This is a genomic window from Photorhabdus namnaonensis, assembly GCF_001684335.1.
Taxonomy (GTDB): Bacteria; Pseudomonadota; Gammaproteobacteria; order Enterobacterales; family Enterobacteriaceae; genus Photorhabdus; species Photorhabdus namnaonensis.
On record NZ_LOIC01000094.1, the window covers coordinates 1 to 57,671 of the forward strand.

The window sequence follows — 57,671 nt, forward strand, 5'->3', positions numbered from 1 at the left end:
AGGTTTGGGATTTTTGGCAATTGATCAGATCGCAAAAATCGGACTGAGTTCCCTTCCAGTGATCTATTATTTTGAAAATTTATTTAGGAAGTAGTGTTTTATTTGTCTTTTTTGCAATGTGTTCTTTGAGTTCAGTTTTTGTTGCAAAGAAAATAAGCGCTGACGTTGAGAGTAAACTAACATTAAAGTAATTCATTTTGAATGAAATTATTGGCAATAGTTTCAATTTATTGAATTCAGTGAATTATCTCCCTCGGTATTTTTTCTAATATTCACGACACAGAAAAATCGTTGGTTGAGTGGTAAGTATATAAAGCATAATTTTGATTCCTATTTAGCAAATGATAGATTTTTAGATTATCTCAATAACTCGGATTCAGAGGTAATTATATTTGATGAGTTTGATTGTAGGAAATTAATAGATAGAATTGATAAAAATAAGAAAATAATCGTTGTTTCACACATGGAAACTATTGGTTCAATATTGAACATTAGAGAAATGGTATGAAAAGATTGGCTACAGAGTGAGTAACTGCGAGTGATCGTTTTTACCGCCTTGCAGCAAGGTCTTACCGTGTTATTATCAGTGGATGGCTCAATAACAATGCCACAATTTCACGCATAACGATGAGATATGACAAAATGACCGATAAACTAACCTCCCTGCGTAAACTGACAACAGTAGTAGCAGATACCGGGGATATTGCGGCGATGAAACTTTATCAGCCACAAGATGCGACAACTAACCCATCTCTGATCCTTAACGCTGCACAGATTCCCGAATACCGTAAATTAATTGATGAAGCAATTGCGTGGGCGCGTGAACAGAGCGATTCCCGCGAACAACAGATTGTGGATGCGAGTGATAAATTGGCAGTAAATATTGGTTTGGAAATTCTTAAACTGATCCCTGGCCGTATTTCGACAGAAGTTGATGCCCGTTTGTCTTATGACACCGAACGCAGTGTTGCCAAAGCTAAACGCCTGATTAAGTTGTATAACGAAGCTGGTATCAGCAATGATCGGATTCTGATCAAATTGGCTTCAACTTGGCAGGGTATCCGCGCGGCTGAACAGCTAGAAAAAGAAGGAATTAACTGTAACCTGACACTACTGTTCTCCTTCGCTCAGGCGCGTGCTTGTGCGGAAGCCGGGGTTTATCTGATTTCACCATTCGTTGGCCGTATTCTTGATTGGCATAAAGCGAACAGCGATCAGAAAGAGTTCGCTCCACACGAAGATCCCGGCGTCATTTCTGTGACTGAAATCTACCAATACTATAAACAACATGGTTATAACACTGTGGTTATGGGAGCAAGTTTCCGTAATTCCGGTGAAATCTTGGAATTGGCGGGTTGTGACCGTTTGACTATTGCGCCTGCGCTGTTGAAAGAGCTGTCCGAAGCTCAGGGTGAAGTTGAACGTAAACTGGGTTATACCGGTGAAATTAAAGCGCGTCCAGAGCCATTGAATGAGGCTCAGTTCTACTGGGAACATCATCAGGACGCAATGGCGACAGAAAAACTGGCGGATGGTATCCGTAAATTTGCAATTGATCAGGGCAAACTTGAGAAGATGATCGCTGATCTGCTGTAATGATAGGCTATAAACTATTCTTTTAGCTTTAAAGGCGGCATAATTGGCCGCCTTTTTGTTATTTAGTTAATCGTGTTAATTGAGGTTTATATGAATGAATTGCGCATTGGCCTGGTATCCGTCTCTGATCGTGCATCAAGCGGTATTTATCAGGACAAAGGGATTCCGGCATTGGAAGAGTGGCTAAAAAGGGCGATTACCACCCCTTTTCAGATAGAGACTCGCCTGATCCCAGATGAGCAGATCATCATTGAACAAACCTTGTGTGAGTTGGTGGATGAAATCGGCTGTCATCTGGTTTTAACCACCGGTGGAACCGGCCCCGCCCGCCGAGATGTGACGCCTGATGCCACATTAGCGGTTGCAGACCGTGAAATGCCGGGTTATGGCGAACAGATGCGTCAGATTAGTTTGCAATTTGTTCCAACGGCAATTTTATCCCGTCAGGTTGGTGTTATCCGCAAACAGGCGCTGATTTTGAACTTGCCGGGGCAACCAAAAGCAATCGCGGAAACGTTGGAAGGCTTGAAAGACGAAAACGGCAAAGTTCTGGTATCCGGCATTTTTGCCAGTGTGCCATATTGTATCCAATTGCTGGATGGCCCGTATGTGGAAACCGATGATAAGGTAGTCGCGGCTTTTAGGCCGAAAAGTGCTCGGCGCTGCATGAGCTTATCGAATTAATTGCTCCCTGAATGTGCCCACTAATAATGGGCGGTATTACACATCACAGTGACAAGCTGGAATAGAAAGAAAATTGTTCCAACTATTAATACTTAAAAAATTAGTGGGAAAGTTCAATGGATACTGAAATTGATTTCGGGAAAACAGTACTGGATTATGCAATACATCGTGAGGGATTTCCTCCTGCTCTGTTGGTTCGCCTTAAACCCTATGGGGTTGGAATAGTTGGTCAAAGAATTTTGGACCTTGGAACAGGAACAGGGACTTTAGCCAGGCAATTAGCGCAAGTAGGCGCTGAAGTAACAGGAATGGACATCTCTGAACCATTACTGAAACAGGCTAGGGCTTTAGATATTAAGGCAAAGGTTTTTGTAGATTATAAGCTAGGAAAGGCAGAAGACATTCCGCTACAAAATGAGACTCAAGATGTTATCATCGCTGGTCAATGTTGGCATTGGTTTAATCCAGAGCAAGCAGGTAGTGAATGTTTTCGAGTCCTTCGTAATGGCGGCACTATGGTAATTTGTCACTTCGATTGGCTCCCTTTGCCGGGTAATGTTGTAGAAGCTACAGAGAACTTAATATTAAAGCATAATTCGAAATGGAATATGTCTGGTGGGTCAGGAATTTATCCACGCTGGTTGGAAGATTTAGCCAAAAGTGGTTTTGTTGGTATAGAGACTTTTAGTTTTGATTTAGAGATTCCGTATACCCATGAACGTTGGTATGGGCGTATTAGAGCTAGCGCAGGTGTTTCTGCTAGTTTAAATAAAGAAAGTGTTCATAAATTTGATGAAGAACATCAGGAATTACTCGTAAAGAACTTTCCTCAAGAGCCTTTGCTTATACCTCATCGTGTCTGGGCAGTCATCGCGCGTAAATCAAGGAGTTATAAATAGATGAAGAGTTTTTACTATATACTGAAAATAGAGATAATATGGAGGAAAAATATTACAAACAATGAGGGAAGTAATTAGTTTGATATCCGATTATATAAAAGTGTTTTAAGATCAACGTGACAAACATTCAACATATGGATATCTATTCATTTGAATTACTAAGTATTATAGTAATTAGGTGAGAATTTTTTTGATTGGAGATTGTCTCTATAAAAATAAAGTGAGAATTAAAATACTAACTTATGAATAGATTAATTAGGTGGAATAATGATAAATGTGTCTTTATCTAGAAGTGAATTATTAGCTTTCGCTAATAGTTTGCCAGGATTTTGTTATGTTGATTTATCACGCATAAGTTCTGTATTTATTGCCCAAATTATGCAATTATATTACGGAAGAATCATAAATGTTTTTAATATTACAAATAAAATTGAATCCCTGGAGGGGATAAGAAAAAACTCGTCCATTAAAAATGAGAGTGAATTTAGATATAATCCATTAAAACGGCTGATGAAAGTTCATTTTACTGATGCGAGGTTTATTTTAAAAAATATTATAAATAAATTGAATGGTGATGATTATATATATAAAGTAGTAGATGAAGGATTTAATAAGAATAATTCAGGATATGCCGATGACGATTTCTTTAAATATATATGCCATCAGTTAACTGTCGGTGCGTATAATGAAAAGATTGAAATGAAAAATATGACTGGAGAATGGATTGTTTTTCAAAAATATAATGGTGAAAACTATTATTTAACACTTTGGTCTCATAGTGAAGGAGATGAAAATATATATAAAAGAGTTTGTATAGCGTATGAGCAAGACTTTCCTTTTCTAAAAAATATTTTGTAAATGATGGTCTTTTTTCGAAGGATAATTAACTTTAGTAAAAAATTTACTTGGCATGCGAATTTTTTATCTGGAATAAACCCTGAGGTGAAAAAATGGAATGGTCAAAAAAAGTAAGGATTGGCTTTATTGCTGGTTTGGCATTGATTATGAGCGCAATGGCGCCAACGGTGACGTTAGCAATGGAGGCAAAGACGACGGTAGCTCAGTTGATTAATCAGCGCCTTTCTTACATGAAAGACGTAGCGGAATACAAGGCTGAAAACCATTTACCTGTTGAAGTCTTGGCTCAAGAAGATAAGGTTCTTGCTAAATCAATAAGTGAGGCTGAATCATTCGGGTTAAGCGGAGAATCAGTTAGGCCGTTCATTATAATTCAGATGGATGCTGCAAAGGCGATTCAATATCGTTATCGAGCTGATTGGTTGTTAGTTCCTGAAAATGGTTGGCAACCGAAGTCGCTAGATGATGTTCGGATTAAAATTAGTGGGCTGAATACGAAAATCTTCCAACAAATTGCGATCTTACTCAAAGCCGGAGAGAAAATAAGCGCTTCTGACAAAGAAATGTTTATGAGGAATATTCAACAACATAACTTAAAAGATTCAGATAAACAGCAAATTTTTGCGGCGCTTGAGAAGGTGAAATTAAAATAAGTTTCTGCACTTTGTTCTTTTGTATTCTGTTTATTTTCGCCATTTCATAAGAAACGTCGGCCTTTTGTGACAGCCTCTAATAATAGAGGCTGTCAAAGACTGACTACCAGAAAACAACGTACAATACAGCTAGAATGATCATAATGGCATAAGATGCAATATTAAAACTGCGGTCCGTCGCAAACATAGATGAAACCAATATAATACCTTTGGGATCATCGTCATTAGCCGATGTACTTAAACTCGTGAATGCAATAACGACCAGTGTAAAGAGTAATGTGTAGAGCATTTGATCCATAAATGGCATTGCAAACGGCATGAATTTCAGAAATAAGGCAAAGGGGATCGATAAAACCACACCAATTATCGCCCCTTTACTGGTCGTCTTTTTCCAGAATAACCCAAGTAAGAACACGGCTAAAATACCTGGGCTGACAAGACCGGTATATTCTTGAATATATTGGAATGCTTGGTTAATACCGCCAAGCATTGGCGCAACAAAACAGGCGATAATCAGGGCAATAGTGGCAGAAATACGGCCAACATTAACCAGTTTGTGGTCGCTTGAATCAGGTGAAATATATTCCCTATAAATGTCCATAGTGAAAATGGTGGCGGTCGAATTGAGCATCGACGCTAATGATGAAACGATAGCGGCTGCTAATGCGGCAAATACGATGCCTTTAAAACCGACAGGTAGAAATTGGGTTAACCACGGATAAGCTTTATCTGCATGCGTTGCATCAGGCACGTTATTTAGCGCAAGGTCGCCTAAACCTGCCATTAATTCAGGGGAGGTTGTGATCACGTAAGCGGCAATGCCCGGTACAACGACCAGGAAAGGCAGAATAAGTTTCAGAAAAGCGGCAAAAACAATTCCTTTCTGCGCTTCCTGCACTGACTTGGCAGCAAGGGTACGTTGAATAATGTATTGGTTGAAGCCCCAATAATAGAGGTTAGCGACCCATAAACCGCCAATCAATACAGCAACACCAGGCAAGTTTATGAATTGAGGATTACTTTTATCCAAAATCATTTCAAAGTGTCCTGGCGCTGCATCAACCATTTTGGCAAATCCGGCTATTATACCTTCACTGCCGCCGATATAGCTGACGGCAATAAGTGTTGTGAGCAATCCCCCTAATATCAGGAAAAAGACTTGAATAACATCGGTCCAGACGATAGCCGAGAGGCCGCCGTAAATAGAATAAACCAAGGCAAATATTGCAAGCCCAATAATGGAATAGATCAATGGAATTTTCAGAATGGTTTCCAGTGCTAAGCCACCTAAATAAAGTACAGAGGTCAGATTGACGAAAATATAGAGTGAGATCCAGAACACCGCCAGAATGGCTTTTAAATTTTTATTAAACCGTTGTTCCACAAATTCTGGGATAGTATAAATGCCTTTCTCAATGAAGATAGGTAAGAAATATTTACCTACGATGATTAATGTAATTGCCGCCATCCATTCATAAGAAGCGATTGCTAAACCAATGGAATAACCGGAGCCGGACATGCCAATAAATTGCTCGGCGGAAATATTTGCCGCGATCAGTGAGGCGCCTATTGTCCACCAGGGCAAGGATTTACCTGCCAGGAAGTAATCTTCAGTGCTTTTGTCCGAGCCTTTTTTATCCCTGGATACCCAGAGTCCCACACTGATGATAATGGCGACATAGAACATAAATACCAATATATCTACCAAGCTTAAACCGTGTTCTATAGTGGACATGTTTCTTTTCCTGGTTAGTCTATTTGATACTAAATTGTAAACGTTACTATTTGATGGGGATGTAATCAGAATCACAAAATTGTTATTAAATATCGTATTTGTAATTTATCTTAATTCTTAATGATTTGTTTTAATTAATAGATTAAGTAAATTTACTGTGACTTTAACTCATGTTTGCAGAATATGCCGAAGTTGAACACCTTAATCTGTCTTTTAGGTTTATATCTAAGTTTCTTGTGTAATTGTTTACATTTACGTGATTGGTATCTCAGATTAGTATTAATGCCCGTTGTTAAACTGTGTCCAGCCTGAGTGTGAATAAAGATTTTCACAATCGGTATTGGAAAATATAAATGAGGTAGAGACTGTTATGTCCAAGATTGTATTCAATCCTGTTGAACATCCCCATCGTCGTTATAATCCGCTAACCGGGCAATGGGTTTTGGTCTCTCCTCATCGGGTAAAGCGGCCGTGGCATGGAAAAGATGAGAAATCATTGATAGATGATATTCCAAGCTATGATGAGCAATGTTTCCTTTGCCCATCAAATACACGTATTTCCGGTGATAAAAATCCTGCTTATCAAGGAACTTTTGTTTTTAATAATGATTTTTCGGCTTTAATACCAGATTCACTTGATGTGCCTCAATCGTCTCACCCATTGTTTAAAATACAAGGAGTACGAGGATTAAGTCGTGTAATCTGTTTTTCTCCGGATCACAGTAAGACATTGCCTGAATTGTCGGTTAAGCACATTCGTCAGGTAATTGATACCTGGAATGAACACATTGAAACGTTGGGTAAAGAATATCTTTGGGTTCAGGTTTTTGAAAATAAGGGTGAAGTAATGGGCTGTTCTCAGCCTCATCCTCATGGGCAAATCTGGGCGAATAGTTTTCTGCCAAACGAAATTGAGCGTAAAGATCAACAACTGCGTGCTTATTACCAGGAACAGGGTTCCAATTTATTGATGGATTATGTTCAGGCTGAATTAGTTGATGGTGAACGGGTTGTGGTCGATACAATTCATTGGTTGGCGGTTGTGCCTTATTGGGCAGCATGGCCCTATGAAACCATGTTGTTACCTAAAGTTCATGTTCGTCGTATGAATGAATTAACGGATGAACAACGCGATGATTTGGCGGTCGTGCTTAAAAAGCTTACCAGTCGTTATGACAACTTATTTCATAGCTCTTTTCCTTATTCAATGGGTTGGCATTTTGCACCGTTTTTTGACCAAGGCACCGATATTGAACATTGGCAACTGCATGCACTTTTCTATCCGCCATTATTGCGATCGGCTACTGTGCGAAAATTTATGGTGGGCTATGAAATGTTTGCTGAAACACAACGTGATTTAACCGCAGAACAGGCGGCTAAATTTTTACGTGCGGTGAGTGATGTACATTATAAAGCGCAATAATGTTAATTATCTGGCAGGATATTTCATGAGAAGTATCGTTCAGTTAATATATTATTTGAGAATGAAATGATGGAAACTTTAATTAATTGTGTTAAAGATGTTTTTGATTTGGTATTTCATTATATGCCAACACATATTATTCAAGCACCAGGTCGGGTTAATTTGATTGGAGAGCACACTGATTATAATGATGGCTTTGTGTTACCCTGTGCTATTAATTACCAAATTGTGGTTGCGGCGGCGAAGCGGGAAGATAATATTATCCGTGTTGTTTCGGTTGATTATGGTAATCAATTAGACGAGTTTGATATTAGCCAGCCTATTAAATTTGACGAAAATAAAATGTGGGCCAATTATATTCGCGGTGTTGTAAAATGCTTGCTTAGTCGTGGATATATATTTAACGGGGCAGATATTGTGGTAACGGGTAATGTGCCACAAGGGGCGGGGTTAAGTTCATCGGCTGCACTGGAAACAGTGATTGGTGAAACGATAAAAACACTTTACCATTTAGCTATTAGCCAAACGGAAATAGCATTAAATGGGCAGCAAGCTGAAAATGAATTTGTCGGTTGCCATTGTGGCATTATGGATCAATTAATTTCCGCGCAAGGTAAGAAAGATCATGCGTTATTAATTGATTGTCGTCATTTAACCACCCAAGCCGTATCTATGCCGAAAGATATTGCAGTTATGATTATTAATTCAAATAAAAAACGGGAATTGGTTGGCAGTGAATATAATATCCGCCGAGCTCAGTGTGAACACGCGGCGGTATTATTTGGCGTTAAAGCTTTGCGGGATGTGACATTAGATGAATTTGAAAAACGGAGTGTTGAGCTTGATAGCATAGTGGCTAAACGTGCTTGCCATGTAATTACAGAAAATGAACGTACACTTCTGGCAGCAAAAGCGTTGGCCGAGGGTGATATGCCATTAATCGCGGAACTTATGGCGCAATCACATCAATCAATGCGTGATGATTTTGAAATTACCGTGCCTGAAATCGATACCTTGGTTGATATTGTGGTGCAAGCCATTGGTAAACAGGGTGGAGTGAGGATGACCGGTGGTGGGTTTGGTGGCTGTGTGGTGGCTTTAGTCCCCCAAACTTTGGTTGATGTGGTTAGAGGCGCGGTAGAGCAACACTATTTTGTATCGACAGGTTTGAAAGAGACCATTTATGTGTGCCGGGCTTCGGACGGTGCAAGTTTGGTTGAAACATTGTAGGCAATAAAATGGTAGATGCTTATTTTGAATTATTGAACACTTCAATGACACAACATATTGCTTTGGATGGAAAAAAAGCAAATCTTGTCTGTCTTTCCAATACTTCGGGTTTTTCCGTTGTGTTGATGGATATTGGCGCATCTTGGCTGAGTTGCCGTGTACCTTTAAATAGGGAGAAAAGAGAAGTTTTACTAGGTGTTGCCACTTTACAAGACTTTTATAAACAGACCAGCTATTTAGGTGCTACTGTGGGACGATACGCTAACCGTATTGCAAATGGATGTTTTAATCTTGATGGTAAAACTTATCAATTACATGTCAATCAGGCGGGAAATTGTTTGCACGGTGGGATTGAGGGTTTTGATAAGCGACGTTGGATAATCACTGCAAGAGATGCCTATTCAGTGAGTTTTACATTACAGTCACCAGATGGTGATCAGGGTTTTCCTGGTAATGTTGTTGTGACCGTTCGTTACATATTAACCAATGATAATCACATAATCGTGGATTATTTAGCCCATACAGATGCTGCGACGCCCATTAATTTGACTAATCACGCTTATTTTAATTTGTTGGGGGCGGACTCTGGAAAAACATGTTTATCGCATCGCCTAGAGGTGAAAAGCGACGACTATTTACCGATCGATGAATATGGTATTCCGTTGGGCCAACTGGCTTCGGTTAATAATACGGGTTTTGATTTTCGAAAACCTAAAGTAATTAACGGTCACTTTATGCTGGATAAACAGCAACAGATTGTGAATGGATACGATCATTCATTTTGGTTGCAAGCCGCTCGTTTGAATTCGGATTATGCAATTTCAATTACTTCCCCCGATGAAGCAATCACAATGAAAATCTTCACCACAAAACCGGCTGTGCAGTTTTACTCGGGAAATTGGTTAAGTGGAACGCCTAGCCGTAATGGTGGGTGGTATGAGAACTATGCGGGAGTGGCATTTGAGCCACAATTTTTACCGGATTCTCCCAATCATCCTGAATGGGAGCAAGAGAGCTGCATACTTCGTCCTAACCAACGCTATAAGCACCGTACTTGCTATCAATTCGAGATTCACAATATTGGTTCAATATAATTGTGGCTAAATTGATGCACATTCAACGGACATTAGTCTGACGAGCGTTGGGGTAAATATCATCGGTTCTTTCTCTACGTTCATAACGGACTGGAAGAGGGAGAAAAAATTGCCTTCTTCCAACCCGCAGTTTATTACGGTTTTATCTCGCCAATAGGTAGAATAGTGCGTCCATATTGTTCATTCAGCACTTCCGCCATTGCCAGATAAATTGCGCTGGCGCCACAAATTATCCCTTCATAACCGGCAATTGTCAGAAGAGTGGTATTTCCGGTAAAGTTGCCAATCGCTAACAGAGCGAACAACAGAGTCAGGCCGCCAAAGATAAACTGTAGCACGCGGTTAGCCTTGAAGGTGCCAAAGAACATAAACAGGGTAAACATACCCCACAGGCCAAGATATACCGCTAAATATTGGCTGCTGGTGGCTTCCGCCAGTCCCATTTTGGGAAGAAATAATAATCCAACCAGACTGAGCCAAAATAACCCATAAGAGGTGAAAGCAGTTGCGGCAAAGGTATTGCCTTTCTTATATTCAAAAAGTCCTGCCAGTACTTGGGCCAGGCCGCCGTAGAAAATGCCCATACTCAGGATAACGGATGCCAGTGGAAAAAAACCTGCGTTATGCAGATTCAGAAGAATGGTTGTCATGCCGAAGCCCATCAAACCTAAGGGGCCGGGATTAGCCAATTGATTCGCGCTCATAAGTCCTCTGAAAGAAAATCATAAAAGTCATAAATAGCAAAGGTGGCGAATCATAATGATCTGTCAGCAAGGAAACAATGACCTTTGAAATAATAAAAAGGTTTTTTTTCACATCCCCCCTTGATGATAGTTTTAACGACCCCATCTTATAATCAACCGCAGTTGCTAATCGCTGTCCTATACAGCCGGTATATATAAGCAAAAGTGAGGAATCGCGTAGAGGCATAAAAATGGGTGCCATTGAAAAGCAGAAAGTTATCCTCATATTGATTAGCAACTTGATTGATTACGAATTTCTTTGGAGGCGTTTAGATGGGTAAAATTATTGGTATCGACCTGGGAACTACCAACTCTTGTGTAGCTATTATGGATGGCACGACAGCTCGTGTGCTGGAGAACAGCGAAGGCGATCGCACAACCCCTTCCATCATTGCTTATACCCAGGATGGTGAAACTCTGGTTGGTCAACCGGCTAAACGTCAGGCTGTTACTAACCCGCAAAATACGTTGTTTGCTATTAAGCGTCTGATTGGACGTCGTTTCCAAGACGAAGAAGCGCAACGCGACGTAGCTATCATGCCATACAAAATTATTGCGGCGGATAATGGCGACGCATGGCTGGAAGTGAAAGACCAGAAAATGGCTCCTCCTCAGGTTTCCGCTGAAGTTTTGAAGAAAATGAAGAAAACAGCGGAAGATTATCTGGGTGAGCCAGTTACTGAAGCGGTAATCACTGTACCTGCATATTTTAACGATGCTCAGCGTCAAGCAACCAAAGACGCGGGCCGTATCGCAGGTCTGGAAGTAAAACGTATTATCAACGAACCAACCGCTGCTGCACTGGCTTATGGCTTGGACAGAGAAGTGGGTAACCGTACTATCGCGGTTTATGACCTCGGTGGTGGTACTTTCGATATCTCTATTATCGAAATCGATGAAGTTGACGGCGAAAAAACCTATGAAGTGCTGGCGACCAACGGTGATACCCACTTGGGCGGTGAAGATTTCGACAGTCGTATGATCAACTACTTGGTTGACGAATTTAAGAAAGATCAGGGCATTGATCTGCGTAACGACCCACTGGCGATGCAACGTCTGAAAGAAGCGGCGGAAAAAGCCAAAATTGAGCTCTCTTCCGCACAGCAGACCGATGTTAACCTGCCATATATCACCGCGGATGCGACTGGTCCTAAGCACATGAATATCAAAGTGACCCGTGCGAAGCTGGAATCATTGGTGGAAGAGCTGGTTAAACGTTCTATGGAGCCTGTACGAGTTGCATTGCAAGATGCCGGCTTGTCAGTTTCTGATGTGAACGATGTCATTCTGGTGGGTGGTCAGACCCGTATGCCAATGGTACAGAAAGTCGTCGCTGACTTCTTCGGTAAAGAGCCACGTAAAGATGTGAACCCTGACGAAGCGGTAGCAATGGGAGCTGCGGTACAGGGCGGTGTTTTGGCCGGTGATGTGAAAGATGTATTGTTGCTGGATGTTACACCATTGTCTCTGGGTATCGAAACAATGGGTGGCGTAATGACTTCCCTCATTACGAAAAACACCACGATCCCAACCAAACACAGCCAAGTGTTCTCTACGGCGGAAGATAATCAATCTGCGGTAACTATCCATGTATTGCAGGGTGAGCGTAAACGTGCCGGCGATAACAAATCTCTGGGCCAGTTCAATTTGGATGGGATTCAGGCAGCGCCTCGTGGTATGCCTCAGATTGAAGTGACTTTTGATATCGATGCTGATGGTATTCTGCATGTATCTGCTAAAGACAAAAATAGTGGCCGCGAACAGCAGATCACTATCAAGGCTTCTTCCGGTTTGAATGAAGAAGAAATTCAACGGATGGTTCGTGATGCAGAAGCGAACGCGGAGTCTGATCGTAAGTTTGAAGAGTTGGTACAGGTCCGTAATCAGGCAGATCAACTGGTTCACGGCACGCGTAAGCAAGTAGAAGAAGCCGGTGACAAACTGCCGGCAGAAGATAAAACCGCGATTGAAGGCGCTGTGGCTGAGTTGGAAAAAGTTGCTAAAGGCGAAGACAAAGCGGATATCGAAGCGAAAATTCAGGCTTTGGTTCAGGCTTCCGCTAAGTTGTTGGAAATTGCCCAGCAGCAGGCACAAGCTGGTGCGACTGCAGACGCTGGCGACAGTGCGAAGAAAGATGACGACGTTGTAGACGCTGAATTCGAAGAAGTTAAAGATAAAAAATAATTGCCCTTAGCGGGCGTGGCGATAGTTATGACAATTGTTGCTGATTAACCGGCACGGGCGTTGAGGGAACTCTGCGCCCGTGCGCGTATGTTAAGGGTAAAATAAGAGATGGCAAAGAGAGACTGTTACGAAGTTTTGGGTGTTTCCAAAACAGCGGACGAAAAAGAGATTAAAAAAGCCTATAAGCGGCTGGCAATGAAATATCACCCTGATCGTAATCAGGGCGATAAAGATGCGGAAAGCAAATTCAAAGAAGTTAAAGAAGCCTATGAAATTCTGACGGATGATCAGAAACGAGCTGCTTATGACCAATATGGCCATGCTGCTTTTGAACAGGGAGGCATGGGTAGCGGCGGCGGCGCTGATTTTAGTGATATCTTTGGTGATGTTTTCGGTGATATCTTCGGCGGTGGTCGTCGTCAGCAGCGTCCAAGTCGCGGGGCTGATTTGCGTTACAGCATGGAGTTGACGCTGGAAGAAGCGGTTCGTGGTGTGACCAAAGAGATCCGCATCCCGACATTGGAAACCTGTGATACCTGTCATGGCAGCGGTGCTAAAGCAGGAACCAGCCCTGTAACCTGCTCAACCTGTAAAGGTGCTGGTCAGGTTCACATGCGTCAGGGATTTTTCACCGTTCAGCAACCTTGTCCACACTGTCATGGCCGTGGTCAGATCATTAAGGATTCTTGCCATAAATGTCATGGTCATGGGCGAGTTGAAAGATACAAAACCCTGTCTGTTAAGATCCCGGCGGGTGTTGATACCGGCGATCGCATTCGTTTGAGTGGTGAGGGTGAAGCAGGAGCAAAAGGCGCACCGGCAGGTGATCTGTATGTTCAGGTACAGGTAAAATCGCACCATATTTTTGAGCGTCAAGAAAGTAATCTCTATTGTGAAGTGCCGGTTAACTTTGCAATGGCGGCACTGGGCGGAGAAATCGAAGTACCAACCCTTGATGGCCGTGTGAAACTGAAAATACCTGCGGAAACTCAGACAGGTAAAATGTTCCGCATGAAAGGCAAAGGCGTTAAATCTGTCCGTGGTGGCGCTCAGGGTGATTTACTGTGCCGGGTAGTGGTAGAAACGCCGGTTAAATTGAATGAAAGACAGAAAGAATTACTGCGCGAATTGGGTGAATCTTTCGGCGGTACTGGCGAAGAAACGAATAGCCCGCGTTCTAAAAGTTTCTTCGATGGCGTAAAGAAGTTCTTTGATGATTTGACCAAGTAACAGTCGATATCTCCACATATATAGAGCTGGATTGCTGAATAACGCTCGAATTACTAGTAAAAAGTCCTCGTTTGAATGAGGACTTTTTGTCTGAGTTGAGAATTATAAACTGAAAGTCATTTGTGTGAGGAGGCAATTTGAAAGATAACGGGTATAATAATATTAAGGTAGCGGAATAGCCGCAGCTTGGCATCCCTAAAAAGGGAGAACGATGAGCACTACTGACATGACTATTGCTGAACTCGAAAAAATCCACGCTGAAATAGCAAAATTAATGGCGGAAACGACAAAGATAAATCGTGAGGCGGCATGGTATCCGATTATTGTTGCTTCTAGTCTTATTGGTGCGGTAGCTACCATCACAACTCTATTGCTTAAATTTATTTAATTAATTGGCTCTATTGAGGGGATTTGTTCTGGAATACTTATGCGGCTGATCAGCAATTATTCTCCTCCTACTACAGGAAATCTCATTAATCTATATCGCAACACAGTTAACACTATTAGAAGATGATTTAAACCGCATTTTGGCTAAGATGCGGGAAATTGGTGCTAATGTAAGATAAATAGGGTCTCTCCATTTAACGATTTCCTCTGATTGATAATCTATTTTATTGAGATGTAGATCATCAATAGATCGGTTATAGCGAATTATTCTGGTTATAAAATCGATTTTTTTCGAAACCATCGCTAGAGTACCATTTAAGTCCGATCAATTTCAGAGGTTAATCATCGTGACAGCAATTATTCGTCAATTCCTGAAATTAGAAGCGGCTGGAGGGCTCCTTCTTATCATCGCTGCCATTATTGCGCTGATGATGGCAAATTCACCATTACAGGGCACTTATCAGCAATTTCTCAATCTTCCGGTAGTAATGCAATTCGCTGCATTGGAGATCAATAAGCCCTTATTGTTGTGGATTAATGATGGCTTAATGGCGGTCTTCTTTTTGATTGTTGGTCTGGAAGTCAAACGGGAACTTCTGGAAGGTTCTTTGGCAGGGCGTGATAAGGCAGTATTTCCGGTAATAGCGGCGATAGGTGGTATGGTCGCTCCGGCATTGATATATCTGCTATTTAATGGCGATGATGAATTTATCCGTCAGGGGTGGGCTATTCCTGCGGCAACTGATATTGCTTTTGCCTTGGGTGTGATGGCGCTATTGTCTAAACGAGTACCAACAGAACTCAAGGTTTTCTTGTTGGCGCTAGCGATTATTGATGATCTGGGCGTTATCGTGATTATCGCTCTGTTTTATACCAAAACAGTCTCCCTTGTGGCGCTTGGATTATCAGTAGCAATGACGGCTTTGCTGGTTTGGATGAATTGGCGTGGTGTCGAAAAAACATCGGCTTATATGGTTATTGGCGCTATTCTTTGGGTTTGCATCCTAAAATCGGGTGTTCATGCAACACTGGCTGGGGTTATCGTTGGTTTTCTGATCCCTCTGCGTAGCCGGAATGGTCATTCACCATCTGAATCACTTGAGCACGGTTTGCATCCTTGGGTGGCGTATCTTATTTTGCCATTATTTGCCTTTGCCAATGCTGGTATCGTCCTGAATGGCGTGACGTTAAATGGTTTGACCGATAGATTACCGCTAGGTATTGCTGCCGCTCTGTTTCTTGGTAAACCATTGGGAATTTTTCTGTTTAGCTATATTTCTATTAAGATCGGATTTGCTAAATTGCCACAGCAGATTAATCTTAAACAGATATTTGCGGTTTCCGTTCTTTGTGGAATCGGTTTTACTATGTCTATCTTTATTTCAGGATTGGCCTTTGAAGGGGGAGATGAATCTTTCAGTATCTATTCTCGTCTTGGCATTCTGATGGGTTCAACCATCGCTGCGTTTATGGGTTATGGCTTGTTACGAATGGTCTTACCAAAGAAAAAGTGATGGCAGAGCCGTGGTAAATTCATTAATTTAGCCGGTAGTTTTAGAAAGAATTTCCGAACTGACTCTCATTTTTGTACTCGCGGTACAATAATAAAATGGTATCGCGGATATTTTATGTAGTGGAAAACAGGAAATCGCCGTAAAACGGTAAATTAGAGATGTATGGCTAGGTAGTCTGTTAGACGAAAGCGATACACAAGGAAAAATATATGCGGGTGTCACATCTGAATTTTAATCATCTCTATTATTTCTGGCATGTTTGCAAGGAAGGATCTGTGGTTGGGGCGGCAGAGGCGCTTTATCTAACACCTCAGACGATCACCGGACAGATAAAGGCGCTGGAGGAGCGTCTGGGAGGAAAACTGTTCAAACGTCAAGGTCGGGGTTTAGTACCATCAGAGTTAGGGCAGCTTATCTTCCGTTATGCGGATAAGATGTTTATGCTGAGCCAGGAGATGTTGGATATCGTTAATTACAGCCGTGAATCTAACCTTTTATTTGATGTTGGTGTGGCTGACGCATTATCCAAACGTCTGGTAAGCCAAGTATTAAAAACGGCGGTTGTGGAACATGAACAGATCCATCTACGTTGTTTTGAATCCACTCATGAATTGCTGTTGGAACAGCTCAGCCAGCACAAACTCGATATGATATTGTCCGATTGTCCGGTGGACTCTTCCCAGCAGGAAGGGCTATTCTCAGTAAAACTGGGTGAATGTAATGTGAGTTTTTTCTGCCGACAACCTATCCCGGAAAAACCTTTCCCGGAATGTTTGGAAGAACGTCGCTTATTGGTTCCAGGACGCCGCTCTATGTTGGGGCGTAAATTGTTGACTTGGATACGTAATAAAAATCTTCAGGTTGAAGTATTGGGTGAATTTGATGATGCCGCGTTAATGAAAGCGTTTGGTATGTATCATAATGCGATTTTTGTCGCGCCATCTTTGTATACCAATGATATTTTTGCAGATAATGATATTGCTGAAATTGGTCGGTTGGATGCGGTACAAGAAGAGTATTATGTGATTTTTGCTGAACGAATGATTCAACACCCGGCTGTTCAAAGGGTATGTAATAAAGATTTTTCTGCGTTGTTTAATGTGCCACCTAAGAAGCGCGCTTAAAAAATAATTGATAATAACTGCAAACACAAAAAAACCGGCGCAGGCCGGTTTTTCAGTAATTCAAACGCAAATTATTGCATTGCGTTGATTTGAGCCGTCAGATTAGATTTATGACGTGCTGCTTTGTTTTTGTGGATCAGACCTTTACAGGCGTGACGATCGACAATAGGTTGCATGTCATTAAATGCTTTCTGTGCAGCTTCTTTATCGCCAGTAGCGATAGCAGCATATACCTTCTTGATGAAGGTACGCACCATAGAACGACGGCTAGCGTTGTGCTGACGACGTTTTTCAGACTGTATGGCGCGTTTCTTAGCTGATTTGATATTAGCCAAGGTCCAACTCCCAAATATATTCTATCGAGGACAATTCAAAGGCCGAGGAATATGCCTGTTCAACCTTCTTTTGTCAATGGATTTGTGCAAATAAGCGCCGTTGTACCGCGGCAACTTGTTTCGTTGTGATGGCGCAGGATTTTATCAGCTTACTTAGCGGGAATACAGTCTTTCACAATAAAAATCTCATTGAATAGTCCAGATAGAAATAAAATGAATATTTTTCGGGATTCCTGCTCGTTTTTGTTGTATGAATCAGGGCTATTGATTTAAATCATCTTATGATGGTGGGTTAACCTTGAGCTTTGTACAAGGTATAATTTGGCAATTTCCAGGGTATTGAGCCAGCTATGGAGCTAATTCGCGGTATACGTAATATCCGAACATGTCACCGCGGTTGCGTGTTGACGATTGGTAATTTTGATGGCGTCCACAGGGGGCATCAGGCACTACTGAAACACTTAAAACACGAAGGGCAGCGTCTGGGATTACCAGTAATGGTCATGATTTTTGAGCCACAACCCTTGGAGTTTTTTGCTAAGGGCAATGCTCCTGCGCGTCTGACAAGATTGAGGGATAAGGCCAAATATCTCGCCCAATGTGGCGTGGATTATTTATTATGCGTGAAATTTGACAGGAATTTTGCGGCAAATACGCCAGAAGCTTTTGTTTCACGGTTGCTGGTGGAAAAATTGGGTGTTAAGTTTCTCGCTGTAGGAGATGATTTTCGTTTTGGTCAAGCTCGCAGTGGTGATTTTGCCTTTTTGCAGCGAGCCGGTGAAACATACGGCTTTGATGTGACCAACAGTGAAAGTTTTTGTAATAATGGTTTGCGGATCAGCAGCACAGCTATTCGTCAAGCACTGCAAAATGATGATTTGGTATTAGCCGAAACATTATTAGGGCATCCATATAGCATTTGTGGCCGGGTCGTTCACGGTAAACGACTAGGGAGCGCTATTGGTTTTCCAACAGCGAATTTGCCGTTAAAACGATTAGTGGTTCCTGTGCAAGGTGTTTATGTTGTTGAAGTCTATGGTTTAGGAGACAAGCCTTTGCCGGGTGTTGCCAATATTGGTACACGCCCAACAGTTTCTGGTCAGGGTCAACAACTTGAAGTACATCTAATTGATACCCAAATGGATCTCTATGGGCGTTATATTGATGTGGTGTTACGCAAAAAATTGCGTAATGAGCAGCGGTTTGCTTCCCTTGACGCACTCAAGCAGCAAATTGCTAATGATTTGGTCGCTGCGAAGGAATTTTTTAAACAGCGACTTGTGTCATGTATCTAGCGGAAAATTGGAATTGAGAATCGAATGAGTGACTATAAAAACACCCTGAATCTGCCAGAAACAGGGTTTCCAATGCGCGGAGATTTAGCAAAGCGCGAACCAGATATGTTAAAACGTTGGTACAAAGATGAGTTGTATCAGGTAATTCGTAAAGCAAAAGCCGGTAAAAAAACATTTATTCTGCATGACGGCCCTCCTTACGCGAATGGCAGTATTCATATTGGTCACTCAGTCAATAAGATTCTCAAAGATATTATTATTAAATCCAAAGGGATGGCGGGATATGACTCGCCATATATTCCTGGTTGGGATTGCCACGGTTTACCTATTGAGCTTAAGGTTGAGCAGATTATTGGTAAACCTGGGGAAAAATTTTCCGCCGCTGAATTTCGTGCCGAGTGCCGTAAATATGCTAAAGAGCAGATTGAAGGTCAGAAGAAAGACTTTATTCGTCTGGGTGTATTAGGTGACTGGGAACGTCCCTATCTGACGATGGACTTTAAGACCGAAGCCAACATTATTCGTGCACTGAGCCGTATTATCGCTAATGGTCATTTGTTGAAAGGCGCCAAACCTGTTCACTGGTGTGCTGATTGTGGTTCATCACTGGCCGAAGCGGAAGTTGAGTATTACGATAGAACTTCGCCATCGATTGACGTGCGTTTTAATGCGGTTGATGCAGCAGCCGTTTGTGAGAAATTTGGTGTGCAGGCACTAGCTCAACCGGTCTCTTTGATTATCTGGACAACCACGCCGTGGACGTTGCCAGCTAACCGGGCGATCGCTTTGCATGCTGAATTTAGCTATCAATTAGTGCAGATTGAGGGCGAATGTCTGATTCTGGCTGCTGATTTGGTAGAAAGTGTGATGCAGCGTGCGGGTATAACTTCGTGGACAGTGCTAGGGCATTGCGTGGGGTCCGCTCTGGAGCTGCTGCGCTTCAAACATCCGTTTATGGATTTTGATTCACCGGTTGTGCTAGGTGATCATGTGACTCTGGACGCAGGTACCGGTGCTGTGCACACGGCGCCAGGTCATGGCCCGGACGACTTTGTTCTTGGTCAGAAATATGGCTTGGAAGTTGCAAATCCAGTTGGCCCTAATGGTTGCTATCTGCCCGGTACTTATCCTTCACTGGATGGCATGTTTGTCTTTAAGGCGAATGATGTTGTGTTGAATATCCTGAGTGAAAACAATGCCTTGTTGCATTTGGAAAAATTACAGCACAGTTATCCTTGTTGCTGGCGCCATAAGACGCCTATTATTTTCCGTGCCACGCCGCAGTGGTTTGTCAGCATGGATCAAAACGGTCTGCGTAAACAATCGTTGCAAGAGATCAAAGGCGTTCAGTGGATTCCGGGTTGGGGTCAGGCTCGTATTGAGGCAATGGTTGAAAACCGCCCTGATTGGTGTATTTCACGTCAACGTACTTGGGGCACGCCGATGTCTCTTTTTGTCCATAAAGAGACAGAAGAGCTTCATCCGCGTACTATTGAATTGATGGAAGAAGTGGCAAAACGTGTTGAAGTTGACGGTATTCAGGCGTGGTGGGATCTGGAACCAGCCGAATTGCTAGGTGATGACGCAGCTAACTATGTCAAAATTTTTGATACGTTGGATGTATGGTTCGATTCGGGATCAACTCACGCATCGGTGGTTGATGCTCGCCCTGAATTCCAAGGTAACGCTGCGGATATTTATCTTGAAGGTTCAGATCAGCACCGTGGCTGGTTTATGTCTTCCCTGATGATCTCAACGGCAATAAAAGGTAAAGCGCCTTACCGTCAGGTGTTAACACATGGTTTCACTGTGGATGGTCAGGGCCGTAAGATGTCTAAATCTATCGGTAACACCATCAGTCCGCAGGATGTCATAAATAAATTAGGGGCGGATATTCTGCGTCTATGGGTTGCTTCTACCGATTACACCGGTGAAATTGCGGTATCCGATGAGATCTTGAAACGCTCTGCTGATGCATATCGCCGAATCCGTAATACGGCGCGTTTCCTGCTGGCAAATTTGAATGGTTTTGATCCTGAACAACATAGGGTTGAACCAGAAGAGATGGCTGTGCTGGATCGTTGGGCTGTGGGACGTGCTCAGGCGGCACAGGCGGACATTGCAAAATCCTACGATGAATATGATTTTCACACTGTTGTTCAGCGTATGATGCAATTTTGCTCCGTGGAGATGGGATCGTTCTATCTCGATATCATTAAAGATCGTCAGTACACCGCTAAGAGCGATAGTCTGGCGCGTCGCAGTTGTCAGACTGCGCTGTATCATATTGCGGAAGCGTTGGTTCGCTGGATGGCGCCTATCCTCTCCTTTACTGCCGATGAAGTTTGGAATGAGTTGCCTGGCAAACGTGCTCAATATGTATTTACCGAAGAGTGGTATGACGGTTTGTTTGGTCTGGCCGCGGGCGAAGCAATGAATGATGCTTTCTGGGCTGATTTGCTGGCAGTGCGTGGTGAAGTTAATAAAGTGCTGGAGCAGGCACGCGCGGACAAACATATCCGTAGTTCATTGGAGGCCGCGGTGACGTTGTACGCTGATAATGAACTGGCGGACAAACTCAATAGCCTCGGAGATGAATTGCGTTTCGTTCTGCTAACATCTCAGGTTGTTGTTGCAGGTTATGAGCAGGCTGGTGAAGATGCGCAACAAAGCGAAATCGGTGGCCTGAAAATTGCTTTCCGTAAAGCGGATGGCGAAAAATGTCCTCGTTGCTGGCATTACGCTAAAGATGTGGGATTGGTGGCGGAACACGCAGAACTTTGTGGCCGCTGTGTAACTAATGTTGCCGGTAACGGCGAAGAGCGTAAGTTTGCCTGATGAATAAACCCATTTGCTCCACCGGCCTTCGCTGGCTTTGGTTAGTTGTTGTGGTATTGATTCTGGATCTGGGTAGTAAACAGTTAGTGTTGCAACACTTTCATCTGTATGAATCCGTTCCATTGATACCTTATTTTAATCTGACTTATGCCCAGAATTTTGGGGCGGCTTTCAGTTTCCTTGCAGAGAAAGACGGTTGGCAGCGTTGGTTCTTTGCATTCATTGCCGTTGCCATTTCAGTTGTGTTGACGGTGATGATGTATCGTGCCAGTGCAAAGAAGAAACTGAGTAATATCGCTTATGCCCTGATTATTGGTGGAGCATTGGGTAATCTGTTTGACCGGTTGGTTCATGGTTTTGTCATCGATTTTATTGATTTTTATGTCGGTGATTGGCACTTTCCAACTTTTAATATCGCCGATATGGCGATATGTATCGGGGCTGGATTGGTTATCATTGATAGCTTTTTAAGCCCGGATGAAAAGACAATCAAAGTGGGATAAGTAATATGTCAAACCAGGTGCGGGAGGATAGTGCAGTTTTACTGCATTTCACTTTAAAACTGCAAGATGGCTCCATTGCCGATTCCACTTACACTCAGGGTAAACCTGCATTATTTCGTTTAGGTGATGGAACTCTTTCCTCACCTTTAGAACAGCAGCTTACTGGGTTAACAGAGGGAGATAAACATAGTTTTACTCTGGCTGGTGAAAATGTATTTGGCAAACCGAATCCTGATCTGATCCAATATTTTACTCCGCGTGATTTTGCTGAAACGGGTATGCCTGAAATTGGCACTATAATGTTATTTACGGCGATGAATGGCAGTGAAATGCCGGGTATAGTCAAAGCCGTAACAGAAGAATCTGTGACTGTTGATTTCAATCACCCATTAGCTGATCAGAACGTCACGTTTGAAATTGAAGTGTTGGAAATTGATCCACAATTGGAGGAAAACCATGCAGATATTGCTGGCTAACCCTCGCGGTTTTTGTGCCGGTGTTGACCGTGCTATCAGTATTGTAGAGCGCGCACTGGAATTATATGGTGCGCCGATCTATGTTCGTCATGAAGTTGTGCATAACCGTTATGTTGTAGATAACCTGCGCAAGCGGGGGGCTATCTTTATTGAAGAAATTTCAGAAGTACCGGATGACGCGATTCTGATTTTTTCGGCACATGGTGTTTCACAGGCTATTCGTGCAGAAGCGCGTTCTCGCAATTTGACCATGTTGTTCGATGCGACTTGCCCTTTAGTGACTAAAGTCCATATGGAGGTAGCAAGAGCCAGCCGCAAGGGTAAAGAAGCTATTCTGATTGGTCACGCTGGACATCCCGAAGTTGAAGGTACAATGGGTCAGTACAACAATGCGGAAGGTGGAATGTATCTGGTTGAATCTCCGGAAGACGTATGGAACTTGAAAGTCAAAGATGAAGACAACTTGTGTTTTATGACTCAAACCACGTTATCCGTTGATGATACTTCAGAAGTGATTGATGCGCTTAATGAACGATTCCCAAACATCGTCGGTCCTCGTAAAGATGATATCTGCTATGCGACGACTAACCGCCAGGAAGCGGTACGGGACCTGGCGTCTGATGCGGATATTGTCTTGGTTGTGGGTTCGAAGAATTCATCTAACTCTAATCGTCTTGCTGAGTTAGCTCAACGAGTTGGTAAGCCTGCTTATCTGATAGATTCTGCTGAGGATATTAAAGAAGAGTGGATTACCGGTACTTCTCTGGTTGGTGTAACTGCTGGCGCTTCGGCACCGGATATTTTAGTTCAGCAAGTTATTGAACGCCTGAAAAATCTTGGGGCTGATTCTGTCAGGGAATTACATGGTAGGGAAGAAAATATTGTGTTTGAAGTACCGAAAGAGTTACGTGTTGAAGTCAAAGAAGTTAGATAAATAATCTAAATTATTAAGATAAATACTAATAAAGTAGTGTATATGTTCTTTATTTAAGACATTCATCTGACTGATCATCCTGTTAAATCAGGAAAAGGACTAACTTCATAGTGAGGGCTTATGGCTGATACAGATATTCGTGTTGCTATTGTTGGCGCTGGTGGGCGTATGGGACGTCAGTTGATTCAGGCTATTTATCAATTAGATGGTGTGGCTCTTGGTGCGGCTTTGGAACGTTCGGGTTCTTCTCTGATTGGCGCAGATGCTGGAGAGTTAGCGGGTATTGGTCATATAGGTGTGACTGTTTGTGATGACCTGAAAAGTATTGTTGATAATGTTGATGTCCTTATCGATTTTACCCGTCCGGAAGGAACGTTGACTCATCTTGAAATTTGTCGCCAGAACGGTAAAGCGATAGTGATTGGTACAACTGGTTTTGATGAGGCAGGTAAACAGGCAATTAAAGAGGCTTCTGTTGATATCCCGATTGTATTTGCCGCGAATTTTAGTGTAGGTGTAAATCTGGTACTTAAGTTATTGGAAAAAGCAGCGAAAGTGATGGGTGAGTATAGTGATATCGAAATTATCGAAGCACATCACCGTCATAAAGTGGATGCGCCATCAGGAACAGCTTTAGCAATGGGAGAATCTATTGCTCATGCCTTGGGGCGGGATCTGAAAGAGTGTGCTGTCTATGCCCGTGAAGGTTATACCGGTGAACGTGATCCGAAAAGTATTGGTTTTGCGACTGTCCGTGCCGGGGATATCGTAGGTGAGCATACCGCTATGTTTGCTGATATTGGGGAGAGAGTAGAGATAACTCATAAGGCTTCCAGTCGGATGACGTTTGCAAATGGTGCTGTAAAGGCTGCTTTATGGCTAAGTGGTAAAAATAGTGGTCTTTTTGATATGAAAGATGTGCTGAATCTTGACTTACTTTGAAATAAATTTTTTTCAACTTATTGATATCGCATAATTAAATATTTTATTGTGCGATTTTTAATTTATTTTTTTAATTCTATTATTCTTTGGTTTATTTTTCCTATTTTTGTCTTATTTATAACCTTAATTTTCTGCTTTTTTCTCCTTTTCATGATTATTTTCAACTTTTCATCTAAGAATCAAGTTTTCTATGTTGATTACCGTTTTCTAAATTAGTTTTGTTGCTGTTTTTAGTCTTATTTCATTAATTCAGTCAGTGAAATGTGTAAAAAAATAAGAAAAGTAACATTTTTTGTAGACAACTCCCCCTCTCATCATTAGAATGCGCGCAATTTGCCAAAATTTTGCCTAAAAAGCAGCTTTGGCATTGATTTTGAGGAATAAATCTGAATTAATATGCACTAATTGCGAGTAATTATTCTTTGGAGGGCGTTTTGATTAAGTCAGCTATATTGGTTCTGGAAGACGGAACCCAATTCCACGGTCGTGCCATCGGTGCGGAAGGGGCGGCAGTTGGGGAAGTGGTTTTCAATACCTCGATGACCGGATATCAAGAAATTCTCACAGACCCTTCCTATTCCCGCCAAATTGTCACTCTTACTTATCCCCATATTGGTAATGTCGGTGTTAACTCAGTCGATAAAGAATCACTAAAAGTACAGGCTCAAGGGCTAGTGATTCGTGATCTACCTCTGTTGACCAGTAACTTCCGCTGTGAAGAAACGCTTTCCGATTACCTTAAACGCCATAATATTGTTGCGATAGCAGATATCGATACCCGTAAACTTACGCGTTTGTTAAGAGAAAAGGGTTCGCAGAATGGTTGTATTATAGCAGGTAAGCAGGTTGACGCTCAGGTTGCTCTGGAAAAAGCGCAAGCGTTTCCGGGACTGGAGGGGATGGATTTAGCAAAAGAGGTGACAACTAAACAGATTTATCCGTGGTTACAGGGGAGCTGGACGTTGGCGGAGGGATTACTGGAAGATAAGCAAGAGCAGGATCTACCCTATCATGTTGTTGCTTATGACTTTGGTGCAAAACGAAATATTTTGCGAATGATGGTGGATCGTGGCTGCCGCCTGACAGTTGTTCCTGCCCAGACACCGGCTGAAGATGTGCTGAAACTGAATCCAGATGGTATTTTCTTATCTAATGGACCGGGGGACCCGGCACCTTGTGGCTATGCAATCGAAGCAATTAAAACCCTGCTTGAGACAGAGATTCCAATTTTTGGTATCTGTCTTGGACACCAATTGCTGGCATTGGCGAGTGGAGCGGAAACCATGAAAATGAAATTCGGCCATCATGGTGCTAATCATCCGGTAAGAGATCTTGAATGTAATGTTGTTATGATTACTGCCCAAAACCACGGTTTTGCTGTAGATGAAAGATCATTGCCGTCAAATCTGAACATTACTCATAAATCTCTGTTTGACGGTACGTTGCAAGGGATTCATCGCACAGATAAACCCGCGTTCAGTTTCCAGGGGCACCCAGAAGCCAGCCCTGGTCCACATGAAACAGCATCGTTATTTGATCACTTTATTGACCTAATTGAACAGTATTGTCAGAAAAATAATCGTCATAACACCAAGTAATCAGGAGAAAATAAAATGGCAAAACGTACTGATATTAAAAGTATCCTGATTCTGGGTGCTGGCCCAATTGTTATTGGTCAGGCTTGTGAATTCGACTATTCAGGAGCACAAGCCTGTAAGGCGTTACGGGAAGAGGGTTATCGTGTCGTTCTGGTGAACTCGAACCCTGCTACCATTATGACTGATCCAGAGATGGCCGATGCTACTTATATTGAGCCGATCCACTGGGAAGTGGTGCGTAAAATCATTGAAAAAGAGCGTCCTGATGCGATTCTGCCAACAATGGGCGGGCAAACTGCACTCAACTGTGCTTTAGAATTAGAGCATCAGGGAGTCCTGAAAGAGTTTGGCGTTACTATGATTGGCGCTACCGCAGATGCGATTGATAAAGCGGAAGATCGGCGCCGTTTCGATATAGCAATGAAAAAGATCGGCTTAGAAACTCCGCGTTCTGGTATCGCCCATTCAATGGAAGAAGCGTTGGCAGTTGCTGATAAAGTCGGTTTTCCTTGTATTATCCGCCCCTCCTTCACTATGGGAGGAAGTGGTGGCGGCATCGCCTATAACCGTGAAGAATTTGAGGAAATTTGTGAGCGTGGCTTGGATCTTTCACCAACCAACGAACTCTTGATTGATGAATCTCTGATTGGTTGGAAAGAGTATGAAATGGAGGTTGTGCGGGATAAAAACGATAACTGCATTATCGTTTGCTCCATTGAAAACTTTGATGCGATGGGGATTCACACCGGTGATTCCATCACCGTCGCCCCGGCGCAAACGCTGACGGATAAAGAGTATCAAATCATGCGTAACGCTTCGATGGCGGTATTGCGTGAAATCGGTGTAGAAACTGGGGGATCTAACGTACAGTTTGCGGTGAACCCAAAAAATGGCCGTTTAGTTATCATCGAAATGAATCCACGCGTTTCCCGCTCTTCTGCGTTGGCTTCGAAAGCGACAGGTTTCCCGATTGCTAAAATTGCCGCTAAATTGGCTGTGGGTTATACCCTTGACGAATTGATGAATGATATCACTGGTGGTCGCACGCCAGCTTCCTTTGAACCTTCTATTGATTACGTAGTCACTAAAGTTCCTCGCTTTAATTTCGAGAAATTCGCTGGGGCTAATGATCGTCTGACAACCCAGATGAAATCTGTTGGTGAGGTGATGGCGATTGGCCGTACTCAGCAAGAATCTCTGCAAAAAGCATTACGTGGTTTGGAAATCGGGGCAACCGGCTTTGATCCGAAAGTCAATTTGGATGATCCAGAAGCACTGACTAAAATTCGTCGCGAATTAAAAGACGCGGGTGCTGAGCGTATCTGGTATATCGCTGATGCTTTCCGTGCGGGTATGTCTGTTGATGGTGTTTTTAACCTGACTGATATTGATCGCTGGTTCTTAGTGCAAATTGAAGAACTGGTGCGATTGGAAGAGCAGGTGGCGGAGCAGGGCATTAACAGCTTGACGGCCGACTTCCTGCGGCTTCTGAAACGCAAAGGTTTTGCTGATGCACGTTTGGCAAAACTGGTCGGTGTGGCCGAAAAAGAGATCCGTAAACTGCGCCACAAATATAATTTGTATCCGGTTTATAAGCGCGTTGATACCTGTGCGGCAGAATTTGCGACTGATACCGCATACATGTATTCCACTTATGAAGATGAGTGTGAAGCTAATCCGAATAGTGACAAGCCCAAAATCATGGTATTGGGTGGTGGTCCTAATCGTATTGGGCAAGGGATTGAATTCGATTATTGTTGTGTTCATGCAGCCCTGGCACTGCGTGAAGATGGGTATGAAACCATCATGGTGAACTGTAACCCGGAAACCGTTTCAACAGATTACGATACTTCGGACCGTCTCTATTTCGAACCGGTGACTTTGGAAGATGTTCTTGAGATTGTACGTGTTGAACAACCAAAAGGGGTGATTGTTCAGTATGGTGGTCAGACTCCGCTGAAATTGGCTCGTGAACTGGAAATCGCCGGTGTTCCAATTATTGGTACCAGCCCGGATGCGATTGATCGTGCGGAAGATCGTGAACGTTTCAAACAGGCAGTAAATCGTCTTGGCCTGAAACAGCCTGAAAATGCCACAGTAACCACGATAGAACGCGCAGTTGAGAAGGCAAACATTCTCGGTTATCCGTTGGTGGTTCGTCCATCTTATGTTTTGGGTGGTCGCGCGATGGAAATCGTATATGACGAAATTGACCTGCGTCGTTACTTCCAGACTGCGGTCAGTGTCTCTAATGATGCCCCGGTATTGCTTGATTGTTTCCTTGATGATGCAGTGGAAGTGGACGTTGACGCTATTTGTGACGGTGAGCGTGTCTTGATTGGCGGCATTATGGAACATATTGAGCAGGCTGGAGTGCATTCCGGCGACTCAGCTTGTTCACTGCCTGCTTACACCTTAAGTCAGGAAATTCAGGATGTTATGCGTGAGCAGGTAGAAAAACTGGCATTTGAATTGGGTGTGCGTGGTTTGATGAATGTCCAGTTTGCCGTCAAGAATGATGAGGTTTACCTGATTGAGGTCAACCCGCGTGCGGCTCGTACTGTGCCATTTGTTTCTAAAGCGACCGGCTTACCACTGGCGAAAGTCGCAGCTCGAGTGATGGTTGGTCAATCTCTGGCTGAGCAAGGTGCAACTCAGGAGATCATCCCACCATACTATTCGGTGAAAGAGGTTGTATTGCCTTTCAACAAATTCCCTGGTGTAGATCCGATTCTTGGGCCTGAAATGCGGTCAACCGGAGAAGTAATGGGAGTTGGGCGTACATTCGCCGAAGCTTTCTCAAAAGCGTTATTGGGGTGTAGCGCTAAAATGCCACAGAGTGGTAGAGCGCTTCTGTCAGTGCGTGAAGGTGATAAAGGCCGGGTTGTGGATTTGGCCGCTAAGTTGCTGAAACAGGGTTTTGAACTGGATGCGACTCATGGTACTGCGGTTGTGCTAGGTGAAGCGGGGATTAACCCTCGTCTGGTGAATAAAGTTCATGAAGGGCGTCCGCATATTCAGGATAGAATCAAAAATGGTGAATATAGCTATATTGTAAATACGACTGCGGGCCGTCAGGCAATTGAGGATTCCAAACTCATTCGCCGTAGTGCGCTGCAATATAAAGTGCATTATGACACCACATTGAATGGTGGGTTTGCGACAACAATGGCACTGAGCGCAGATCCAACTGAGCAGGTGATTTCTGTACAGGAAATGCATGCGGCGATTAATAGCTAGTCTATATTCTAATTAATTGAAGTAAAAAAAGTGCGCTCTGTTCAGCGCACTTTTTTATGTTTATTTTTATGTTTATTGAAAAATTAAAGAGAAAGAATCACTGTCTGTTATCCTATTGCTACTTTGACACCTAAGCCAATCAAAACAATACCTAGTAGTTTATCAATGATCTTCTGAGTTTTCGCTAATCTGCGGCGTATCGGCGCGCTTTGGATCAATATGACTAACAGAGGCCAATAGATGACCGACAATCCCCAGATAATAGAGGCATACCACAATTTCTCGCCAACACCAGAATTGACATTTAGCAATTGGGTAAATATTGCCAGGAAGAACAACGTTGCTTTGGGATTGAGCAAATTACATAAAAACCCCTGCATAAACGCTTTTTTGAAAGTGACTCTCTGTCGTGGTTGATCATCGAGAGTGAAAGTATTCCTTCCGCGAGAAAACAGGCTATTGATCCCAATCCAAATAAGATAAGCCGCTCCAGCGTATTTCATCAGATTAAATAGCCACGGCGTTGTGGTGATAACAATAGCCAACCCGGCGACACAGTAAACCATATGGCAAGCGATAGCGGCGATTAAGCCTACAACTGTCATCATGGCGGCAGAACGTTGGTAACGTATGGCATTTTTGACTACCAAAAAGAAATCAGGACCGGGAGAGAGCATACCCAACGTTGAGATAGTGATGACGACCAGTGATGTTTCTAGCATAATGTACCCTATAGTTAATATTAGTTTTGTTATTATTTTGATCAATAAATGTCTTAAGTAATAAACCAAGTATAAATTAATTTTTTGTACTGAAGAAGGTGTTGAGCCTATCGACGGGGTACATCCCTTTCCGTATAGTGTCATCAATTTTTATACTATTTGCCTATAAGGTGGCTTAATGAATATCAGCTTGATCGCTGCTTTAGCTATGGATCGGGTTATCGGCATGGAGAATAAAATGCCGTGGAATCTACCGGGGGATTTGGCCTGGTTTAAACGTAATACATTGAATAAACCCGTTATTATGGGGAGAGTGACTTATGAATCCATCGGTCACCCGTTACCGGGAAGACTCAATATTGTATTGAGTAATCAGCCGGGTAATGATGAACGTGTAACCTGGGTAAGCTCAGTTGATGAAGCACTGGCTGTGGCGGGTGATGCAGAAGAGGTTATGGTCATGGGTGGTGGTAAAGTTTATGACCAATTTATTTCACGAGCGAGTCGTATGTACCTGACACACATCGATGCGGAAGTGATCGGTGATACGCATTTTCCTGATTATGAACCGGATGAATGGGATTCTGAATTTACTGAATACCATGATGCCGATGAATTGAATTCTCACAGCTACTGTTTTGAGATTTTACAACGTCGCCTCTAATTGATAGAACACGCCGATGAGCTTTTTTCACGGCGTGTCTGGATTTAATGCTGTTTTACTGAGGTAACGATAATTGCGTGAAATATTGTTTATCTTCCCAACGTAGCATCGTCAGTTGTCTTCCCCAACAACACCCTGTATCCAATGCATAAAACCCGTCGGGTGTTCCCTGACCTTCTAATGATGCCCAGTGACCGAAAACGATGGCATACCCTGATGGGATCTGGCGTGGCAGTTCAAACCAGGGTTTTAGCGGCGCAGGCGCATTTTCGGGCTTATCTTTGCACAACATGTCCAATTGACCATTTGGAAAACAGTAACGCATACGTGTCAATGTATTGGTACTGAAGCGCAAACGCGCTAGTCCAGAGAGTTCTTGTGACCAGTTGTTTGGCATATCTCCATACATGGAATTGAGAAACAGAGGGTAACTGCTACTGTTGAGCATAGTTTCAACTTCGCTAGCGCACATTTTGGCTGTTTCCAAATCCCATTGAGGCGTAATGCCAGCATGTGTCATGAGTAGTTTTAGATCATCATCGCACTGTAGTAACGGTTGTTTGCGTAGCCAATTAATTAATTCATCGGCATCTGGCGCAGACAGTAATGAATCAATTTTATCTTTAGGTTTATTACGGCTGATCCTGGCATAAACTCCCAATAAATGGAGATCGTGATTGCCTAGTACCACTTTTGCGGCTGAGCCTAGCTGTTTAACATACCGGAGAACGTTAAGAGAGTCTGGGCCGCGGGCAACTAAATCCCCTGTTAACCACAACGTGTCCTTCTTAGGATCAAAATCGACTTTAATTAGTAAAGCTCGTAATTCACGATAACAGCCGTGAATATCACCAATGAGATAGGTAGACATAATCAATTAATCAGCGTTGGGATAGCCAGACGGAAAACCGGAATGGCAACGCGGAATGGGTCGCCATTGTGGTCGACCATTTCATAATGGCCTTCCATAGTACCCAAGGGTGTTTCCAATATTGCGCCGCTGGTGTAGCGGTATTCGGTCCCTGGCTGGATTATGGGTTGTTTACCAACAACACCTTCCCCCTGAACTTCTGTTTGATGACCATCACTGTTAGTAATTAGCCAGTAACGATTAATTAACTGAACCAGTTCGCGCCCAAGATTTCGGATAGTGATTGTATAGGCAAAAACGAAACGCCGTTGATCGGGACACGATTGACTTTCTACATAAACACTTTGTACCTGAATAGAAACCCTGGGCGTATTAATCATAATTGACTCCTGTTATGACAGCATTTCAGGTTGTTCTGATAGCCAGTTTGCCATTTTACAGTACTGCTCAACAGAAATATTTTCTGCACGGGTACTTGGATCGATACCAAGTTCCGTTAGCTGTTCTACAGTAAAAAGATCACCGAGGCTGTTACGGATGGTTTTACGCCGTTGGTTGAAAGCTTGGGTCGTGATCCGGCTCAGCATACGAATATTTTTGACGGGGTGAGGTATGCTTTTGTGCGGTATCAGACGTACAACGGCTGAATCGACTTTAGGTGCGGGAGTAAACGCGGTTGGCGGTACTTCCAGCACAGGGATAACCTGACAATAATATTGGGCCATGACACTCAAACGCCCGAAAGTTTTACTTCCGGGGCCAGCTACCAGACGGTTCACCACCTCTTTTTGTAACATAAAATGCATGTCGGCAATAGCATCAGTATAGCTGAAAAGGTGGAACATTAACGGCGTGGAAATATTATAAGGTAAATTACCAAAGACGCGCAGCGGCTCCCCTCTTTGCTGAGACAATTCGCCAAAATTAACCGTCATGGCATCTTGCTGGATAATGGTAAGTTTATCTTTTAATTGTGGATGGATTTGTAGACGAGCGGCCAAATCGCGGTCAAGTTCAACCACGGTCATTTTATCCATGCGCTCGCCGACCGGTTCTGTCAATGCACCAAGACCGGGGCCAATTTCCAACACTGCTTGGCCGGGTTGTGGATTGATAGCGGCAACAATACTATCAATGATAAATTGATCGGTTAAGAAGTTCTGCCCGAAACGTTTACGGGCAAAATGCCCTTGGTGGACTCTGTTATTCATTACTGTTTTGTATCATTTTAATTGCTAAGTTCAATGCGGTGATAAAGCTTCCCGCATCAGCTTGACCTGTCCCGGCCAGTTCTAGTGCTGTGCCATGATCGACCGAAGTACGGATAAACGGTAGACCTAATGTAATATTCACGGCTCTACCAAAACCTTGGTATTTTAGCACGGGTAATCCTTGGTCGTGATACATCGAGAGCACGGCGTCTGCATGTTGAAGATATTTAGGTTGAAACAGGGTATCTGCTGGTAAAGGGCCCTCCAGCACAATACCTTCCGCTCTCAGGCTGGCTAACGCGGGAATAATAACATCGATCTCTTCCCGTCCCATATGGCCGCCTTCTCCAGCATGGGGATTCAGACCGCAAACATAAATACAGGGTTTTGCCAGACCAAACTTTGTTTTTAAATCATGGTTAAGAATAGTAATCACTTCCCGCAGATTATCGAAAGTGATGGACTTTGGTACATCAACAATAGGCAGATGAGTCGTTGCCAAGGCAACCCGAAGCTCTTCTGTTGCAAGCATCATGACGACTCGCTGGCATCCACTGCGATCGGCAAAGAATTCGGTATGGCCGATAAAAGGTACGCCGGCATCATTGATATTCCCTTTATGAACCGGTCCTGTGACTAATGCTGAAAATTCTCCGTTTAAACAGCCGTCACAGGCTCGTGCCAGTGTTTCAGTGACATATCTGCCGTTTTCTTGGTTCAATTCGCCGGCGAGTGCGGGGGCATGAAGAGGAACTGGCAATATTGTCAACGTCCCGGCAGCCTGTGGTTCGGGAGTTTTGTCAGCAGAGTATTCTTGTAATTGCAAAGGTAAATTAAGTTGTTTAGCTCTGTCGAGAAGCAGGTTGCGGTCTGCGCAAGCGACCAATTGCATTGGCCAACTTTGTTGAGCGAGAGCAACCGTTAAGTCGGGTCCAACCCCGGCAGGCTCGCCGGGGGTAATAACAATTGGTTTATTGATAATAATCGGTTTATTGTTGTGCATCGCTGCCATCTAAAATTTTCACATAAGCTGAGGAGCGTTGTTCCTGCATCCAGCTTTGTGCTTCTTCGGTGAATTTACGGTTGAACAACATACGGTAAGCGCGATCTTTCTGAGCGGCATCTGTTTTATCAACTTTGCGGGTATCCAATAGTTGGATCAGATGCCAGCCAAAAGATGAGTGAACGGGTTGACTGATTTCACCTTTATTCAGGCGCATTAACGCGTCGCGGAAAGCAGGATCATAGATGTCAGGGGTAGTCCAGCCGAGATCGCCACCACGTAGGGCTGAGCCAGGATCGTCTGAAAACTCTTTTGCGGCATCGGCAAAATCAGTTTTTCCGCTGCGAATATCACTGGCGATTTGCTGCAACTTGATGCGCGCCTGATCATCGGTCATGACAGGGGAAGTTCTCAATAGAATATGGCGGGCGTGAACTTCAGTGACGGCGATGGTTGGGTTACCGCCACGGATATCATTGACTTTGAGAATATGGAAACCAACACCGGAGCGGATTGGGCCAACGATGGCTCCTTTCTGAGCTGATTGCAGTTGTTCAGCAAACAGAGTTGGTAATTCCTCAAGCCGACTCCAGCCCATATTACCGCCTTTCAGCGCTTGTGGATCCGCAGAGTAAGCGATCGCCAATTTACCGAAATCAACACCATGTTTAAGTTCAGACATAATTTTCTGCACTACCGTCATGGCTTTTTCCATTTGTGTCTGATCAGGGTTTTCTGGCAATGGGATCAGAATATGGCTGATATTCAGTTCTGTATCGTTAGTATTCTGGTTACTAATTTGTTTAACTAAGGCGTCGATCTCTTGAGGCAAAATGGTGACACGACGGCGAACTTCATTATTGCGCACCTCTGCTATCATCATCTCTTTACGGATTTGATCACGGTAAGTATCGAAACTCATTCCGTCAGCAGTAATGCGATATTTCATTTGTTCCACAGTGATGTGGTTCTGAGCCGCAATATTGGCAATTGTAGAATCCAATGCTTGATCAGGAATGGTGATCCCCATCTGTTTTGCCATTTGTAACAGGATGTTATCCATAATCAGACGTTCAAGGATCTGATGACGTAGCGTTTGTTCATCCGGTATTTGCTGGCCGGCATGTTGCGCATCCAGTTTGACAGATTGTAAGCGGTTGTTGATGTCGCTCTCCAGTACCACTCCGTTATTAACGACCGCAGCAATTTTATCCATTTGCTGAGGCGCTGCGAAGGCAGTACTCACTGAAAACATCAATCCGAAAATGAGAGTTCTCCAGTTCTTCATACTTTTCCCATCATATGTAGGTTCCGCAGTAGCGGATTTATCGTGTTTAATATCAAAACGCTATTGGCATCAGAATGCTCGTTGGTATGGCATGATGCCAGACTTCAACATTTTCTGGCTACCTAAACTATGATTGTTACTTAAGCCACGAAGTTCAAAATTAAATGACCATTTGTTGTCATATTCGCTATCGTTGTCTTTCCAACCAATGATCTTGCGTTCATAACCAACGTTGATTGCCCAGCAACAAGTGTTGTACTGCAAACCCACTAACTGACTTGCCGGTTGCTGTTCTTTAGTATCGTAGTAATAAGCGCCTACGAAACCCCAGCGATCACTTAACGGCCAACTTGTAACCAGACCGACTTGAGAAATCCCTTGCTGGAAAGCCGGAGCGCTTTTAGCTGTAGCTTGGATATAATCACTGTCAACAAAACGATAGTTCAATTGCACAAGTCGGTCTTCATCACGGCGATATTCTAGCACTGCATTTCCCATCGTTACGCTGCTTAGGCGAGTATCGTATTGCATGCCACCTTTCAAGCCCCAGGAATCATTAATTTTCCAGTAAGTATCACCTGCCCAGGTCATCATACCTGTACTATCTTTACTGTTGATGATGGTTTCTTTACCGGTGCGTGGACGTTCAAAGTAATAGATTTGACCTAATGACAGGTTAAAACGTTCAACTAAACCTTCATCATAAAGGCGGGTAGTAAGACCGGTAGTCACTTGATTGGCAGATGAAATACGGTCCAGACCACCATAGAAGCGGTCACGGAACAGGCCGGTATAGTCAGTTTGTAGTAAAGATGAGTCGAAATTGTTGATATTATCCTGATCTTTGTATGGCACATACAGATACTGAACCTGCGGTTCTAGCGTTTGAGTGTAATTGCTGTTCAGGTATGTTGAACGCTCAAATACCATTTTGGCTTCGCTTTTGAACTGTGGCAGGACCCGGTTAACAGATTCTTTATATTCAGAATTCTCAAGAGATTTAGGAATATCCTGCTGATAGTGAGTCGCCATCAGCTTAACTTCATTATTCATACTGGACCAACCATTAGAGAGTGGCAGGTTAATGGAGGGTTCCAGATGCCAGCGGGTTGCTTCCGGGTTGTTTTTGCCTACGCTGGTGAATTTTACCGCCTGACCATAAACTTTAAGATCAAATGGCCCGAGATCGTTTTTGTAATAGTTCAAATCCAACTGTGGTTCAGCTCTGTAAGCTTTTCTACTGGTATCTTTAGAAAAAATTTGGAACTGTTTAGTTGATAGCGTGGCATTCCAGTTCTGTTGAGCATAGCCCAGACTGAATTTTTGCGTAGCGTAGCCATCGGTGGTGGAACCATACTGAGAGCTGAAATCAGAAAAATATTCGGGATCACTGACTTTGGTATAGTCGATATTAAAACGCCATACCCTATCCATCACACCACTGTGTCTCCAATAAAATAACCAACGATTATCACTCTCTCTGGCGGTACGTGTGTTTGTCTTTTTGTCTTTGACATACTGCTCGTCGTTATTCAGCCAGTCGAGAGCGAGGGTGCCTGTGCCTGCTTTGGTTAAATAACGGAATTCATTATCCAGTTTTAAACCACGTTTACTGATATAGTGCGGTGTAATCGTCGCATCATAATTCGGGGCGATATTCCAGTAATAAGGTAGCTGAAATTCAAAGCCGTCTTTTTTGGAATAGCTGGCGTTAGGAATAAGAAAACCGGAACGGCGTTTATTACCGATCGGTAATTGAAGATACGGACTGTAAAATACTGGAACATTCGCCACCCTGAAACGGGCATTCCATATTTCAGCCACTTCTTCTTCACGATCGAGAATAACTTCGGAGCCGACAACGCTCCAGCTATCATTACCCGGCAGGCAGGAGGTAAAAGTACCTTTATCCAGAATGGCATAACGGTTCTCGCCACGCAGTTTCATTTTGTCCGCGGTGCCGCGCCCCTGACGCCCGACCATCTGATAATCACCCTGATACATATCGGTATCTTTATTATTTAAATTAGACCAGGCGCGTGGACCTTTTAGAATAATCTGAGGATCGTCATAATGAACATTACCTGTTGCAGTCACGGTTCTTAACGGAACTTCATCTTCTGTCTGATCAAGCTGTACTTTATCTGCGGTTAGGGTCTTATTACCCTGTTTAATATTGACATTACCGATAAATTTAGCAGAGCGTGGATAATCTGCGCGTGAATCATCTGCCAGAATATTGATAGGAAGTTGATTGAGATCGCCATTAATGATTGGCTGATCATAAACAGGTATACCCAGCATACATTGTGCTGCGAGATCAGCATGTGCATGCTGACCATAAAGTGCGGCCCATACCGTTGTGGCCAGCAAAGTTGGATAACATTTCTTCATAGATATTTATGCGGTTCCGTCATCAGTGGCGTTATGCCGGGCAAACCTCAAGAGACTAGCGCACTCGATGAATATGCGCCAGTGTAAAGTCATACCTTATACTTATCTTGCCGTTAGGCACGGAGCTGAATGAATAGTATGATAATGCAAAACGACACTCAGAGCATTGGTGAATTGAGGAGTATATGCATTATTGGGGAAAATTGCTTGGGCTGATTTTTGGTGTTGTGTCTGGAGCCGGCTTTTGGGGGATTGTCATTGGTCTGTTTATTGGTCATATGCTTGATAGGGCCAGTGCACGGAGAAACCAAGGTTTTTTCGCAAATAATCAGTCTCGTCAATTGCTATTTTTCAGTAGTACTTTTCAGGTGATGGGGCATATTACTAAATCAAAAGGGCGGGTGACTGAAACAGATATTCGTCTTGCGAGCCAGTTAATGGATCGAATGCAACTTCATGGACAAGCCAGGATCGCGGCACAGCAGGCTTTTCGTGAAGGTAAAGAGCCCAATTTTCCTTTGCGTGAGACACTAAGACAATTGCGTCGTGCCTGTTTTGGCCGGTCTGACTTAGTTCGTATGTTTTTGGAGATCCAATTACAGGCTGCATTTTCTGATGGGCAATTGCATCCGAATGAAAGGAAAGTGCTGTTTATTATTGCTGATGAACTTGGGATCTCTCGTAATCAATTTGAACAATTCCTTGCCATGATGGAAGGTGGCCGCAATTTCGGTGATGGTGGAGAGTGGCGGCAACAGCAGTATGGCGGTTATCAAGGGGTCGCGCAGGGGCCAACACTCGCGGACGCTTGTAAGGTGTTGGGTGTGCGTGAAAAGGATGACGCGACGACCATTAAACGTGCCTATCGTAGATTGATGAGTGAACACCATCCAGATAAGCTGGTAGCAAAAGGTTTACCACCGGAAATGATGGAGATTGCTAAACAAAAGGCCCAGTCAATTCAGGCTGCCTATGATCTCATTAAAAAAGAGAAGGGTTTTAAATAGGCTATTTTTTTATCTTTAAAAACATGCTACTACTAAATGTATAGGGGAATAACATCCCCTACGGTTGTTGAGTTTATTTTTTATTTCTCTAAAATATTAGAATATTTTATGTTTTATTTTGTTTTAATTTAGGAGGAAGGTAAAAAATGGCAAATATCCGTGTTCTTTTAGCTTGTTGTGGCTTGGCCTTATGTTTGATATTGGCTTCATTGGATTCGGTTACTGTATTTGTCTATTAATCAAAAATCGGCTTTACACTGAAAATGCATTGGCGTTCCATAGGCCGGATGTGTGATATATAACTCTTGTGCATGTAATTGCAGGCGAGGCGCCATTGCTCTTGCCTGCTGATGAGCGTAAAACCTATCTCCCAGAATCGGGTGTTCAAGTGCTAGCATATGTACCCTGAGCTGATGTGAACGACCGGTTATCGGTGAGAGTTTTACTCGAGTTGCCTCATCTTCGTAAGCGAGTATTTCGTATTCAGTTTGAGCCGATTTCCCGGTTTCAAAGCACACTTTCTGCTTTGGCCGGTTCGGCCAGTCACAAATCAGCGGTAGATCGACAAGACCAGTTTTTGGTTCCAGATGTCCCCAAACCCGTGCAATATAGGTTTTTTCCGGTTCTCGTTCACGGAATTGGCGTTTCAATTCACGTTCTGCGTCTTTGGTTAATGCAACTACCATTACGCCGCTGGTTGCCATATCTAGTCGGTGAACAGATTCTGCTACGGGAAACTGCTGTTGTATCCGCGTCATAATACTGTCTTTATGTTCTTCTGCCCGACCGGGAACAGAAAGTAACCCGCTGGGTTTATTGACTACGATGATATGTTGATCCTGATAAAGCACATGTAACCAAGGATCGGTAGGAGGGTTATAAGCTTCCATTGGGACTCCGGTAGCTGAATATTAGGGGAGGCGTGGAATAGGGTGCTTAGTAAAATTTACCCCATTCCGATTTAGCCTCCGGGTATTGCTAATATTTACTGATGCGTAACGACAACAAGGCGAATAGCATCCAGACGCCAGCTTGCCTGATTTAAGTTAAGCAGCAACTGTTGGCGATTGGATTCAATGGCTTCCAATTCATCATCACGAATATTTGGATTGACGGCCTTCAATGCTTCCAAACGGGAAAGTTCAGCAGTGAGATTTTCATCTGCTTGCTGTTTCGCTTGTTCAATCAATGATTGAGCCTGAGTCTCTACTAAACCTTCGGCCTGTTGCAAAATAGCGTGAACTTCTTTTTGTACCGCATTGACCAGTTTACTTGCTGTATGACGATTCACTGCATTAAGCTGGCGGTTAAAGCTTTCAAACTCCACCTGACCAGCCAGATTATTGCCTTTCAGGTCCATCAGTATCCGCAATGGCGTTGGTGGAAGGAAACGGGTCAATTGCAGGTGTTTCGGGGCTTGAGCTTCAACTACGTAGATCAGTTCTACCAGCAGGGTTCCGACAGGTAATGCTTTATTTTTCAAAATGGATACCGCACAGCTACCCGTATCACCGGAAAGGATCAGATCCAAACCATTACGAATAATTGGGTGCTCCCAACTGATAAACTGGGCATCTTCACGGGACAGTGACTGTTCACGATCAAAAGTGATAGTACAACCATCTTTTGGTAACCCAGGGAAATCTGGGACCAGCATGTGATCGGATGGTGTCAGCACTATCATGTTGTCATTGCGATCTTCCTGATTGATACCAACGATATCAAATAAGTTGAGGGAGAAGTTTACTAGATCAGTATCATTATCATACTCTGAAATTTTTTCCGCCAGTTGCAAACCATGTTCGCCGCCGTTGGAGTTCATTTCCAGCAACCGGTCACGGCCTTGCTCCAGTTGCTGTTTGAGTTGCTCATGTTGCTGGCGGCACTGATCAATAAATTCACCAAATTTTTCCTGGCTATTGGGTTTGGCAAGATAGTTCAGCAGAGTTTCATAATAGTGATCATAAATAGTACGACCGGTTGGGCAGGTATACTCGAATGCATCCAAACCTTCATGATACCAACGAATCAGGACGGCTTGGGCGGTATTTTCCAGATAAGGCACACTAATCTGGATATCACGGCTTTGGCCGATGCGATCCAGGCGTCCGATACGCTGTTCCAGTAAATCCGGATTGAATGGTAAATCAAACATCACTAATTGGTTAGCGAACTGGAAGTTGCGGCCTTCTGAGCCAATTTCGGAGCACAGTAATACCTGAGCGCCTTCTTCTGCGGAAGCAAAATAGGCTGCGGCGCGATCACGTTCAATCAGTGATAGACCTTCATGGAAAACCGCGCCACGAATCCCTTCGCGCTCACGTAGTACTTGTTCCAGTTGCAGAGCAGTGGTTGCTTTAGCACAAATTACCAGCACTTTTTCATGACGATTTGCCGTCAGAAAACCAAGTAGCCACTCTACGCGGGGATCAAAGTTCCACCAGGTCGCGTTTTCGCCTTCAAACTCCTGATAAATTTGTTCTGGGTAGAGCATATCCCATGCGCGAGCTTCCAGCGATTTTTTAGCGCCCATAATATCGGAGACTTTAATAGCGGTCTGATATTGGGATGGCAGAGGTAACTTGATCTGGTGCAGTTCGCGACGGGGGAAGCCTTTTACACCATTACGGGTATTACGGAACAGAATACGGCTGGTGCCGTGACGATCCATCAGCATGGAAATCAGTTCACGGCGTGCGGTTTCACTTTCATCGCTATTACTATTGGCGGCTTTCAGCAGAGGCTCAATATCTTGCTCGCTAATCAATTCACCCATTAGGTTTAATTGATTATTATTAAGTTGTTCACCGGATAACAGCAGTGTGACAGCATCGGCAACTGGACGGTATTTTTGTTGTTCGTCGATAAAAGCCTGATAATCGTGGAAACGGTTTGGATCAAGTAGACGTAGACGGGCAAAATGGCTTTCTTGCCCTAGCTGTTCTGGTGTTGCAGTCAATAGCAGTACACTTGGGATCTGTTCAGCTAATTGCTCGACAACCTGGTATTCACGGCTAGGAGCATCCTCGCTCCAGGCCAGATGATGAGCTTCATCCACCACCATCAGATCCCAGCTAGCTTCAAGCATATGCTCAAAACGCTGTTTATTACGGCGGACAAAATCCAGTGAACAGAGTATCAATTGTTCTGTTTCAAATGGATTATCACTATCGTGTCGTGCTTCGGTATAGCGGCTATCGTCAAACAGGGCAAAACGCAGGTTGAAACGGCGTAGCATTTCTACCAGCCATTGATGTTGAAGGCTATCGGGTACAATCACTAGAACGCGTTCAGCACGACCGGCCAGCAATTGCTGGTGGATGATCATCCCGGCTTCGATGGTTTTACCTAAACCGACTTCATCGGCCAATAGAACCCTTGGCGCGTAGCGTTTGCCGACTTCATTAGCGATATGAAGTTGATGAGGGATCAGGCTGGCGCGGATACCCCGCAAGCCGCTTTCAGCCAGTTTAAATTGTTCGCTTTGATATTTACGGGCGCGAAAACGCAAGGCAAAGCGGTCCATACGGTCAATCTGACCAGCAAACAGGCGATCCTGTGGTTTGTTGAAGGTAAGTTTACTGTCAAGGAATACTTCGCGCAGACTGATATTCTCTTCCAGAGTATCAAGTCGTGTGCCTGTATAAATCAGCAGGCCATTTTCTAGTTGGACTTCATCCACTTTGAGTTGCCAGCCTTCATGGCTGGTGACAACATCCCCCGAGTTAAACATAACACGGGTAATAGGAGAATCATTGCGTGCATAGAGGCGGTTTTCACCGCTGGCAGGAAAGAGCAAAGTGACCATTCGTGCGTCCAGTGCAACAACGGTTCCTAATCCAAGTTCGCTTTCTGTATCGCTGATCCAGCGTTGACCGAGGGTAAATGGCATAAATTTTAACTCAGTTTCTGTTAGATAATGTTATTTATAAGTGGAGGACGACAGCTTTTTATTTGGTCTAACGGAGATAATGGGCAGATAGCAAGACACCCCGTTAGTTCCCTTATCACTCGTCAAAGGGGCGATATGTTAATGGAAGCAAAGCCGGTCGTCACCTGCAAAAAATAGTAATCAGCCAAATAGTAATTAGCCAAAAGGCATTACCATCTGTCCGGTGAGTAAAGTTACAAAATCATCCTGTAAAAACGGCAGGATAGCGTCAGCGATAGGCTGAAGTTGCTTATTGATATAGTGATCATAGTCTGGTGGTGAATGCAGATTTTCCAGTGGTTCCGGCCCGGATTGTGTCATGACATAGCTTATCCAACCCCCATTTTGGTACTGCAAGGGCCGGTTATGTTGCAGATTGTATTCATCTGCCAGCCTTGCTGCCCTCACATGGGGTGGTACATTGCGCTGATAGTCAGACAACTTACGGCCCAACCTTTTACGGTAGATTAGTTTATCATCAAATTTTCCTTTTAGGGTACTGGTAACATAACCACGGATAAACTCTTGATAAGGCTGTTCATGAAAAATCAGTGAATACAGTTGCTTCTGGAAATTTTGCGCCAGCGGTGTCCAGTCAGTGCGTACTGTTTCCAGACCTTTATAGACTATGCGGTCACCACTCAGACCGGCATAACGCTTTTTACTGCCTTGTTCAGCCCCACGGATGGTTGGCATCAGAAAACGGCGATAGTGAGTTTCAAGTTCCAATTCAAGGGTGCTTTTAAGCCCAAAATGTTCTTGTAGGTGTTTTTGCCACCATTGGTTAACGAATCGCGCAAGTTCTTTGCCGATACTGAGAGCCTGTTCTTCTTCATGCGCCTGTTTCAGCCAAATAAAGATAGAATCTGTATCACCGTAGATAACTTGATAGTTTTGAGATTCAATCAGCTTTCTGGTCTGGAGCATAATTTCGTGGCCGCGCATAGTAATGGAAGAGGTCAGGCGTGGGTCGAAGAAGCGACAGCCCTCCGCCCCAAGAACGCCGTAGAAAGCGTTCATGATGATCTTCAATGCTTGTGACAATGGGGAGTTATGCTGTTTTTTTGCTGCGTCACGTTCATACCAGATTTGCGTCACGATATCAGGCAGACAGTGCTGAGTACGGGAAAAGAAGGCATTGCGGAAACCGGGAACCGCATGCTCGCTGTCCGGCTGTGCCAGACCTTCCACCATCCCGACAGGATCGATAAGAAAAGTGCGAATAATCGAGGGATACAGACTTTTATAATCCAGCACCAGCACTGAATCATACAAGCCGGGGCGAGAATCCATCACGAAACCTCCGGGGCTGTTATCCAGCGGCTTCTCGCCTGGATTTGGGGCAACATAACCGATGCGGTGCATTTTTGGCATGTAAAGATGGGTGAAAGCGGTGACTGAACCGCCACTGCGATCTACGGCGAGACCGGTAACTGTCGCCCTTTCCAACAGGAACTTCATTAAGTGGGTTTTATCGAAAATCTGGTTTACCAGAATACAGTCTTGCAGATTATATTGTGCCAGTGCGGGCTTATCTTGCTGGAAACGGCGGTCAATCTCATCCATACGCTGATAGGGTGTATCAATGGCTTTGCCTTCGCCTAATAGTTCTTGCGAGACATATTCCAGACTGAAAGAAGGAAAATTCCAGGTAGCGGTTTTCAGTGCTTCAATACCATCAATAATCAACCGACCGGTAGTGGAAGCGAAAAAGTGCCCCGGTTTAAAGCCGTGTTCCCGCCACTCCAGTAACCCTCCGGCCCGTCCAAATTTCAGTGGAATACCGTAGCGTTCAGCATGTTTTTGTAAAATCCGCAGATCGAACTGAATCAGGTTCCAGCCAATAATGGCGTCAGGGTCATATTTTTCCAGCCACTCGTTGAGTCTTTCCAGCATTTGCGGGCGACTGGCCACATATTCCAAATCAAAATCTACCGGGCGCTCATTACTGTTAGCAGGGCCAAGCATAAATACTTTTTGCTGATCACATCCTGCTAATCCAATGGAATAAAGTTCTCCGTGCTGGCTGGTTTCAATATCCAGGGATACCCATTTCAATGTTGGGCGATAAACAGGGTTGGGCTTCATCTGATAGCTACCATTAGGAGCCTGACTGAACCAAATGGGAGCAGTGATAAAACGTTCCATCATAAACTTGTCTGGTGGACGGATATCTGCTTCATAAACCTGAATTTCCTGTTGCTGTAGCACTTTCTCAATCCGTTGTAATTGGCGGTATTGATGGCAATAAAGCGCTGCGACAGGTTGGCGATTGAAATCTTTTAATGAGAGTGGGCGGAGATGGCAGTTGCGCTCTTGCGCCAGAATTTTTTCCACCTGAGGCATATTGGCTTGCGGGATGAAAGCGACCGCTTGTTGGTGAAGAACTTTGATACGACGTGGCCCCTGATCCGTTGCTAGCCAGTATGTTACTTCAATACCCGAGGGAGTATCCCGCCAATGGCGTGTCAGTATAAAACCTTGTTCAGCATGATTCTGTTGCATATAGAGGCAGACGCTTATATTTGTTGAAAATAACTACAATCATAGCATTAAATCATGGTTATCTATACAGTTGTCTGATCTCACTATATTGTGATGTGGTGCATAAATGATAATTGAAACATTGCCGAGTTAATTGCAAAGAATGGAAAATAAATAGCTCTAATGAAGTAGACAGGTATTATTGAATATATTTATAAGAGTATAGTCGTAGAAAACGTATTTTATTCGTTATTTTCGATACGTTTTTAATATTATCTAGCTTTATTCTTAAGTGTATTATTTTGAATTTTTATTGTTAAATGGCTATAAAAATATGAATTATATCTAACTCAACCTTAAAAAATAGAGGTAAATAGATCAGGTGAAATATTAAAGAAAAACCTACCAAAGAATTTAAGTTATTTATGGGGATTTTAATAAAGTTAAAAGACGGATTAAACTTATAAAACCCTCAGGTTAGACACCATTACGCTTATCCCGTCTAGCAATAAAGCATAAATCTAGCGTAGTAAGTATAGAACCAATAAAGAATAAAAATGGAGGAAAAAACAAAATAGCTTATTGATCTAATTTTATTGTTTAGATGACCTGGAACTTGGGTTATATGTACAAAAATTATTACTTAATACCCTGTCACGTAATTTATTCATTCTTAATAAACCTCATCATCTCTGATGCTATAAGCAGAAGTAGCAGCAATGTGATGACTCCACGTTATATTCTGATAAATGACAGAGATACTCTCTTCTGGCTGATTTTCTGCATGAGTTAAATAACGTTTCATAATTCTGCTACATATGATCTTCTCCAACCAATTGTTATACATAGAATTATGGGTAGTATAAGATGTAGCGCTATTTTGGAGTCTTATTTAAAGAGTGGGGGGTAATTAGTATTAAAAGCGTTTATTTTTGCTTTTGTTAATTCTATTGAATAAAACTTTTCTTGAGCGCTTTCTGATTAAATTCTATAAAAATCTAACAGGATATGAAGTTCTTCGTTGTTTGAAATTGCTAGTCCAAGTAAAGGAGAGGATTTATCGATGGATTTTATGATATTAAAAGGATGATGGCTTACATGTTGTACTCGAGTTAAAGAATGTGTAACGGAGTAAACTAATATTTGATCCCGGTGGTTCTCTTGATATTTATTACCAATAGAATCAAAAGTAGAACAGCCAGCTGAAATTAACCCTTGGTTCTTTCCTTTTATGGTCGCATAAATCAAATTAGACATTATTAAATCCTTTATTAAAAATTAACACATAAAAAACACTTATAACAAAAAAGATTTATATTACCCAGTTTTATTTTTAAAATATAGACTTTGGTCACAGAAGGAAATAATCGAAGTACTACTAAATAGAAGCGACCTGCCTCCCCAAAATAGCTGCCTCAGAAACAGCACCGGCAGCCAGAGCATTTGTTGAACCGTCATAATGAATATTACCATCAACAATTAATAAAGCGCGATCAGCTATACGAGCGGCATCATCTAGATTATGGGAAACCATCAGTAATGTAAGCTGGCGTTCATGGCAAACTTGCTCCAGTAATACCAGCATTTCATTACGCAGTGCCGGATCTAAGGCTGAAAAAGGCTCGTCAAGTAATAAAATGGGCTGCTGGCGTACCAGGCAACGAGCTAATGCTGCCCGCTGCCGTTGTCCACCAGAAAGTTGAGCGGGCAAACGAGTCAGGCAATCTTCCAACGAAACTTGAGAGATTATTTGCTGTAATGTCTGTTTCTGCGTGCTATTAAGGCGTAATCCGGGATGTAAGCCTAGCCCAATATTCTGCTCAATTGTTAAATGAGAGAAGAGATTATTTTCTTGAAATAACATGGAGACCGGGCGTTGAGCTGGTGACGTACTGGTATGATTTTCCCCGTCCAGCCATAGGGAGCCTTTTTCTGCCGTTTGAAAACCGGCTATCAAGCTCAGGAGTGTACTTTTACCTGCGCCACTGGGACCAAGGATTGCGATACGTTCTCCGGCCTGAATTTGCAAATCAAAGCACATCATCAGATGTTCATAGCGGTAAGTCAGATTTTCAAGTTTAAGCATTACGTAGTCTCGGTAAGCGTTCAAGTAAACTAAACAGCATAAAACATAACAATAACAGCAATAAAGCAGTGATCGCGCCATCTTGACTACGGTAAGCCCCGATTTGCTGGTAGAGATAGAAGGGCAGGGTACGGAAATCTTCATTGCCAAATAGTGCGATAACGCCAAAATCTCCAATGGAGAGGACACAAGCAAAGGCCAGCGCTTGTGCCAGCGGAACTTTCAGTGCTTTTAGTTCAATCCAGCGCAGTCGGTTAATACCTTGAATATTCAAGGAGCGACACAGTGGATTATAGCGGGCCGCCAGATCTTTCATTGGATTATCCAGAACTTTCAGTGCATAGGGAATTGCCATCAGTGCGTTGGTTAAAATCACCAGACCATAAGGTGAACGGGGCAGGCCGATGGTGTCGTTAAGCAGTAAGAAAAATCCTGTTGCCAGTACAATGCCGGGCATCGCGAGGATCAACAAACCACTTATCTCCATTGTTTGGCCCCAACGGGGGGAATAACGCAGGTACAGCTCACGGCTGCTCCACAGCAACATCATAGTGAATAAAACACATAATAACCCCGCGCTTAAAGCAATCACCACTGAGGTGATAAATGCTTGCCACAATGCAGGCTGGCGCAATACGTTAAGCAACCCGTTGTTAAGGCCATCTACGATAACTGCCAATAATGGCGGCACGAGCAGTAATAATGCTGCGGTAATTAACAGGCTGTCGCAGATTTTTCTCAACAAAGTATCCTGTGGATTACGCCATTGCTGTTGGTTGCTGTAGCCGACAGATAGAGCACTGTTAAGTTTCTGGCTGAGGAGTACAAGGCCAAGACAGCAGGTAATCTGAATCAGAGCCAATAACGCGGCGCGGTTAAGATCGTAGTCATAGCTTAACGCCTGATAGATTGCCAGTTCGACAGTTGTTGCAGCAGGCCCGCCGCCTAACGCCAGCACGGTAGCAAAACTGGCGAAACAGAGCATAAAAATCAGTGCGCCAGTGGGCAGGATTTGGCGGCGTAGATAAGGCCATTCAACAAAACGGAAATGTTGCCATTCATTCATACCTAGCTGTGCCGCTAATTGCCGTTGTTCCACCGCGATGTTTTCCAGTGATTGCAGTAAAAGCCGTGTAGCGAGTGGCATATTAAAGAAGATATGTGCCAGCAAAATTCCTGGTAAACCATAAGGGGTGAAATGGTAATCGATGCTGATCCATTCGCAGAACTGGGCCAGCCAGCCGGCTCTGCCGTAAACCGTCAGAATGCCGAATAGAGCGACCAATACAGGTAAAACCAGTGTCATCGCACATAGGCGGAGAAGTAGAGTTCGGCCTGGAAAATGACGACGATAGAGTGCTCTGGAAAGAAAAATAGCCGGGATAACAGAAAACAGCGCCGACAAAAAAGCTTGCCAGAATGTGAAACGTACCACATGCCACAGATAGCTATCTTCTACCAGTAAAGACCAGTTACGTTCAGGCGCGTTAAACCAAAGCGCCCCGAACGCGAGTAAGGCGACCAATAGTAAAAAGCCGGAAGCGATAGCCCCCGGCAACAGCCATCCGGCTATCAACGGCTGACAGCGCTTTGCCATGCACGAATCCATTGGTTTCGGTATTTTGCGATTTCTTCTGCGGGATATTGCAGTGATTTTTCAGGTATTGAAAGCTGTGAATACACTTCTGGGAGCGGGATATCAATGACCGGATACATCCAGTTAGTAGTTGGGATTTCCTGTTGGAAAGCTGGGGTCAGCATAAACTGCATAAATTCCCGGGCAAGCTCCGGTTGCTTGCTGGAGGCCAGTTGTGCGGCCACTTCGACTTGCAGGTAATGACCTTCATTGAAGGTAGCGGCAGCATAATCTTCTGTCTTCTCAGATAAGAGGTGGTAGCCCGGTGAAGAGGTATAGCTTAGTACCAGATCGCCTTCTCCTTTCAGGAACAGACCGTAAGCTTCACTCCAACCTTTGGTAACAGTTAGTGTTTTCTTTGCCAGTTTTTGCCAGGCTTGTGGGGCATCATCACCATAAATTTTCTGCATCCATAACAGCAAACCTTGCCCCGGTGTGCTGGTGCGAGGATCTTGATAGATCACTTTCCAGTTATTGGGGCTGTTAATTAGCTCATCCATGCTTTTGGGTGGGTTTGGCAAACTCTTTTTGTTGTAAATGAAGGCAAAATAGCCATAGTCATAAGGAATAAATATCTGGTTATGCCATGACACCGGCAGCGCCAGCTTGCTGATATCCACTTGACTTTCAGTGAACAGCCCCGTTTGTTGAGCTGCTTGAATCAAATTGTTATCCAATCCAAGAATAATATCGGCGGCAGTACGCTTTCCTTCCATTCTTAGGCGATTGAGCAAGGAAACACCATCTTCCAGAGCAACCAGTTTCAGTTCACAGTCACATTCAGCTTCAAACGCTTTTTTAATTGCGGGTCCGGGACCCCATTCTGCGGCAAAAGAATCATAGGTATAGACCGTTAATACCGGTTTAGCTTGTACAACCTGACTCAATAGCAACATAGGGGCTGATAGGACCATCAGTACGATTAATTTGGAAAATAACGTCTTAAACACTTTGCTCTCCTTACATTAAGAGGATTGGCAAAGGATTTGAGGAAGCGCTAAACGGCAAGATAATGTCTGTGAAATAGTTAGCAGCTCAAATCCCTACGTCGGTATTAGCCGGATCAGGTTCGGCGGGTTTACTCTCAGCAAGGCTGTTTTAAACAGCCAGCACCCCGTTGAGATGGCGCTATTGTAGAGATTTAGCTAGCGACTGCAAAGTCCAATGATAGAGGTTTACCACTTGAGGGTAGTGTGAAACAATTAGTCATCTTTCAAATTTAGTTTATCGAGGTAGTCTGGTGATCGATGATGATGGCTACCGCCCGAATGTAGGAATTGTAATTTGTAATCGGCAAGGCCAGGTTTTGTGGGCGCGGCGTTATGGGCAGCATTCCTGGCAATTTCCTCAAGGGGGCATTAATCCGGGGGAATCACCAGAACAGGCTATGTACCGGGAACTGTATGAAGAAGTGGGTTTAGGTCGGAAAGATGTACGCGTTCTGGCTTCTACTCGTAATTGGTTGCGTTACAAATTACCCAAGCGTTTGGTGCGTTGGGATACTCGACCTGTCTGTATCGGTCAAAAACAGCGGTGGTTTTTATTACAACTGCTCTGTAATGAAGAAGATATTAATGTGCAACACAGTAATACCCCGGAGTTCGATGGTTGGCGTTGGGTCAGCTATTGGTATCCTGTCCGGCAGGTTGTCTCTTTTAAGCGTGATGTTTATCGGCGCGTGATGAAAGAGTTTTCTTCGGTTGTCATGCCAATGCAGGAAAGCTCATCTCTGCCACGTTCTTCGTATTCTTATCGTCGCAAAAGAAGTTAGGTGAGTTCTATGCTCATGCGCTTACGGGAAGTTGTGGAAAAAGTTGCGATGGCAACCAATCTGGCCGAAGCGCTTGAGCTATTGGTGAACGAAACCTGTTTGGCGATGAACACGGATGTCTGTTCTATCTATCTTGCTGATCATCAACGGCGGTGTTATTACCTGATGGCGACCCGAGGGTTGAGGAAACCCCGGGGAAAGGCTATCAGTTTGGCTTTTGGTGAGGGCGTTGTCGGACAAGTTGGTCAATTATCTGAACTGATTAATCTGGCTGATGCCCGCAGTCATCCAAGTTTCAAATATTTGCCTCAAGTGAAAGAGGATAGCTTCCGCGCGTTTTTGGGCGTTCCGGTGGTTTATCGTCGCCAGTTGCAAGGTGTTTTAGTCGTTCAGCAGCAGGAACAACGCCTGTTTAATGAAACCGAAGAATCCTTTATGGTGACGCTTGCGACACAACTGGCGGTGATCCTTGCTCAAGCTCAGACTAAGGGTTTGTTTGGGCAGTATCGGCAAACCAGAATTAAAGCGCTGGCAATTTCCAATGGCATCGTGATGGCTCAGGGGTGGCAAGATTGTTCCCAACCCTCACTTGATCAAATTTTTGAAGCTTCAACCCTTGATCATGCAGCAGAACGTTCTCGTTTGATTCAGGCACTTGAAGATGCAACTGCGGAATGCCGGCGGCTCAGTAAACGTTTTACCGCGGGTTCTCAAAAAGAGAGCGCTGCGATTTTTAATCTTTATTCCTACCTTTTGAATGATCCTCAGTTGAAACAAGATCTGTTCTCCTGTGTTGAACAGGGATCTGTTGCACAATGGGCGGTTAAACAAGTTATTGAGAAATACGCGGAACAATTTGCCAGCTTGCAGGATGCTTATATGCGGGAAAGGGCATCGGATCTACGGGCGCTTGGGCAGCGATTATTATTTCATCTTGATGATTCATTGACTGCCAGCCATCAATGGCCTGAATGGTTTATTCTGGTTGCAGATGAACTGAGCGCCAACCTATTGGCAGAAGTGCCGCAAGAAAGATTAGCAGGAGTTATTGTTCGTGATGGCGCTACCCATTCACATTCTGCCATATTGGTACGTGCAATGGGCATCCCGGCCATTATGGGGGCAGATATCCAGCCGGAACTCCTGCATAATCGTATGCTGATTCTTGATGGTTTCCGTGGAGAAGTTTTTATTGAACCTGAGCCACTGATTTCGCAGGAATATAAACAGATTATTGAAGAAGAAAAAGCACTGAGCAAACTGGCTGAGGGGGATGTTGATCAGGAAGCACGGCTCAAAAGTGGTGAACGCATTCTGGTTCAGCTTAACGCAGGTTTGAGCCTGAAATATGAGTTACAAATCAGTAACAGTATTGATGGTGTTGGACTCTATCGCACCGAAATACCCTTTATGTTGCACAGTGGTTTCCCGTCAGAAGATGAACAAAAAGCGCGTTATCAGGAGATGTTGCAATTATTTCCTGATAAACCGGTGGTATTACGTACACTTGATATCGGTGCGGATAAACAACTGCCTTATATGCCGATTAGTGAAGATAACCCTTGTTTGGGATGGCGTGGTATACGGGTGACGTTGGATCAACCGGAGATTTTTCTTATTCAGCTTAGGGCAATGCTCAGAGCTAACGTTGATACGGGTAATCTGAAAATCCTGTTGCCAATGGTGACGAGTGTAGAAGAAATTGATGAAGCTAAACGATTAGTAGACAGGGCGAAAGAGGAAGTCGAGCAAATGCTGGCGTGTCAAATACCTGTGCCTCAGCTCGGTGTAATGATTGAAGTTCCTTCGATGATCTTCTTGCTGCCACAACTCAAAAATAGAGTCGATTTTGTGTCTATTGGCACTAATGACCTAACACAGTATCTATTGGCGGTGGATCGGAATAACACTCACGTCGCTTCTCTTTATGATTGTTTGCATCCGGCGGTGATTCGGGCATTAAAACTGGTATTTGAAAATAGCCAACGAACAGGTCTTACGATCAGTATTTGTGGTGAAATGGCAGGAACTCCGATGGGTGCGTTATTATTGATTGGTCTTGGCTATCGTAGCCTGAGTATGAGTGGTTGTAGTGTGCCAAGAATTAAGTATTTATTGCGTCATCTGGAGATGACTCAGGTTGAAAAATTAATGGCCGAAATACTACAAGCTGAAACCAGCCTAAGAGTAAAGGAGTTGTCAGCAACGTTTATGGAGCGGCATGGGGTTGGCGGTTTGGTCAGAGGCGGCATTTAATCCGTTTAACCGCCTGTGCTATGATTCTCAATCACTTGCCTTAGGGCATTAACGCTAAATATTAAGTGGGGAAAGATGAGTAACAGCTACCTGGCATTTCCTAATATTGACCCGGTTATTTTTTCAATAGGTCCAATAGCCCTCCATTGGTATGGTTTCATGTACTTGGTTGGGTTTGTATTCGCCATGTGGCTAGCGACACGCAGAGCAGCGAAACCCAATAGTGGTTGGACGAAAAACGAAGTAGAGAACTTACTTTATGCAGGGTTTGCTGGCGTATTTGTTGGTGGCCGTCTGGGCTACGTCCTGTTTTATAATTTCCCTGCCTTTCTCGACAACCCGCTTTATTTGTTTAAAGTTTGGGACGGTGGGATGTCTTTCCACGGTGGTTTGATGGGGGTTATCTGCGCAATGTGGTGGTTTGGTCTCAGAACGAAACGCCATTTCTTACAAGTTGCCGACTTCATTGCACCGTTAGTCCCTTTTGGCTTAGGCATGGGGAGAATCGGTAATTTTATTAACGGCGAGTTGTGGGGACGTGTCACATTGGATACGCCGTGGGCGATGCTGTTCCCAAGCTCCCGTAGTGAAGATATTGCACTGGCTGCAACGGAGCCTTCATTGCTATCAGTACTTGAACAATATGGTGTTCTGCCACGTCACCCTTCACAGCTTTATGAAATGGCGTTGGAAGGGATCGTTCTGTTCATTATCTTAAATTTATATATCCGTAAACCTCGGCCGGTGGGCAGTGTTTCTGGCTTATTCTTAATTGGTTACGGTATTTTCCGGGTGATAGTCGAATTTTTCCGCCAACCGGATGCACAATTGGGTTTATTCGACGGGATCAGCATGGGGCAAATTCTTTCTATCCCAATGATTTTGGCGGGAATTTTAATGATGATATGGGCATACAAACACCAAGGTAATAAGGTACAAAAGGTAAAATGAAACAGTATCTGGATTTAATGACAAGAGTGCTTGCAGAGGGCGCTCCGAAGGCAGACCGTACCGGGACGGGGACTCTCTCCATTTTCGGGCATCAGATGCGTTTCAATTTGCAGGATGGTTTTCCGCTAGTTACAACTAAACGCTGCCATATTCGTTCAATTATTCATGAACTTCTTTGGTTTCTGAATGGTGATACCAATATTAAATATCTGCATGAAAATGGAGTGACTATTTGGGATGAATGGGCGGATGAAAATGGTGATTTAGGGCCTGTGTATGGTAAGCAATGGCGTGCGTGGGGCACCGCTGATGGCTGTCAGATTGACCAATTGAAAACCGTACTGGAACAGCTTAAAAACGATCCAGATTCACGTAGGATCATTGTTTCGGCTTGGAACGTTGGTGAACTGGATAACATGGCATTAGCGCCATGCCACGCTTTTTTCCAGTTTTATGTCGCGGATGGCAAACTTTCTTGTCAGCTTTACCAGCGTTCTTGTGATGTATTCCTTGGCTTACCGTTCAATATTGCCAGCTATGCATTGTTGGCGCATATGATGGCGCAACAGTGTGATCTGGAAGTGGGTGATTTTGTCTGGACTGGTGGTGACACCCATCTTTATAGCAACCATATGGAACAGACAAAATTACAACTCAGCCGTGAGCCGCGTTCATTGCCAAAACTGGTGATAAAGCGTAAGCCGGAATCACTTTTTGATTATAAATTTGATGACTTTGAAATAGTTGATTATGACCCGCATCCAGGAATAAAGGCTCCGGTTGCTATTTAACGGTTGTGGTTAAAATAGCTCTTCTATGTTTGTCAACATTCTGGGGGAACAATTTATTATAAATTGTTCCCCTTTTCATTTTGGTGGTATAGTATACAGATACATAGAAGTAGGAGGAAAAAGACCATGAATACCTTTTCTCAAAAAAAAGCTAGGGATCTACTCAGTAACCCAGAGAATTTCGAGGGCGGCGTGTTTATTACCAAAAATGGGATATCTGAATTGTTTATTCAACCGATAGCAGAACGTGAGAGGGAGCAAGCCGATAGAAACGCAGAAAGACAGGCGATGGCGTTGCTTAAAATCGCTATGCTGTCTAAGAAAGATATCATGGATGGTAGAAAAATGACTCCTGAAGAAGCACTTCGTAGACGTAGGGAATGTCGGACGTGATATATAAAGTTCAAGTTGCTGAAACAGCCTACCAGACACTTTCTATTATTGAAGACTACAAGGCTTACACAATAGGGTTGGAAGCGGCTCAAAATTTGGTAGATGATTTATTGATTGAATCATCGAGATTGATTGGGGAAAACCCGTTAGCATACGGCTATTCCTCAATGTTACTGGATAAAGGAATACAATTTCACCAGTGGTTTTCCAAAGATCGGCAATTCCGTGCCATTTATGATGTAGTCGGGGGTGAAATTCAAATATTAGCATACGCAAGCACAAACCAAGATTTAATTACCCTCTTGTACCAACTACTGATCGTACACTGATAGTAAAAACACTTTATGGTGTATTAGTCTTAGAGTCAGGTTAGGATCGGCATTAAACCCGACCTAAGACAGCAATTATGAAAGATCTTAAAAAATCTTTTTGTTACTCAATCAGTTGTGGAAATAGATAAAGCTAATCGATAAAAACTGCACTAGAAACCTTAAAACGTTTACTCAGGGCTTTTATATGGGTTACTGTCAGTGACTTTGTTCCACTCAGAATTTGTGATACCAGAGAAGCTTCTCCGATTTCGTTTTTAAGGTCGGCTGGCGTAAGACCGTATTGATCCATTAGAACTCGTAGGGTTGCAATCCCCGTAGGAATATTTTCAATAGCCTGGTTAAATTCTGCAAATTCAGGGGCAGTATCTTCATAGCGTTCAATTGTTGTAGCTAAATAACTTTCCAAAATAGTGCTACACCTTACACACGCTACATAACATATAATTCTATGTATAACAATTGGTTGAAGAAAATCATGTGCGCCGGAATTATGAAACCTTATTTAGAATCTCAATTAACCCTTTGTTGTTGTCATAGTCTTTGAAAAGCTCATCAATTAAATCCATCGCTTCTTTGTACTGTTCTGAGGTATCGATGTAGGTCAGCCAAGGGATCTCTGAAAACAGAGCACTAGCCCGTTCTTAGACGACTGCAAAATTGATTATTCTCTGTTTCTCCGGTAGTAATCGGTTAGCTTGTCGTATTCTGCGTGGGATACGATGTGTTTAATGTAACAGTGCTCCATTAAAAATTCGATAAAGGCCAGTCACCGGACATTATTACCTCTAATATCGATACGCCATTATTGATAGTTATATTTAAAGCAAAATTCTCAATTAATTATTCATTGGTCTTATATTATTTATAGAATAAATCAATAGCAATAAAATTATTATATAAAGCACTTGATATTTTCTTTTTTATATTCATGAAGCTTCTTCCTCATAGCCATATAATCTTACAATGTATGACAATAATAAGAAACAAAAATAACTATTCTCGTTGATTTTTGCGAAGCTCTACGCAATTTAAATGTAACGATAATAGATTGTTATTTTTTTATTGATGCACTCTCGCATAAAATTCAATTATGTATTTATTCTGTTTTTAAAATGAATAAAATGTTTTTCGAAAGGATATAAGGAATTATCAATGGGAAATAACATTAATATAATTGGCCGTTATAATATTGATAATCAATTAGGTTTTTCTTTGTTGGAATTGATGATCGTTATTGTTTTGGTTTCAATATTCTCTTTATGGGGAGTACAGGAATGGGGATATCACCAGGAAAGAGCCAGATTGCAAGAGTCAGCACAGAAAATATTGACGTTTATAGCCAGGCAACAATCTTTGGCAAATTATCTGAACAAAAGGGTAATGCTGTGGTTGAAAACGGGAAAAGGCTGGTGCATAGCGCTCTCTAATTCGGGGTTGTCTGATTGTGATTTGGAAAATGTTGAGGGAATAAGTTCCCCACATCAAGATGTTATTATCAGTTCGGCAACGAAGGATCAGATAGAGTTTCATGGAATAAGAAATACGATGATACCCGCGAGTTTTACTTTGGCGAATTCCGCAGGCGAAATATCTATTATTTTTTCTTCTCGAGGCAGGATGAGATCATGTAGTAATAATAGGTTTAATCAAATTCCAGCTTGTGATTAATTATGTTTTTTTTATTAAAATAAGAGATGCTTTATTGGAATAATGAAATATAAAAATCAATCTGGAATGACATTATTAGAAGTTATTGTAGCAATGGCTATTGGTAGTATTATCTTACTGGCAATTGCTAAAAGTTACCCTATTTTAACTAAACAAATAATGGAGTTATATCAAAGATATCGTTTAGGTTATTTTGTTAAACAAACGTTGCATATTATAGAAAAAGATATTCGCCGTGCTGGATATTGTCAGCATTATTGTGACGGCAAGCCGATAGTAATCAGTAATAAAAGTGATGAGAGTGAGGATTCATGCCTGATTATTGCATATGATCTTAACACAAATAACCAATGGGAACCGCCAGAACACAGTGAATCGGAATTCTTTGGCTATCGCCTTAGCAATAAGTCAGTAGAGTGGAAAAGAGGTGCGAGTAACTGCCAAGAAAGTGGTTGGGAAAGGCTGTTTGATCCAAATGAAATAGTGGTAGATTCCTTTAAAGCTGAAAAATTACCGGCGAAAGATGGCTTAGTTTTTATCAAATTAACGCTTATTGCACATTGGTTTAAACATCCATCGATAAACTACCAATATCAGTCAGTAATACGTTTGCGCAATATCAGGGGATAAGTACCGTGGCTGAACATTCTCCGCATAGTTGTTTTCAATATCAGCAAGGTAATGTATTGCTAATTTC

50 protein-coding genes, 1 pseudogene and 1 riboswitch (1 of these 52 running past the window's edge) are annotated in these 57,671 nt (G+C 43.2%); of the genes and pseudogenes, 32 read left to right on the forward strand and 19 right to left on the reverse strand.

The genetic code is table 11. The features are described from left to right. The first annotated feature begins 642 nt into the window (after positions 1-642). The 5 genes from tal to Phpb_RS21040 all read left to right on the forward strand — a co-directional run bounded on the left by tal (position 643) and on the right by Phpb_RS21040 (position 4,690). Positions 643-1,596: a transaldolase gene (gene tal / locus Phpb_RS21020; protein ID WP_065392074.1), complete on the forward strand. Its 954-nt coding sequence runs from the start codon at positions 643-645 to the stop codon at positions 1,594-1,596. A 90-nt stretch (positions 1,597-1,686) separates the two neighbouring features. Then, on the forward strand, positions 1,687-2,280 hold the full coding sequence (gene mog / locus Phpb_RS21025; RefSeq protein WP_036812282.1) for a molybdopterin adenylyltransferase: 594 nt from the start codon (positions 1,687-1,689) through the stop codon (positions 2,278-2,280). Positions 2,281-2,396: 116 nt separating this feature from the next. Continuing rightward, positions 2,397-3,179: a class I SAM-dependent methyltransferase gene (locus Phpb_RS21030; protein ID WP_065392075.1), complete on the forward strand. Its 783-nt coding sequence runs from the start codon at positions 2,397-2,399 to the stop codon at positions 3,177-3,179. A gap of 267 nt (positions 3,180-3,446) precedes the next feature. Beyond that, positions 3,447-4,037, forward strand: coding sequence for a hypothetical protein (locus Phpb_RS21035; protein WP_065392076.1), 591 nt, complete (start codon positions 3,447-3,449; stop codon positions 4,035-4,037). Between the two features lie 92 nt (positions 4,038-4,129). Continuing rightward, positions 4,130-4,690 carry a chorismate mutase gene (locus tag Phpb_RS21040; RefSeq protein WP_065392077.1) on the forward strand — a complete coding sequence of 187 codons (561 nt, stop codon included), beginning with the start codon at positions 4,130-4,132 and terminating at the stop codon, positions 4,688-4,690. Between the two features lie 103 nt (positions 4,691-4,793). Here Phpb_RS21040 and Phpb_RS21045 read toward each other — a convergent pair whose 3' ends face one another. Continuing rightward, complete coding sequence (locus Phpb_RS21045; RefSeq protein ID WP_065392078.1) at positions 4,794-6,425, reverse strand: sodium/sugar symporter; 1,632 nt, start codon at positions 6,423-6,425, stop codon at positions 4,794-4,796. A 370-nt stretch (positions 6,426-6,795) separates the two neighbouring features. Here Phpb_RS21045 and Phpb_RS21050 point away from each other — a divergent pair, with 370 nt between their 5' ends. The 3 genes from Phpb_RS21050 (at position 6,796) to galM (ending at position 10,172) form a co-directional block, all read left to right on the forward strand. Next, positions 6,796-7,848, forward strand: a complete 1,053-nt coding sequence (locus Phpb_RS21050; RefSeq protein WP_065392079.1) for a UDP-glucose--hexose-1-phosphate uridylyltransferase — start codon at positions 6,796-6,798, stop codon at positions 7,846-7,848. A gap of 69 nt (positions 7,849-7,917) precedes the next feature. Then, complete coding sequence (gene galK / locus Phpb_RS21055) at positions 7,918-9,078, forward strand: galactokinase (protein WP_065392128.1); 1,161 nt, start codon at positions 7,918-7,920, stop codon at positions 9,076-9,078. A gap of 44 nt (positions 9,079-9,122) precedes the next feature. Beyond that, positions 9,123-10,172 carry a galactose-1-epimerase gene (gene galM / locus Phpb_RS21060; protein WP_240492638.1) on the forward strand — a complete coding sequence of 350 codons (1,050 nt, stop codon included), beginning with the start codon at positions 9,123-9,125 and terminating at the stop codon, positions 10,170-10,172. Between the two features lie 134 nt (positions 10,173-10,306). Here galM and satP read toward each other — a convergent pair whose 3' ends face one another. After that, positions 10,307-10,876, reverse strand: a complete 570-nt coding sequence (gene satP / locus Phpb_RS21065) for an acetate uptake transporter (protein WP_065392081.1) — start codon at positions 10,874-10,876, stop codon at positions 10,307-10,309. Positions 10,877-11,188: 312 nt separating this feature from the next. Here satP and dnaK point away from each other — a divergent pair, with 312 nt between their 5' ends. The 5 genes from dnaK to nhaR all read left to right on the forward strand — a co-directional run bounded on the left by dnaK (position 11,189) and on the right by nhaR (position 17,354). Next, a complete protein-coding gene (gene dnaK, locus Phpb_RS21070; protein ID WP_065392082.1) occupies positions 11,189-13,099 on the forward strand; it encodes a molecular chaperone DnaK in 1,911 nt (636 codons plus the stop codon). A 108-nt stretch (positions 13,100-13,207) separates the two neighbouring features. Continuing rightward, positions 13,208-14,329 carry a molecular chaperone DnaJ gene (gene dnaJ, locus Phpb_RS21075; protein WP_065392083.1) on the forward strand — a complete coding sequence of 374 codons (1,122 nt, stop codon included), beginning with the start codon at positions 13,208-13,210 and terminating at the stop codon, positions 14,327-14,329. Positions 14,330-14,540: 211 nt separating this feature from the next. Next, a complete protein-coding gene (locus Phpb_RS26170) occupies positions 14,541-14,717 on the forward strand; it encodes a hypothetical protein (protein WP_165603329.1) in 177 nt (58 codons plus the stop codon). A gap of 346 nt (positions 14,718-15,063) precedes the next feature. Beyond that, a complete protein-coding gene (nhaA, locus tag Phpb_RS21080; RefSeq protein WP_065392084.1) occupies positions 15,064-16,230 on the forward strand; it encodes a Na+/H+ antiporter NhaA in 1,167 nt (388 codons plus the stop codon). A gap of 209 nt (positions 16,231-16,439) precedes the next feature. Then, entirely contained in the window at positions 16,440-17,354 is a 915-nt protein-coding gene (nhaR, locus tag Phpb_RS21085; protein WP_049583755.1) for a transcriptional activator NhaR, read from the forward strand. 71 nt (positions 17,355-17,425) lie between these two features. On the opposite strand, the gene rpsT is transcribed toward nhaR, so the two are convergent. Further along, on the reverse strand, positions 17,426-17,689 hold the full coding sequence (gene rpsT, locus Phpb_RS21090) for a 30S ribosomal protein S20 (protein ID WP_036777011.1): 264 nt from the start codon (positions 17,687-17,689) through the stop codon (positions 17,426-17,428). Between the two features lie 350 nt (positions 17,690-18,039). Between rpsT and ribF the strand changes: the two genes are divergently transcribed. The 8 genes from ribF (at position 18,040) to carB (ending at position 29,515) form a co-directional block, all read left to right on the forward strand. Then, positions 18,040-18,984 (forward strand): bifunctional riboflavin kinase/FAD synthetase, encoded by a 945-nt coding sequence (ribF, locus tag Phpb_RS21095; RefSeq protein WP_065392085.1) that lies wholly within the window; start codon positions 18,040-18,042, stop codon positions 18,982-18,984. A 24-nt stretch (positions 18,985-19,008) separates the two neighbouring features. Next, on the forward strand, positions 19,009-21,822 hold the full coding sequence (ileS, locus tag Phpb_RS21100) for an isoleucine--tRNA ligase (protein ID WP_065392086.1): 2,814 nt from the start codon (positions 19,009-19,011) through the stop codon (positions 21,820-21,822). Continuing rightward, positions 21,822-22,325 carry a signal peptidase II gene (gene lspA, locus Phpb_RS21105; RefSeq protein ID WP_065392087.1) on the forward strand — a complete coding sequence of 168 codons (504 nt, stop codon included), beginning with the start codon at positions 21,822-21,824 and terminating at the stop codon, positions 22,323-22,325. Before ileS ends, lspA begins: the two co-directional genes overlap by 1 nt. A 5-nt stretch (positions 22,326-22,330) precedes the next feature. Continuing rightward, positions 22,331-22,801, forward strand: coding sequence for an FKBP-type peptidyl-prolyl cis-trans isomerase (gene fkpB, locus Phpb_RS21110; protein ID WP_065392088.1), 471 nt, complete (start codon positions 22,331-22,333; stop codon positions 22,799-22,801). After that, positions 22,782-23,735 (forward strand): 4-hydroxy-3-methylbut-2-enyl diphosphate reductase, encoded by a 954-nt coding sequence (ispH, locus tag Phpb_RS21115; protein ID WP_065392089.1) that lies wholly within the window; start codon positions 22,782-22,784, stop codon positions 23,733-23,735. Before fkpB ends, ispH begins: the two co-directional genes overlap by 20 nt. 120 nt (positions 23,736-23,855) lie before the next feature. Next, complete coding sequence (gene dapB, locus Phpb_RS21120) at positions 23,856-24,677, forward strand: 4-hydroxy-tetrahydrodipicolinate reductase (protein WP_065392090.1); 822 nt, start codon at positions 23,856-23,858, stop codon at positions 24,675-24,677. Between the two features lie 434 nt (positions 24,678-25,111). After that, positions 25,112-26,275, forward strand: coding sequence for a glutamine-hydrolyzing carbamoyl-phosphate synthase small subunit (gene carA, locus Phpb_RS21125; protein WP_065392091.1), 1,164 nt, complete (start codon positions 25,112-25,114; stop codon positions 26,273-26,275). A 15-nt stretch (positions 26,276-26,290) separates the two neighbouring features. Then, positions 26,291-29,515, forward strand: coding sequence for a carbamoyl-phosphate synthase large subunit (gene carB / locus Phpb_RS21130; RefSeq protein WP_065392092.1), 3,225 nt, complete (start codon positions 26,291-26,293; stop codon positions 29,513-29,515). A gap of 107 nt (positions 29,516-29,622) precedes the next feature. On the opposite strand, the gene Phpb_RS21135 is transcribed toward carB, so the two are convergent. Next, on the reverse strand, positions 29,623-30,237 hold the full coding sequence (locus Phpb_RS21135; protein WP_065392093.1) for a LysE family translocator: 615 nt from the start codon (positions 30,235-30,237) through the stop codon (positions 29,623-29,625). Between the two features lie 178 nt (positions 30,238-30,415). On the opposite strand from Phpb_RS21135, the gene folA reads away from it, so the two are divergent. After that, positions 30,416-30,901 (forward strand): type 3 dihydrofolate reductase, encoded by a 486-nt coding sequence (gene folA, locus Phpb_RS21140; protein ID WP_011144983.1) that lies wholly within the window; start codon positions 30,416-30,418, stop codon positions 30,899-30,901. Positions 30,902-30,956: 55 nt separating this feature from the next. Here folA and apaH read toward each other — a convergent pair whose 3' ends face one another. The 6 genes from apaH to lptD all read right to left on the reverse strand — a co-directional run bounded on the left by apaH (position 30,957) and on the right by lptD (position 37,668). After that, positions 30,957-31,772, reverse strand: a complete 816-nt coding sequence (gene apaH / locus Phpb_RS21145) for a bis(5'-nucleosyl)-tetraphosphatase (symmetrical) ApaH (RefSeq protein ID WP_065392094.1) — start codon at positions 31,770-31,772, stop codon at positions 30,957-30,959. A 2-nt stretch (positions 31,773-31,774) separates the two neighbouring features. Next, entirely contained in the window at positions 31,775-32,152 is a 378-nt protein-coding gene (gene apaG, locus Phpb_RS21150; RefSeq protein ID WP_065392095.1) for a Co2+/Mg2+ efflux protein ApaG, read from the reverse strand. 12 nt (positions 32,153-32,164) lie between these two features. Next, positions 32,165-32,983, reverse strand: coding sequence for a 16S rRNA (adenine(1518)-N(6)/adenine(1519)-N(6))-dimethyltransferase RsmA (gene rsmA / locus Phpb_RS21155; protein ID WP_065392096.1), 819 nt, complete (start codon positions 32,981-32,983; stop codon positions 32,165-32,167). Then, entirely contained in the window at positions 32,976-33,995 is a 1,020-nt protein-coding gene (gene pdxA / locus Phpb_RS21160) for a 4-hydroxythreonine-4-phosphate dehydrogenase PdxA (RefSeq protein WP_065392097.1), read from the reverse strand. The genes rsmA and pdxA overlap by 8 nt, the downstream gene beginning before the upstream one ends. Beyond that, a complete protein-coding gene (surA, locus tag Phpb_RS21165) occupies positions 33,973-35,274 on the reverse strand; it encodes a peptidylprolyl isomerase SurA (protein ID WP_065392098.1) in 1,302 nt (433 codons plus the stop codon). Before surA ends, pdxA begins: the two co-directional genes overlap by 23 nt. Positions 35,275-35,343: 69 nt before the next feature. Continuing rightward, positions 35,344-37,668, reverse strand: coding sequence for an LPS assembly protein LptD (gene lptD / locus Phpb_RS21170; RefSeq protein ID WP_065392099.1), 2,325 nt, complete (start codon positions 37,666-37,668; stop codon positions 35,344-35,346). Positions 37,669-37,853: 185 nt separating this feature from the next. Here lptD and djlA point away from each other — a divergent pair, with 185 nt between their 5' ends. Then, complete coding sequence (gene djlA / locus Phpb_RS21175) at positions 37,854-38,675, forward strand: co-chaperone DjlA (protein WP_065392100.1); 822 nt, start codon at positions 37,854-37,856, stop codon at positions 38,673-38,675. Positions 38,676-38,914: 239 nt separating this feature from the next. On the opposite strand, the gene rluA is transcribed toward djlA, so the two are convergent. The 7 genes and pseudogenes from rluA to thiB all read right to left on the reverse strand — a co-directional run bounded on the left by rluA (position 38,915) and on the right by thiB (position 49,762). Continuing rightward, complete coding sequence (gene rluA / locus Phpb_RS21180) at positions 38,915-39,565, reverse strand: bifunctional tRNA pseudouridine(32) synthase/23S rRNA pseudouridine(746) synthase RluA (protein WP_065392101.1); 651 nt, start codon at positions 39,563-39,565, stop codon at positions 38,915-38,917. A gap of 95 nt (positions 39,566-39,660) precedes the next feature. Further along, positions 39,661-42,567 (reverse strand): RNA polymerase-associated protein RapA, encoded by a 2,907-nt coding sequence (rapA, locus tag Phpb_RS21185; protein ID WP_065392102.1) that lies wholly within the window; start codon positions 42,565-42,567, stop codon positions 39,661-39,663. Positions 42,568-42,762: 195 nt separating this feature from the next. Next, positions 42,763-45,111, reverse strand: a complete 2,349-nt coding sequence (locus tag Phpb_RS21190) for a DNA polymerase II (RefSeq protein WP_065392103.1) — start codon at positions 45,109-45,111, stop codon at positions 42,763-42,765. Positions 45,112-45,763: 652 nt separating this feature from the next. Further along, positions 45,764-46,347: pseudogene (locus tag Phpb_RS27705) on the reverse strand (Hcp family type VI secretion system effector). Between the two features lie 121 nt (positions 46,348-46,468). Continuing rightward, positions 46,469-47,176 carry a thiamine ABC transporter ATP-binding protein ThiQ gene (gene thiQ / locus Phpb_RS21200; RefSeq protein WP_065392105.1) on the reverse strand — a complete coding sequence of 236 codons (708 nt, stop codon included), beginning with the start codon at positions 47,174-47,176 and terminating at the stop codon, positions 46,469-46,471. Further along, positions 47,169-48,773: a thiamine/thiamine pyrophosphate ABC transporter permease ThiP gene (gene thiP, locus Phpb_RS21205; RefSeq protein ID WP_065392106.1), complete on the reverse strand. Its 1,605-nt coding sequence runs from the start codon at positions 48,771-48,773 to the stop codon at positions 47,169-47,171. The genes thiQ and thiP overlap by 8 nt, the downstream gene beginning before the upstream one ends. Next, positions 48,749-49,762: a thiamine ABC transporter substrate binding subunit gene (gene thiB, locus Phpb_RS21210; RefSeq protein WP_065392107.1), complete on the reverse strand. Its 1,014-nt coding sequence runs from the start codon at positions 49,760-49,762 to the stop codon at positions 48,749-48,751. The genes thiP and thiB overlap by 25 nt, the downstream gene beginning before the upstream one ends. 72 nt (positions 49,763-49,834) lie before the next feature. Next, positions 49,835-49,939, reverse strand: a riboswitch (TPP riboswitch). A 113-nt stretch (positions 49,940-50,052) separates the two neighbouring features. Between thiB and rppH the strand changes: the two genes are divergently transcribed. The 6 genes from rppH (at position 50,053) to Phpb_RS21240 (ending at position 55,303) form a co-directional block, all read left to right on the forward strand. Then, on the forward strand, positions 50,053-50,583 hold the full coding sequence (gene rppH, locus Phpb_RS21215) for an RNA pyrophosphohydrolase (protein WP_036812197.1): 531 nt from the start codon (positions 50,053-50,055) through the stop codon (positions 50,581-50,583). Positions 50,584-50,592: 9 nt separating this feature from the next. After that, positions 50,593-52,839 (forward strand): phosphoenolpyruvate--protein phosphotransferase, encoded by a 2,247-nt coding sequence (gene ptsP, locus Phpb_RS21220; RefSeq protein WP_065392108.1) that lies wholly within the window; start codon positions 50,593-50,595, stop codon positions 52,837-52,839. Positions 52,840-52,914: 75 nt separating this feature from the next. Continuing rightward, the gene (gene lgt / locus Phpb_RS21225) at positions 52,915-53,790 is read left to right on the forward strand and encodes a prolipoprotein diacylglyceryl transferase (RefSeq protein ID WP_065392109.1); all 876 of its coding nucleotides are present in this window, start codon (positions 52,915-52,917) and stop codon (positions 53,788-53,790) included. Continuing rightward, a complete protein-coding gene (gene thyA / locus Phpb_RS21230) occupies positions 53,787-54,581 on the forward strand; it encodes a thymidylate synthase (protein ID WP_065392110.1) in 795 nt (264 codons plus the stop codon). Before lgt ends, thyA begins: the two co-directional genes overlap by 4 nt. A 126-nt stretch (positions 54,582-54,707) precedes the next feature. Continuing rightward, entirely contained in the window at positions 54,708-54,974 is a 267-nt protein-coding gene (locus Phpb_RS21235; protein ID WP_046394836.1) for a hypothetical protein, read from the forward strand. Beyond that, entirely contained in the window at positions 54,971-55,303 is a 333-nt protein-coding gene (locus Phpb_RS21240) for a hypothetical protein (RefSeq protein WP_052739388.1), read from the forward strand. Before Phpb_RS21235 ends, Phpb_RS21240 begins: the two co-directional genes overlap by 4 nt. A 133-nt stretch (positions 55,304-55,436) precedes the next feature. On the opposite strand, the gene Phpb_RS21245 is transcribed toward Phpb_RS21240, so the two are convergent. Beyond that, on the reverse strand, positions 55,437-55,712 hold the full coding sequence (locus tag Phpb_RS21245) for a helix-turn-helix domain-containing protein (protein ID WP_075489578.1): 276 nt from the start codon (positions 55,710-55,712) through the stop codon (positions 55,437-55,439). A gap of 82 nt (positions 55,713-55,794) precedes the next feature. After that, the gene (locus Phpb_RS27735) at positions 55,795-55,932 is read right to left on the reverse strand and encodes a hypothetical protein (RefSeq protein ID WP_489739831.1); all 138 of its coding nucleotides are present in this window, start codon (positions 55,930-55,932) and stop codon (positions 55,795-55,797) included. A gap of 526 nt (positions 55,933-56,458) precedes the next feature. On the opposite strand from Phpb_RS27735, the gene Phpb_RS21250 reads away from it, so the two are divergent. The 3 genes in view from Phpb_RS21250 to Phpb_RS21260 are tightly spaced (at most 42 nt apart) and all read left to right on the forward strand, a layout consistent with a single transcriptional unit that may run on beyond the window. Next, complete coding sequence (locus tag Phpb_RS21250; protein WP_065392111.1) at positions 56,459-56,974, forward strand: prepilin peptidase-dependent protein; 516 nt, start codon at positions 56,459-56,461, stop codon at positions 56,972-56,974. A gap of 42 nt (positions 56,975-57,016) precedes the next feature. Then, a complete protein-coding gene (locus Phpb_RS21255; RefSeq protein WP_065392112.1) occupies positions 57,017-57,604 on the forward strand; it encodes a prepilin peptidase-dependent protein in 588 nt (195 codons plus the stop codon). Positions 57,605-57,609: 5 nt separating this feature from the next. Next, on the forward strand, positions 57,610-57,671 hold the 5' end (the start) of the coding sequence (locus Phpb_RS21260) for a YgdB family protein (RefSeq protein WP_065392113.1). The gene runs 400 nt beyond the window's last position; 62 of the gene's 462 nt are visible here — the first part of the coding sequence; the start codon lies at positions 57,610-57,612; its stop codon lies beyond the right edge, outside the window.

Coding starts and splice junctions, on each gene's coding strand:
- tal (WP_065392074.1), top strand. CDS start 643: ATGACCGATAAACTAACCTCCCTGCGTAAACTGACAACAGTAGTAGCA.
- mog (WP_036812282.1), top strand. CDS start 1,687: ATGAATGAATTGCGCATTGGCCTGGTATCCGTCTCTGATCGTGCATCA.
- Phpb_RS21030 (WP_065392075.1), top strand. CDS start 2,397: ATGGATACTGAAATTGATTTCGGGAAAACAGTACTGGATTATGCAATA.
- Phpb_RS21035 (WP_065392076.1), top strand. CDS start 3,447: ATGATAAATGTGTCTTTATCTAGAAGTGAATTATTAGCTTTCGCTAAT.
- Phpb_RS21040 (WP_065392077.1), top strand. CDS start 4,130: ATGGAATGGTCAAAAAAAGTAAGGATTGGCTTTATTGCTGGTTTGGCA.
- Phpb_RS21045 (WP_065392078.1), bottom strand. CDS start 6,425: ATGTCCACTATAGAACACGGTTTAAGCTTGGTAGATATATTGGTATTT.
- Phpb_RS21050 (WP_065392079.1), top strand. CDS start 6,796: ATGTCCAAGATTGTATTCAATCCTGTTGAACATCCCCATCGTCGTTAT.
- galK (WP_065392128.1), top strand. CDS start 7,918: ATGGAAACTTTAATTAATTGTGTTAAAGATGTTTTTGATTTGGTATTT.
- galM (WP_240492638.1), top strand. CDS start 9,123: ATGACACAACATATTGCTTTGGATGGAAAAAAAGCAAATCTTGTCTGT.
- satP (WP_065392081.1), bottom strand. CDS start 10,876: ATGAGCGCGAATCAATTGGCTAATCCCGGCCCCTTAGGTTTGATGGGC.
- dnaK (WP_065392082.1), top strand. CDS start 11,189: ATGGGTAAAATTATTGGTATCGACCTGGGAACTACCAACTCTTGTGTA.
- dnaJ (WP_065392083.1), top strand. CDS start 13,208: ATGGCAAAGAGAGACTGTTACGAAGTTTTGGGTGTTTCCAAAACAGCG.
- Phpb_RS26170 (WP_165603329.1), top strand. CDS start 14,541: ATGAGCACTACTGACATGACTATTGCTGAACTCGAAAAAATCCACGCT.
- nhaR (WP_049583755.1), top strand. CDS start 16,440: ATGCGGGTGTCACATCTGAATTTTAATCATCTCTATTATTTCTGGCAT.
- ribF (WP_065392085.1), top strand. CDS start 18,040: ATGGAGCTAATTCGCGGTATACGTAATATCCGAACATGTCACCGCGGT.
- ileS (WP_065392086.1), top strand. CDS start 19,009: ATGAGTGACTATAAAAACACCCTGAATCTGCCAGAAACAGGGTTTCCA.
- lspA (WP_065392087.1), top strand. CDS start 21,822: ATGAATAAACCCATTTGCTCCACCGGCCTTCGCTGGCTTTGGTTAGTT.
- fkpB (WP_065392088.1), top strand. CDS start 22,331: ATGTCAAACCAGGTGCGGGAGGATAGTGCAGTTTTACTGCATTTCACT.
- ispH (WP_065392089.1), top strand. CDS start 22,782: ATGCAGATATTGCTGGCTAACCCTCGCGGTTTTTGTGCCGGTGTTGAC.
- dapB (WP_065392090.1), top strand. CDS start 23,856: ATGGCTGATACAGATATTCGTGTTGCTATTGTTGGCGCTGGTGGGCGT.
- carB (WP_065392092.1), top strand. CDS start 26,291: ATGGCAAAACGTACTGATATTAAAAGTATCCTGATTCTGGGTGCTGGC.
- Phpb_RS21135 (WP_065392093.1), bottom strand. CDS start 30,237: ATGCTAGAAACATCACTGGTCGTCATCACTATCTCAACGTTGGGTATG.
- folA (WP_011144983.1), top strand. CDS start 30,416: ATGAATATCAGCTTGATCGCTGCTTTAGCTATGGATCGGGTTATCGGC.
- apaH (WP_065392094.1), bottom strand. CDS start 31,772: ATGTCTACCTATCTCATTGGTGATATTCACGGCTGTTATCGTGAATTA.
- apaG (WP_065392095.1), bottom strand. CDS start 32,152: ATGATTAATACGCCCAGGGTTTCTATTCAGGTACAAAGTGTTTATGTA.
- rsmA (WP_065392096.1), bottom strand. CDS start 32,983: ATGAATAACAGAGTCCACCAAGGGCATTTTGCCCGTAAACGTTTCGGG.
- pdxA (WP_065392097.1), bottom strand. CDS start 33,995: ATGGCAGCGATGCACAACAATAAACCGATTATTATCAATAAACCAATT.
- surA (WP_065392098.1), bottom strand. CDS start 35,274: ATGAAGAACTGGAGAACTCTCATTTTCGGATTGATGTTTTCAGTGAGT.
- lptD (WP_065392099.1), bottom strand. CDS start 37,668: ATGAAGAAATGTTATCCAACTTTGCTGGCCACAACGGTATGGGCCGCA.
- djlA (WP_065392100.1), top strand. CDS start 37,854: ATGCATTATTGGGGAAAATTGCTTGGGCTGATTTTTGGTGTTGTGTCT.
- rluA (WP_065392101.1), bottom strand. CDS start 39,565: ATGGAAGCTTATAACCCTCCTACCGATCCTTGGTTACATGTGCTTTAT.
- rapA (WP_065392102.1), bottom strand. CDS start 42,567: ATGCCATTTACCCTCGGTCAACGCTGGATCAGCGATACAGAAAGCGAA.
- Phpb_RS21190 (WP_065392103.1), bottom strand. CDS start 45,111: ATGCAACAGAATCATGCTGAACAAGGTTTTATACTGACACGCCATTGG.
- thiQ (WP_065392105.1), bottom strand. CDS start 47,176: ATGCTTAAACTTGAAAATCTGACTTACCGCTATGAACATCTGATGATG.
- thiP (WP_065392106.1), bottom strand. CDS start 48,773: ATGGCAAAGCGCTGTCAGCCGTTGATAGCCGGATGGCTGTTGCCGGGG.
- ptsP (WP_065392108.1), top strand. CDS start 50,593: ATGCTCATGCGCTTACGGGAAGTTGTGGAAAAAGTTGCGATGGCAACC.
- lgt (WP_065392109.1), top strand. CDS start 52,915: ATGAGTAACAGCTACCTGGCATTTCCTAATATTGACCCGGTTATTTTT.
- thyA (WP_065392110.1), top strand. CDS start 53,787: ATGAAACAGTATCTGGATTTAATGACAAGAGTGCTTGCAGAGGGCGCT.
- Phpb_RS21235 (WP_046394836.1), top strand. CDS start 54,708: ATGAATACCTTTTCTCAAAAAAAAGCTAGGGATCTACTCAGTAACCCA.
- Phpb_RS21250 (WP_065392111.1), top strand. CDS start 56,459: ATGGGAAATAACATTAATATAATTGGCCGTTATAATATTGATAATCAA.
- Phpb_RS21255 (WP_065392112.1), top strand. CDS start 57,017: ATGAAATATAAAAATCAATCTGGAATGACATTATTAGAAGTTATTGTA.